The organism is Sphingomonas metalli (assembly GCF_014641735.1).
In the GTDB taxonomy this organism is placed as follows: domain Bacteria; phylum Pseudomonadota; class Alphaproteobacteria; order Sphingomonadales; family Sphingomonadaceae; genus Sphingomonas; species Sphingomonas metalli.
Genome location: NZ_BMIH01000001.1, coordinates 1,033,926 through 1,091,596 on the forward strand (window position 1 = coordinate 1,033,926; position 57,671 = coordinate 1,091,596).

The following is a 57,671-nucleotide window of genomic DNA, read 5'->3' on the forward strand; positions in this document are numbered from 1 at the left end:
CCGGTGGTGGCGCGTGCCGGTATAGCCGATCAGCCGCGCGCTCGCGAGCGTCAGCATCGGCCGCATCCGCTTGCCGCCGCCAGCGATCAGATGCCCGGCCAGTTCGGGGATCAGCGGGATCTGCGACTGCATCCGGTCGAGGATCACGGCGTTGACCGCGTTCATGTCGCCCGCGACCAGCGCGAGCATCGGATCGAGCGAGGGCGCAGCCTTGCGCAGGCGATGGACGGTCGCGGTCATCGCCGATCCGCTTGGCCGCTCGCGCGCGCGAACGCAACCCTTGGTGCGGCCCTTGCGATGCGCGCGCGCGCGCCGCAAAGGGCGGCGGCCCAAGCAGGAGTCTCCGCATGACCGATCCGCGCCCGACCGAACAGATCCTGGCCGGCTATCGCCAGTCGATCGACAATATCGACGCGGCGCTGGTCCATATGCTCGCCGAGCGATTCAAGGTGACGCAGGCGGTCGGCCGCTACAAGGCCGAGGCGGGGCTGCCCGCCGCCGATCCGGGCCGCGAGGAGCGGCAGATCGCGCGGCTGCGCCGGCTGGCGGAAGAGGCGCAGCTCGACCCCGAATTCTCGGAGAAGTTCCTGCGGTTCATCATCGACGAGGTGATCCGCCACCATCAGCAGATGCAGGCGTGAGCGGCTTCCTCCTCGCCATCGAGGGCGGCGACGGCGCGGGCAAGGCGACCGCGGCGGCGGAGGTCGCGGCCCGGCTCAATGCGGCCGGGCGCACGGCGACGGTCCTCTCCTTCCCCCGCTATGCCGACACGCTGGGCGGCCATATGCTGGGCGAGTATCTGGGCGGACGCCTGCCCCATGCCGCCTCGCCGCGCGCGGCGGCGGTGCTCTACGCACTCGACCGGTTCGAGTCGGCGGCGGTGATCGCAGAGGCTGCGGCGCAGCATGACGTCGTCGTGTTCGACCGGTATATCGCCTCGAACATGGCCTATCAGGCGGCGCAGGCCGCGCCGGGCGACGCGCGCGAGGTAATGGGGTGGATCGCGCGGCTGGAGATCGAGCAGTTCGGCCTGCCGCTGCCCGATTTGTCCGTCTATCTCGACACGCCGGTGGAGATCGCCCGCGGGCTGATCCTGCGCAAGCGGCGGCGCAGCTATACCGACGCGGCGCTCGACACCTATGAGGCGGACGTGGCGCTTCAGGTCCGCGTCCGCGACAATTATGCGGCGATGGCCCGCGAAGGCCTGCTCGGCCGCTGGGCGACATTGCCCACCGTCACCGCCGGCGCGCTCCGCCCCCCTCGCGAGATCGCCGCGGCGATCGTGGCGCTGGTGGAATAGGACGCGGCGGGGCCGCTATCCCACCCGTTCCCTGACCAGCGTCTCGACCACCGCCGGATCGGCCAGGGTCGAGACATCGCCCAGATTGCCCGTGTCGCCCTCGGCGATCTTGCGCAGGATCCGCCGCATGATCTTGCCCGAGCGGGTCTTGGGCAAGGCGGGAGCGAACTGGATCGCGTCGGGCGAGGCGATCGGGCCGATCTCGCTGCGCACCCACTGGCGCAGCTCGCCGCGCAGGCCGTCGCTCGGCTCCTCGCCGGCGTTGAGCGTCACATAGGCGTAGATGCCCTGCCCCTTCACCTCATGCGGCATGCCGACCACCGCCGCCTCGGCGACCTTGGCATGGGCGACCAGCGCCGACTCGACCTCGGCAGTGCCCATGCGATGGCCCGACACGTTGATCACGTCGTCGACGCGGCCGGTGATCCAGTAATAGCCGTCGGCATCGCGGCGGCAGCCGTCGCCGGTGAAATATTTGCCCGGATAGGTTGAGAAATAGGTCTGGAAGAACCGCGCATGGTCGTTCCACACCGTGCGCATCTGTCCGGGCCAGCTGTCGGCGATCACCAGATTGCCTTCGGTCGCGCCCTCCAGCACCCGTCCTTCCGCATCGACCAGCTGGGGCAGCACGCCGGGCAGCGGCCTGGTCGCCGATCCCGGCTTCAGGTCGGTGGCGTACGGCAGCGGCGCGATCAGGATGCCGCCGGTTTCAGTCTGCCACCAGGTGTCGACGATCGGGCAGCGCCGTTCGCCGACGACGCGATGGTACCAGTCCCAGGCCTCCGGATTGATCGGCTCCCCGACCGAGCCGAGCAGGCGAAGCGAGCTGCGGTCGTGGCGTTCGACCCAGCTGTCGCCCTCGCGCATCAGCGCGCGGATCGCCGTCGGCGCGGTGTAGAAGAGGGTGACGCCCAGCCGCGCGATCGTCTCCCAGAAGCGGCCGTGATCGGGATAGTTGGGGACGCCGTCGAACATCACCGTCGTCGCACCGTTAAGGAGCGGGCCGTAGACGACATAGCTGTGGCCGGTGACCCAGCCGACATCGGCGGTGCACCAGAAGACATCGCCCTCGCGCCAGTCGAACACGTCGCGGAAGGTCGTGGCGGCCCAGACGCCATAGCCGCCGGTGGTGTGGAGCACGCCCTTGGGCTTGCCGGTCGAGCCGGAGGTGTAGAGGATGAAGAGCGGGTCCTCCGCACCGACCGGTTCGGGCGCGCAGTCCGACGCGGCGGCCGCCATCGCCGCGTCGTACGGCACGTCGCGGCCCTCGGTCATGGGCACCTCGGCGCCGGTGCGGCGGACGACGATCACCGTCTCGACCGAAGGGCAGTGCGCGAGCGCCTTGTCGACATTGGCCTTGAGCGGCACGCGCTTGCCGCCGCGGCACCCCTCATCGGCGGTGACCACGAGGCGGGAGTCGCAGTCCTGGATGCGGTTGGCGAGGCTGTCGGGCGAGAAGCCGCCGAACACCACGGAATGGATCGCGCCGATCCGCGCGCAGGCGAGCATCGCCACCGCCGCCTCGACGATCATCGGCAGGTAGAGCGTCACGCGATCGCCCTTGCGCACGCCATGGTCCTTCAGGACGTTGGCGAAGCGGCAGACCAGCGCGTGGAGCTCGCGATAGGTCACCCGGGCGCCGTCGCCCGGCTCATCCCCCTCCCAGACGATCGCGACTTGGTCTCCGCGCGTTGCGAGGTGCCGGTCGAGGCAGTTGGCCGACAGGTTGACCGTGCCGTCGCCATACCAGCGGATGCGGAAATCGGCTTCGGCGAACGACGTGTCCTTGACCGTGGTGAAGGGCCGTGCCCAGTCGAGGCATCCGGCCGCCTCGCGCCAATAGCCCTCCGGATCCCGCGCCGCCGCGGCGTAGCGCCGGTCATATTCGGCCGCGTCGATGCTGCCGGGCCGCGGCCGGGCCGGATAGATGGGGTCGGTCATGCTCTCTCCTGCAAACGCGTGGGGGCGCGTTGTCTCCGGCGCATTGCACCGGCTGCGGGGGTGCGCGTCAACCCGCCTCTTGGCCGCGCGGCGCGATCGGGCCATGCTGGCGGCACGCCGACGGGAGAGAGGACGAGTGACCAGACACCTGCCATGGATCGCGCTGGCGCTCGCCGGCGCCGCCTGTCTCGCGGTGGTGGCCGGCGCCCGGGGCGAGCCGGTCAACGCCTTGTGGATCGTCGCCGCGGCGGTCTCGGTCTATCTCGTCGCCTATCGCTATTATGCCCGGTTCCTGGCGCGCGCGGTCGCCGGCATCGACCCGGCCCGGCCGACCCCCGCGGTGCGGCGCGCGGACGGGCTCGACTATGTCGCGACCGACCGGCGCGTATTGTTCGGCCACCATTTCGCGGCGATCGCCGGGGCGGGGCCGCTGGTCGGTCCGGTGCTGGCCGCGCAGATGGGCTATCTTCCCGGCACGCTCTGGATCCTGGCCGGCGTGGTGCTGGCGGGTGCGGTGCAGGACTTCATGATCCTGTTCATCTCGATGCGCCGCGACGGGCGGTCGCTGGGCGAGCTGATCCGGATGGAGATGGGCGCGGTCGCGGGTACGATCGCGCTGGTCGGCGCCTTCGCAATCATGGTCATCATCCTGGCGGTGCTGGCGCTGATCGTCGTGCGCGCGCTGGCGGAAAGCCCCTGGGGTCTGTTCACCGTCGCCGCGACGGTGCCGCTCGCCATGCTGATGGGCGCCTATACCCGCTGGCTGCGTCCCGGCGCGATCCGGGAGGTATCGCTGATCGGCTTCGCCGGGCTGATCGCGGCGATCGTGCTCGGCCAGTCGGTGGCGCGGAGCGCGACGCTGGCGCCGCTCTTCACCTTCACGCCCGTCCAGCTCTGCTTCGGCCTGATCGCCTATGGCGCGATCGCCTCGGTCCTGCCGGTCTGGCTGCTGCTCGCGCCGCGCGACTATCTGTCGACCTTCCTCAAGATCGGGGCGATCGCCGCGCTGGCGGTCGGCATCGTCGTGATGGCGCCGCCGCTGCGCATGCCCGCGCTGACGCCGTTCGCCGCCAGCGGCGCGGGACCGGTCTGGGCGGGGCCGCTGTTCCCCTTCCTGTTCATCACCATCGCCTGCGGCGCGGTCTCCGGCTTCCACGCGCTGATCGCCAGCGGCACCACCCCGAAGCTGATCGCGAGCGAAGCGGACGCGCCGTTCATCGGCTATGGCGCGATGCTGATGGAGAGCGCGGTGGCGATCATGGCGCTGGTCGCCGCCTCGATCCTCGACCCCGGCATCTATTTCGCGATGAACGCCCCCGCCGCGGTGCTCGGCACCGATCCGGCGAGCGCGGCGGCCGCGGTGACCGCGATGGGCTTTCCGCTGGCGCCCGAGACGCTGGCCCGGACCGCCCACGAGGTCGGCGAGGCGACGATCATCAGCCGCACCGGCGGCGCGCCCACGCTGGCGGTGGCGATGGCGGAGATCTTCAGCCATGTCGCCGGTGGCACGGCGATGAAGGCCTTCTGGTACCATTTCGCCATCCTGTTCGAGGCCCTGTTCATCCTGACCGCGGTCGATGCCGGCACGCGCGCGGGGCGGTTCATGCTCCAGGACCTGGTCGGGCTGGCCGTGCCACGGTTCCGCGAGGGCAAGGGCGCGGCGGGGCTGCTGGCCACCGCGCTCTGCGTCGGGGCCTGGGGCTTCTTCCTCTATCAGGGCGTCACCGATCCCCTCGGCGGGGTGAACACGCTGTGGCCGCTGTTCGGCATCTCCAACCAGATGCTCGCCGCGGTGGCGCTGATGCTGGCGACGGCCGTGCTGTTCCGCATGAAGCGCCAGCGCTTCGCCTGGGCGACGATCCTGCCCGCGGCCTGGCTGGTGCTGTGCACCGGCACGGCCGGCCTGATGAAGCTATTCCACCCCGATCCGAAGATCGGCTTCCTCGCCCATGCCCGCCGCTTCGCCGAGGCGGCCGCGCGCGGCGAACTGTTGCCGCCCGCCAGGTCGGTCGCGGACATGGGACGGATCGTGATGAACGACCGGATCGATGCGGGCCTGTGCGCGCTGTTCCTCGCCGTCGTCGCGGCGATCCTGGTCTATACGGTGCGCACCTGCCGCGCGGCGCTGCGCACCGACCGGCCCACCGCCAGCGAGGTGCCGCCGGCGATGGTGCCCGTCGCATGAGCCTGTTCGCCCGCCTGGCCGAGACCGCGCGGCTGATGGTCGGCCTGCCCGATTACGACGCCTATCGCGCGCATCTCGCCGCGCATCATCCCGAGCGGCGGCCGATGACCCGTGCCGAATTCTTCCGCGACCGCCAGCAGGCCCGCTATGGCGGCGGCGGTGGCCGGTGTTGCTGACCCCCATCGTGGCGGAGGTGGCGCCATGACCCCTGCAACGGAGCGTTGAGAGCGCCACGGCAGCGGCCGGTCCCGTCGCCGGCAACCCGCTCGAGGAACCGTTCCAAAGTCCCGATCAGCCCGAATCTCGCTCCACCAGGACCGGCTCCATGATCACCGACGGCGTATCCTCGCCCGCGATCCGCCGGAACAGCGCGGCGACCATCGCGCGCGTGCCGCCGGCGATGTCCTGCCGCACCGTGGTGATCCGCGGCATCGCCTGGCTGGCGAGCGGCAGATCGTCATAGCCGATCACCGGGAGATCGTCCGGCACCCGCCGCCCGCGATCGGCCAGCACCCGCATCGTGGTCAGGGCGATGACGTCGGATGCGGCGGCGATGCCGTCGATCCGGTCCAGCACCCGGTCGAGATGGCCGGCGATTTCCTGCTCCATCACGTCCGAGGCGAGATGGGTGTCGAGCTGCAGCGGCGGCTCCAGCCCCGCGGCGGCCACAACCGCCGACACGCCGTCCCAGCGCTGCCGGATTTCGGGCGTGCGGGTTTCGCCGAGAAAGGCGATGCGCTTCGCTCCCCGCGCCAGCAGTCGCGCCCCCGCCAGTCGCCCGCCCGCGACATTGTCCGTGCCGACCGCGCAATGGACCTGGCCGGGCAGCTGGCTGCCCCAGGCGACCAGCGGGCGGTACCGCCGGGCGACGCGCTCGATGGCGGCATGCTGATCCGACTGGCCAATCAGCATCACCCCGTCCAGCATCCCCGAATCGACGATCCGCTCCAGCCAGTCCTCGGCATCGGGGATCACCCGCGACAGCATCACGTCATAGCCGTTCTCGGTCAGCGCATCGGCCAGATGACCGAGCACGGTCATGAAGAAGGGGTCGGACAGATGCTGGCGCCGCTCATGGCCGAGCGGCACGACGATCCCGATCACCCCGGTCCGGCGGGTGCGCAGGCGGCTCGCCATCTGGTTGGGACGGAAGCCGTGCTCGGTGGCGAGTGCGGTGATCCGCTCGCGCGTCTCGGCATTGACCAGCGCCTTGCCGGCCAGCGCGCGCGACACGGTGCCCGCGGACACGCCCGCGAGCCGCGCCAGATCGGCCAGCGTGCGCACGCGCGAAGTGGGTTCGGTCGAGGCCATGTCGGTCAGGTACCTGGATCGGGGAAGGCGGCGGGACGACGCTCCCGCCGGCGATCATGGGGGATTATGCCGCTTTCGGTCGCTGATCCAGATTAGTCGTCGATCGGCTTTGCCGCGGCTGTGGCGCGGGCCTCACAGCGCATCGCCGCGCAAGGTCGCGATCGCCTGGATGATCGCCAGATGCGTCAGCCCCTGCGGTGTGTTGCCGAGAAAGCCGTGGGTGTCGGGATCGATCATCTCGGCATAGGTGCCCACACCGCGCCCGTCGAGCACCTCCATCGCGTGGGCGAACATCGCCCGGGCCGCGTCGTGCTGGCCGAGCAGCGCGCGGGCTTCCACCATCCAGAAGGTGCAGGCGACGAAACAACCCTCCTCGCGCTCCACCCCGCCATAGCGATAATGGAAGCCGCCGCGCCCCAAATCGCGCTCGATCGCGTCGAGGGTACGCGCCAGCCGCTCGGTACCGTCGAAGCGGAAGCGGACCGCCAGTGCCAGCGAGGCGTCGAGACAGGGGGCATCGGGATACATCAGATAGGCGCCCCGCGCCTCCGACCAGCAATGCTCGTCGATCCAGGCGGCGATCCGGTCGCGCTCGCGCGACCAGCGTTCGCGGCAGGTGGCCGGCATCTGCCCCGCATCGACCAGCTCGATCGCCCTCTGAAGCGCCTGCCAGCAGCTGATCTTCGACATGGTATAGTGCTGCGGCGTGTCCAGTTCCCAGATGCCGGCGTCCTTCAGGCGCCAGCGGTCCGCGCACTGGTCGGCGAGGTGCGACAGCGTCTCGGCGCTCGCCGGGTCGAGGATGTTGCCGCAGGCGACGAACCGGCCCGCCGTCTCGAAGATGTCGCCATAGATGCCGTGCTGATGCTGGCCGCCGGCGATATTGCCCATCACCACCGGCTGCGAGCCCCGATAGCCCGGCAGATCCACCGCCTGCGGCGGCGGCACCGCCCGGCCCCCTACCGTGTAGCAGACCCGCGGCTCGCCATCGCCCAGCCGCTTCAGCAGCCAGGTCAGCGCGGCCTTCGCCTCGCCCCAGGCGCCGATCCGCAGAAAGGCCTTGATCGTATAGCCGGCGTCGCGGATCCACGCATAGCGATAGTCCCAGTTCTTCTTGCCGCCGATCCCCTCGGGCAGCGAGCTGGTCGGCGCGGCGACGATCGCGCCGGTCGGCGAGTAGAGAAGCAGCTTGAGCGCCAGTGCGCTCCGCACCATCGCGTCGCGCCATTCGCCGTCGCAGCGCAGCCGCGTGCACCATTGCCGCCATTCCTCGTCGGACAGGTCGATGCGCCGGTCGATATCCTCGATCGGCGGCACCACCAGCGGCTCCGCCTCGCCCGCGACGATCGCGATCGTCGCCTGCTCGCCCGCACGCAGCGACACGGTCGCGCGGATCGCCGTATCGTCCATGGTCTCGACCCTGACATTGTCGGTGCGAAGGAACAGGCCCAGCACCTCGCCGACATGGAACAGGTCGTGATGCCCGGCGCGCTGGAGATAGGGGTTCACCGTGTCCCAGCGGCGGCTGAAGCGCAGCTCGACGGCCAGCGTCACCGCCCCCTCGGTGCAGGCGACACGCCGCGCCAGCTCGGCCCAGGGCAGGCGCCCCGCCGTGCCGCTGTTCAGCGATTCGGTCAGCACGACCCGGCCCTGATCGGTGGTGAAGCTGGTCTCCAGCACGTTGCTGTCGTCGCGATAGCGGCGGGTCACGCGGAACGGCGCGTCCGGCGCGATGGCGAAGCGACCGCCCTCCTCCGCGCTCAGCAGCCGGTCGAACAGCGGCGCCGAGTCCATGTTGGGGACGCACCACCAGTCGATCGATCCGTCCGCGCCGCTTAGCGCCACCGCCCGCCCGTCGCCGAGCGCGCCATATTCCTCGAGCGGCAGATATCCGTCGGCGTCGCGCACCGCGCCGCATTGCTGATGGGGGGAGGAAGGCACGGCGGGCGGGAACTCCAGGGGAGAAAACTGATCCGCGTCAAACGCGGGATCGGAAACAAGGGTGCAGCAGCGGGAGACAAGCGCCGCGCCGCGCGTTGCCCCGCCTGACCTGAATCAGGAGAGTTTCGATGAGCATCGCGTCCGCCTTCGGCTTCGGCGACAGCCGCAAAGTCCGCTACGCCGTCGTCGGCCTTGGGGACATTTCCCAGTCGGCGATGATGCCGGGGATCGACCATACGGGCAATTCGAAGCTGGTCGCGCTGGTCAGCGGCGACAAGACCAAGGGCCATGCCGTCGCCAAGCGCTGGGGCGTGTCCGACGTCTATTCCTACGACGACTACGGCGCGCTGCTCGCGTCGGGGACGATCGACGCGGTCTATATCGGCACGCCCAACTGGCGTCATGCCGAGTTCGCCATCCCCGCGCTGAAGGCCGGCATCCATGTGCTGTGCGAGAAGCCGCTGGAGGTGTCGAGCGAGGCAGGTCAGGCGATGGTCGCCGCGGCGAAGGAGGGCAAGGCGAAGCTGATGACCGCCTATCGCCTGCATTTCGAGCCGGCGACGCTCGATGCGATCGCCCGGATCCGCGACGGCGAGCTGGGCCAGCTGGTCGGCTTCACCTCCTGTTTCGGCCAGATGGCGGATCCGGCCAACCATCGCGTCAAGAACGGGATCGAGGCCGGCCCGATCTTCGACATGGCCCCCTATCCGATCAACGCCGCCCGCTACCTGTTCGGCGACGAGCCGCTCGAGGTCGTCTCGGCGGTCGGCACGCGCCATCCCGAATCGGGCTTCCCACAGGACTTCGACGACACGGTCGCCGTGACGCTGCGGTTCTCCGGCGGTCGGCTCGCCCAGTTCACCGTCTCCTATTTCATGAACGACGTCGATGCCTACACGATCGCCGGCACCAAGGGATCGATCAATATGAGCCCGGGTTTCGGATGGCAGTCGGCGCTCGAGCAGCACCGCGTGATCGGCACGGACAAGACGCACGAAGCGTTTCGCCAGACCGATCATTTCGGCGGGCAGATGCGCTATTTCTCCGAATGCATCCTCGAGGATCGCGATCCCGAACCCGATGGCGAGGAGGGGCTGGCCGACCTGCGCGTGATCGAGGGGATCGTGCAGGCGCTCCAGACCGGCCAGCCGCAGAAGCTGCCGCCCTTCGCGCGCCTGCGCCGTATCGACCCGGCCCAGGTGGAGACGCTGAAGCACGTCAAGTCGCCCGAGCCGATCGGCGCCTCCTCACCCACGCGGTGAGGGGGGCGCTCGGCGCGGGTTCTTCTCCTCGGATCCGGCCGTTGAAAGCGGCGCGGCCGCCGTCGCGGCCGCGCACACCGGCGTCACCCGGCACGACGCGAGGTCGCCTGCGCCCGAGGCGTGCCTCCTAGCCCAGTACCTTCGCCAGCGCCGCGGTGGCCGTCGTCCCCGTCCAGTCGAGATCGCCGACCGTCCGCCACACCTCCTTGCCCTGGGCATCGTAGAGGATGCTGGTCGGCAGGTTGCTCGCCACCGCGGGCACCCACGCCATCTTGGGATCGGTATAGGGCTTGAGCGTGCGGAAGTTGCGCGCGGCGAAGAAGGGCGGGACCTTGGCCGGGTCCATGTCCTGGCTGAGCGTGACGACGTGCAGCCGCGCCGCCTCCTTCGTCGCCAGCGCGTCGAGCGTCGGCAGTTCCTTGACGCAGGGTCCGCACCAGGTCGCCCACAGGTTGAGCAGCACCGGCTTGCCGCGGAAGGCGGCCAGCGTCACCGGCTTGCCCGCGGGGTCGACGAAGCCGAGCGTCGGGGCCGCCTCGCCGGCATGGCTGGTATCGAGCCCGCCGCCGCGCGGCGCGGCGGGCGCGGGCGCGGCCTCGTCGGGGCTGGCGGCGACCGCCTCATTGGCTTGCCCCGCGGGGGGCGAGGCCTTATCGCCGCACGCGGCCAGAAGAATGGCCGACAGCAGGACGATCGACACGCGCATGAATACCTCCAATGCCATGTGGGGCGGGCGGTTCGCCGAAGGACCATCGGCGGTGATGCGCGAGATTAACGCCTCGCTGCCGTTCGACAAGCGCATGTGGCAACAGGATATCGCCGGGTCGAAGGCGCATGTCGCGATGCTCGGCCGCCAGGGCATCGTCGCCGAGGCCGACGCGGCCGCGATCGCGGCGGGCCTCGACGGCGTCGCGGCCGGCTATGCCGCCGACGGCGTCCCCGACGACCTCGCCCTCGAAGACATCCACATGCTGACCGAGGCGCGGCTGGCCGAGGCGATCGGTCCGGCCGCGGGGCGGCTCCACACGGCGCGCAGCCGCAACGACCAGGTCGCGACCGATTTCCGCCTCTGGGTGCGCGATGCGATCGACCAGACGCTGGCGGCGCTCGACGCCTTCCGCAGCGCGCTGCTGTCGCGTGCGGACGAGCATGCCGATGCGGTGATGCCCGGCTTCACCCATCTGCAATCGGCGCAGCCGGTCACGCTCGGCCATCACCTGATGGCCTATGTCGAGATGGCGAGCCGCGACGTCTCGCGCTTCCGCGACGCACGGGCGCGGATGAACCTCTGTCCGCTCGGCTCGGCGGCGCTGGCGGGAACGGGTTTTCCGATCGACCGGCATGCGACCGCCGCGGCGCTCGGCTTCGACGGACCGACCCGCAACAGCCTGGATGCGGTGTCCGATCGCGACTTCGCGATCGATTATCTCGCTGCGGCGGCGCAATGCGCGCTGCACCTGTCGCGGCTGGCGGAGGAGTTCGTCCTCTGGGCCTCGCAGCCCTTCGGCTTCGTCGCACTGTCCGACCAGTGGTCGACCGGCAGCAGCATCATGCCGCAGAAGCGCAACCCCGACGCGGCCGAGTTGGTGCGCGGCCATGCCGGGCGGATCACCGGCTGCCTCGTGTCGCTGATGGTGACGATGAAGGGGCTGCCGCTCGCCTATTCGAAGGACATGCAGGACGACAAGCCGCCGGTCTTCGAGTGCCACGACCTGCTCGGCCTGTCGATCGCGGCGATGACCGGCATGGTCGAGAGCGCGACCTTCCGGACCGACCGGATGCGCGCGCTGGCGGAAAGCGGCTTCGCCACCGCGACCGATCTGGCCGACTGGCTGGTGCGCGAGGCGGGACTGCCCTTCCGCGAGGCGCATCACGTCACCGGCCGCGCCGTGGCGCGGGCCGAGGCGCTGGGGGTGGGTCTGGACCGGCTGCCGCTCGCCGACCTGCAGGCGATCCATCCCGCCATCACCGAGGCGGTCTACGACGTCTTGTCGGTCGATGCCTCGGTGGCGAGCCGGACCAGCTTCGGCGGCACCGCGCCGGCCAATGTCCGCGCCGCGATCGCTGCCGCGCGGGCCACGCTGGAGGCCAAGGCATGAAACGCGCGCCGCTGCTGATCGCGCTCGCCCTGCCGCTGACCGGCTGCGGCGCGGCCGCGGGGCTGGAGCCGCGCGAGGGCCAGTCGCTGCCGGTCGCGCCGCGCGGCGCGGTCGCCACCCCCACGCCGGGCGAGCTGCTCACCCCCACGGTGCAGCAGCGCCCGCAGCGCAGCGACGAGCTGCTGCGCAATTCCGAGGAACGGCGCAGCGACGAGTTCGACCTGCCGCCGCAAGGATAAGGCTTTCAGGCTGAGCCATGGATCATTTCGACTATCGCGACGGCACGCTGCACGTCGAGGACGTGCCGATGACGGCCATCGCCGAGGCGGTGGGCACCCCTGTCTACGTCTATTCCGCCGCCACCTTCCGCCGTCATGCGCGCGCGTTTCGCGACGGGCTCGCCGGGGTCGCGCGCAAGCATCTCGCCTATGCGATCAAGGCCAATCCCAATCTCGCGGTGCTCCGCGTCCTGGCTGACGAAGGCTATGGCGCCGACGTCGTCTCGGTCGGCGAGATGAAGCGCGCGCTGGCCGCGGGGATCGCGGCGGCCGACATCGTCTTCTCCGGCGTCGGCAAGACTCGCGCCGAGCTGGCCGCTGCGCTGGAGGCCGGGATCGGCCAGTTCAACCTCGAGCTGGAGGAAGAGGGCGTCGTCCTCGCCGCGCTCGCCGCCGAGCGCGGGCTGGTCGCGCCCGCGGTGCTGCGCGTCAATCCGGACGTCGATGCCGGCACCCACGCCAAGATCTCGACCGGGCGCAAGGAGAACAAGTTCGGCGTCCCGATCGACCAGGCTCCGGCGATGTTCGACCGGCTCGCCGGCCTGCCGGGGCTGAACCTGCGCGGGGTCGCGATCCATATCGGCAGCCAGCTGCTCGACCTCGCCCCGCTGGAGGCGGCCTATCACCGCATCGGTGCGCTCGTGGCCGAGCTGCGCGCCGCCGGTCACACGATCAGCCATGTCGATCTGGGCGGCGGACTGGGCGTGCCCTACAAGGCGGGCGACGTGCCCCCCAGCCCCGCCGACTATGGCGCGATGGTCGCCCGCGTGACGAAGGGATGGGACGCCGAGCTGATGTTCGAGCCCGGCCGCGTCATCGCCGGCAATGCGGGCGTGCTGCTGACCGAGGTCATCTGGGTCAAGCCGGGCGTGACCCACCCCTATGTCATCGTCGATGCGGCGATGAACGACCTGGCGCGGCCGGCGCTCTACGATGCCTGGCACGACTTCGTCGCGGTGCGCCCGACCGGCGAACGGATGACCGCCAACATCGCCGGGCCGGTCTGCGAGACCGGCGACACCTTCGCCCTGAAGCGCGAGATCGACGCGGTGGAGAGCGGCGACCTCGCGGTATTCCGCACCGCGGGCGCTTACGGCGCGACCATGGCCTCGACCTATAACAGCCGCCCGCTGGTCCCCGAGGTGCTGGTCGACGGCGACCGCTTCGCCGTCGTCGCCGACCGCGTCGCCGCCGAAGCCCTGATCGCCGCCGAGCGCGTGCCGGAGTGGCTGGCGAAATGACCCTGCACAGCCTGCCGCTGTTCGTGCGGCTGGCTGGCAGGCCGGTGATCCTGATCGGCACGGGCGAAGCCGCCGACGCCAAGCGCCGCCTGCTGGAGCGCGCAGGCGCGGTAGTGGTGGAGGAGCACGGCTGCCCCCTTCCCTTCGGGGGTGGGGCGTCGCCGCAAGCGCCGCGGTCTGAGGAGGCGCTTCGCCCCGGCGCCCATCCGAAGGAGACCATCGCGAAAGCGGAGGCCCCGCCTCAACCGCACCGTCACCCCGGACTTGTCCCGGGGTCCACCATTCCGCAAGCCCAAATGCCTGATGCTGTGCCGACCGGTGGATGCCGGAACGAGTCCGGCATGACGGATGTACCGCCCCCCCCTCCCCTGGAGGCGACCGCCGCCCTCGCCATCGTCGCGCTGGAGGATGAGGACGAGGCTCTCGCCGCCGTCGCCCGGCTGAAGGCGCGCGGGATCCTCGTCAACGCGGTCGACCGGCCGGCGCTGTGCGACTTCACCCTCCCCGCGATCGTCGACCGCGCGCCGGTGCTGATCGCGATCGGCACGGGCGGCGTCTCGGCCGGGTTGGCGGCGGCGCTGCGCCAGCGGCTGGAGCTGCTGCTGCCCGCCTCGCTCGGCCGGCTGGCGGAGGCACTGCAGGCCGCGCGGGACGGACTGCGCGCCCGCTGGCCCGATGGCGGCGCCCGGCGGCGCGCGATCGGCGCCGCATTGTCGGCGGGCGGGCCGCTCGACCCGCTGGCGCTGCCCGATGGTCCGATCGAACCGCTGGCCCGCATGGCCGGCACCGCGGGCAGCGAGGCGGTCGTCATCCCCCTGCGCTCGTCCGACCCCGACGATCTCACGCTGCGCCAAGCCCGGTGGCTGGCGGCGGCGGACCGGGTGGTGCATGACGGGCGCGCGCCCGCCGCGATCCTCGATCGTGCGCGGGCGGACGCCGCGCGGCTCGTCGCCGATCCTCCCTATCCCCTGCCCGGTGCCGACTGGCCGGGCCTGTCCGTGTATCTGGAATTGTCATGAAGGCGATCTGCTTCCACATCGACCATGGCCGCGCGCGCGAGGTGCCGCTGGAGGCGGCCCTGCAATCCGGCCCCGACCTGGCCTGGATCCATCTGAACGGCATCGACGACGAGACGCGGACCTGGCTGCACGAGACCGCGGCGCTCGACGATTATGTCGTCGACGCACTGACCGCGACCGAGACGCGCCCGCGCTGCGAGGCGTTCGGCGACGGTGCCTTCGTCAACCTGCGCGGCCGGGCCAAGGAAGAGCTCGACGGATCGGACATCCTGGCTTCGGTACGGCTGTGGGGCACGCGTGGGCGGGTCTTCTCGGTGGTGCGCAATCCGCTCGTCGCGGTCGGCATGGTCAAGGCGGAGGTGGCGGCGGGCCATGTCCACGATCCCGGCGACCTGTTCACCGCCTTCGCCGCCGCGATCACCGCCGATCTCGATCCCGATGTCGCCGATCTGGGCGACCAGCTCGACACCTGCGAGGAGCGGCTCGACTCGACCCAGATCTTCGAGCTGCGCCGCACCGTCAGCCGCACCCGGATCACCGCCATCTCCTATCGCCGCTTCCTGGCGCCGCAGCGCACCGCGTTGGAGAAGCTGGCCGCGCTGCCCGGCGACTGGCTGGCGGACGACGACCGGCTGCACATTTCCGCCGCCGCGGATCGCGCCGCGCGCATGGCCGAAGAGCTCGAATCGATCCGCGAGCGCGCCGCGCTGATCCACGAAACGCTGTCGGACCTGCGGGCCGAGCAGATCGACCGGCGCGCGCTGGTGATCTCGATCGTCGCGATGGTGTTCCTGCCGCTGACCTTCATCACCGGCCTGTACGGCATGAACGTCAAGGGCCTGCCCTATGCGGAAGAGCCCTGGGCGTTCGACGCGATCTTCGGCGGCTGCGCGGCGATCGCGGCGGGCGTCGTGATCTACTTCGTCCGACGCCACTGGTTCAGCCGGTAGAAGCCCGCGCCCGAGGCATCCGGCCCCTGCCTTCCTGGCGAAGGGCCGATACCGCGGCGGGACCTACCCCGCCCGCATCACCCGCGCGGCGAGCGCCGCGTCGGCGACGCTGCCGACGATTTCCAGCACGCCGTCCGCGCCCATCCGCGCGACCAGCACGACCGCCTCGCCCTCGGCCGCCTCGACCGCAAGCGGCAGGCGGGCGAGCACCGGGCGATCCGCCAGCGGCGCGGTGGCGGTCGCGGCGGCGGCCGGGCGGCGCGCCTGGCGCTCCGCTGCGACGACCGCCTTGATCCCGCCCTCGAAGCCTTCGAGGAACTGCGTCAGCCGCCCCGCGCCGATGCCGTGCCGGCGGGCATGCGCCAGGACGGTGGCGAACTCGGCGAGCCGCGTCTTGTCGTAGTCGACGCCGAAGACGAGCTTGACGATCGGCGTCATCGGGGCACGCGGCTGGATAGCGATACCGGCATCGAGCACGAGCGTCAGATAGGCGCCCTGGTCGGCATCGGCCGCCAGGGCGAAGTCGTGCGCCCGGCCCAGTGCCCGGTAGAGCGCGGCGCGGCTGCGGCTGTCGGCGGCGCGCGCCGCCGCGGCGGTCTCGCGCGCCAGTCCCAGCGCATCGGCGAGCGTGCCGGCCGGCAGCTCGGGCTCGGCCGCGGCCTCGGCGCCCGGGCCATCGGCCCAGATCGGGGCCTCCGGCGCGGCCGGGGCCGGCGCGGCGCGCACCGCGGCGGCCAGTTCGGCGCCCAGGCTCGCCTGGACGACCGGGTCGGCCAGCTCCTTCCAGTTGATCACGCCGTAGATATAGTCGATCGCCCCGCCATCCACCGAGGCGAACGGCATCAGGATGCCGCGATACAGGGTGGTGCGGCCGCGGGCGTTGACGAATTCCGCCTCGAACCCGACCGGTGCCCGGTTGGCGATGATCTGGAGATGATGGTCGGTCAGCCGCGACAGCAGCGAGCGGCTCGGTACGTCGGCGACGCGCGCGATCGTCCCCTCCAGCGCGCATTCCTCGGCGAGGCGCGCGCCCAGATAGGTGATGGCGGGATTGTCGGCGTCGTCGGCGAAGTCGAGCAGCACGCCATGCGCGCCGAAATCGGCCGCGCGAGCGGGATCGAGATCGGCGATCGTCGGAAACGGCCGCCCCTTCAGCAGCGACACCCAGTGATTATAGGCGCGGACATGCATCCGCCGCTCGTCGCCGCCCAGCTCGAACAAGGGCTCCTCGCCCCCGGGCGCGATCGCATATGCGGCATCAAGCTCCAGCACATCCGGCCCGTGATGCACGTCCATCGTCATTCCCCATCTAGGTCGACGCCGGGAATGGACGATCTTTGGTAAAGAGTGCGTAAATCCGCGACACCGCTTGTCAGGCCCCGACCCGCCTGATAAGTGCGCAGCCCTCAGCGGCCCCGTGCCGCCGTGCCGCTTTAGCTCAGCTGGTAGAGCATCGCATTCGTAATGCGGGGGTCACAGGTTCGAGTCCTGTAAGCGGCACCACTACTTTCAGCAGGCAAATGCGAAGCGTCCTAGCGAACGGCCGTCGGGCTGGGGTGTCGCTTGGGTCCTTCGTGGGACGACTTCCAATTGGTGCGAAGGCCAACCGACCGCCGAAGCTGCTTGTCCCTTTCGCGCGTTGATCACGAAAGGAGATCGCTAAATGCGGTTCGTTCAGATCGAAATGTTGCCGGAAGGCAAGGCGCTGGTCGACATCGACAAGCTGACCCATGCGGTGCCGCTGGATGAAGGCTCACGGTTGTTCCTGGGCGCGCAGCACCTCGACGTGCCGCACACGCTTGGTGAGCTGGAGAACGTACTGGCCGGACGCGAGCGAACCGACGACGGCGAACAAGGCGGCGCGGGTTTTCACGTCCGCTGAGCCTGCGAGCCCTCGCCCAGCGGCGGGGAAGAAAGACCCAGAAACGGTCATCCAGAGGTCTCCACCGGCTTCCCGACATCCGGCATTCGTTCATGTTCGAAGTAGCCGGCGACACGCTGAAAGCGGATCGTTGCCTGATAGCCCCAAGCCCGTCCCGAAAAGGATGGTGCTTTGAGATTAGAAGGCCGGCGCTAGGCGACCTTCTTCTATGCGCTCATGCGCTCGATTTCGCTCAGCACGTGACGGGGATCGAAGGGCTTGGGGACGAAGAAGGACCGATCTGGTAGATCAGCCCGTGTCGGGGTAATCGCACCTGACACGACGGCGATCAGCACCGGCGGATGCCTATCCCGGACATAATGTGCCAGACGAAGACCATCCATCGAACCCTTCATCTGGATATCAGTAAGCACGATCTGAACTTCCGGGTGGGCCGCCAGGACCTCTATAGCTTCTTCGGCGTTTTCGGCCTCGAATACCGTAAAACCGCGATCTTCAAAAAAGTCCATGAGGTCGTGACGTATGAAAACCTCATCCTCAACGATGAGGATGGCGCGTGCAGAAATTGCCTGACCCATTACGCTTTTACCAATTCACCAGCGCCGCTTAGCGGAGCGTTAATTCGAAACTCTACGCCACCAGGGGGATAGCTGAGTGCTGTCTCACCTCGAAAGTATGACCGTAGCGAACGTTCGATCATTCGCGTCCCGAACCCTCTGCGCGTTGGAGGGGACACTACTGGCCCCGCCTGCTCCTGCCAGAGCAGGGAGAAATCCGGATCGGCTTCCGATCCAACTACCTGCCAAGTCAACGCCACCCTGCCCGCATCGTTGCTCAGCGCGCCATATTTAATTGCGTTAGTGCCAAGCTCGTGAACCGCAAGCGTCAGTGCCAATGCCGCCTGTGGGTTGAGCCGGACGGCGGGACCCTCGAGAGACACGCGATCCCGACACCCTCCGACAGCCGCGAGGCCTGCCTCAAGGATCGCGATCAGGTCCGATGCCTCCCACGAGGTCGCGGTCAGTACGTCGGTGGCGCGACCGAGGGAAGCAAGGCGTGCTGAGAAAGCTGCCGACGCTTCCTCCAGCGTTACCGCATCACGCAGCGTCTGATTGGCGATCGACTGGACGATCGCCAGGACGTTCTTCAGCCGGTGGCTCAGTTCCCCATTAAGCAGACGCTGTTGCTCGCGCGCTTCTTCGAGGGTGGTATGGTCGCGCGACACCGAAAGGATGCGTTCGACCCGGCCATGCTCGCCGAAGATCGGCGATACCGAGATGGACCAGAACTTGGGGGTGCCCAGGTAGGTATCGGCCGCCGCCTCGAAGTGGAACGATCTTCCAGCTTTCGCGGCGTCGATACCCTCTCGCGCTAGTCCGCCCCCGGCAACGTCTAGGAAGTCGGGCCAAGGGCAGCCACGCACCTCGTTGAAGTCGCTGATCTCCATGACCCTCATGCCGCCATCGCTCATGAAGGTCAGTTCACCGTCGAGGTTAAGCACCTTGATGCAGTCGGTCGAAGCGGAGAGCACGCTTCGCATGAAGCTCTCGCTCTCCCGCAGTTCGTCTTCGGCCCTTCGACGTTCGATGGCAGTGCGAATGCGTGTCGCTGCGTCTGATAGGAAAGCAATTTCTTCTGGTGCCCATGCACGAGGCGCATCGTCATGAACGAAGAAGATCGCGACTGTCCGGCCGTTCTCGACGAGTGGCATGTTCACCATCGTCCGGACCGCCAGGTCTTCAAGCGCGTTGGTAGCTGGGGCGGTACGTGGATCAAGCCGTACATCCGGCACGATGACAGCGCGACCAGCGCGGATGTCGCTGGCATGACTGCCATAATCACTGAGACGGTAGGTACCGGTCAGGCTTGGATAACCCTTGGCCGTCCAGTCTTCCGGCACCTCGAAGGTTTCGCCATCGATTGCGAGGGTGCCATAGCCCACGCGACCGACACCAAGCGCCTTGCCCATGATCGCGGTCGCGGAACGGATCGCGCCGTTGATGTCATTGATGTCGTTCAGCACATGACCAAGCTCGACCAACGCGTCGCGTCGTTGCTCAGCGCGGATGCGATCGGTGACCTCCATGAAGATGACCGTGAATCGATCACCTCCGGCGGGCTGGCAAACCCCGTCATACCAGCGCTCAAGCTGCCCAATCTGCCGGGTGAAGCGCACGGCCTCGCCAGTATCGACCACCCTGGCGAACTCCATCACCCATTCGTCTTCGATGCCGGGAAACAGCTCGCGGACCGTCTTGCCGATCACGGCTCCGCGCTCAATTCCGACAAGGTCGTACCAAGCATTGTTGACCTCGTCATAGCGCCAGTCGACGATATCGCCGGCCGCATCGCGGACGACTTCACCCAGAACAAAGCCTTCCTCAAGCGTCTCGAACAGGCCGCGCCACTTCGCCTCGTTGGCGCGCAGTTCCGCTGTCGCCCGATCGCGCTCCGCTTCGATGGCGCGCCGCTCGTTGATGTCGATAAGAACGCCGGGGAAGCTCTTCGCTGAACCATCGGCGTCTCGATCGACCCGACCATTCGCCTCGATCCAGCGATAGTCGCCATCGGCATGACGCACGCGGTATTGATGAGCGTAGGCACCGCCCCGCTCGATCACGGCATTGATCGCGTCCGCCAAGCCCGCCTGATCGTCGGGATGAACCGTGGCAACGATCTGCGCGAGAGGGATGCCATCGCGACCGAGCTCCGGATCAAGGCCGAAGGATCGCGCAAAGGCATCGTCGATTGTGAAGCGGTCAGTCGGAATATCCCAGTGCCACGTGCCGATGATCGCGCCCGCTTCGAGCGCGAGCTGAACGCGTTCGATATTCTCCCGCGCTGTTACCTCGCTGATGCGCAGGCGGTCCTGCGCCTCTCGGCGGGCGGTCACATCGTTGAACAGGATGGCAATCTGCCGATCGTCGGGATTGCCGACGCGGACCGCCCGAACGTCGAACCAGCGCTCGAACGCCTCGGCGTAATTCTCGAAGTTCGCTGGCTCACCAGTCTTGGCTACGTGGCCATAGGTGTCGAACCAGAATTGCTCGAGGTCGGGTGCGAACTCGCTGACCCATTTGCCACGCAGGTTGACGCCCGCCTGTGCCTCGAACGCGGGGTTGGCCTCGACGAAGCAATAGTCGATGGGTCGATCATGGGCATCGAACTTGACCTGCACGATGGCGAAGGCCGCATCGATAGTCTGCGTGATCGTCTGAAAACGATCTTTCGCGCGACGCAACGCAAGGCCATCGAGATGCTCACGGGTGCGGTCACGCAGGATCTTCACGAACCCTAAATGCCTGTCAGCATCATCCAATAGCGGGAGCATTTCTCCCGATGCCCAGAAACGCTCACCGGATTTACGCAGGTGCCAGCGCTCGTCATTAGCGCAGCCCTTCTCCAACGCTCCGGACATCTCGTGCCCGATGCGGTCCGTGGCGCGATCTTCCTGGGTGAAGAAGCGTTCCGCTGTCTGGCCGCGCATCTCTTCGGCGCTCCATTCTAGGATCTTCTCTGCGCCCGGGTTCCCGTCGGTGACGATCCCATCGGGATCGGTGACGATCATCGCGATATCGGAGGCATTGTCGAAGATCGCTCGGTAGCGGGCCTCGCTGGCGCCAAGCGCCGCCTGACTGACCTGCAAATCGGCTACGAGACGCTGGGACTGCGTGAGCTCGGCGTTCGCGCCGGCCATTTCACGGCTGTGCTTCTTTGCCGCCAGATCTGCGTCAGAACGCGCGTTCAGCGTGCGGCGGTCAGCGTCGATCGTTTGCTGCCGGCTTGCGGTCAGTTCGCTTAGATGACGGTGGTCGCGTACAGCCTGCCGCCCGCTCACGGCCTCCGCCTCAACGCTGGCAGAAGCGAGGGCCGCGCGTAGCTGCGCTACCTCTGCTTCAAGTTCCTCTCGCGTCATCTCTTTCAAGGAATGCATCGTCAACACGTCGTCCGTTCGTCGCTTCACTGCGACTTGTTAGATTGCCCTGATCCTAGCGATTTAGGGGAGAGCAATGCCTCAGCGGCATCCGGGCACCGTACTCACTTTTGGTGCATTCCGCTATTCGGCTCGGAAGGTCGAGGGCGAACGGAAACGCAGTGGCCGTTGATGCAGCTGCAAATCGTACCGTGCTCCATTGCCAGTTCCCGAAAGCGAAGGTTCCAGAGGGACAGCATTGGCGAGCTCAGGCTCCAGAGGCCTCCCGATCCAGCCGTTTTCCCCGAATCTATTCCCAATCGCATCTTCCCGAAACGGCCCGTCGGAGATGGAGAAACGGGACTGCCGCGAGAAGTCGAAACGGCTGGCTCCGGGATGCCGCGCCAATCTGCTAAAACGGCAAACGATGGGTCGGTGTTGCTCGTCAGTTTGAGACGGCGACGACCCAGAATCGGTCATTCATCGCGGCCTTGTCGCTGCCGAGATCCTGCCGCTCGTTCACCTTGCAATAGGCGTTTCTCTTAGAGCCTAACTTGATGATCGAACGTCCGGCATTAGGTGGAAAGCGGACATTACGATGACCAGTGATGCCCGGCAGTGAATGTTAATCCTCGCTGAGGAACTCACGAAAATCCGATCTTGCGCGGCCACTCGCCGAAGCGAGGGTCGGAGCGGATTGGCACGAGCAGCGGGTCCGTCTTAAGGTTGGCCAGACCGGGATCGAGCGCGTCCCATGCTCGCCCCAGCGCTTGGAATGCGGCGTCTTTCTCACCTCGCCAAGAGTGGGCCTCGGCAATTTGATATTGAGCGTTGTCACTGTGGTTGTCGATGAGCTCTTTAAGCGCGCGATCGGAGGCGGCACGATCGGTGGTGGCGGTCGCGGCGGCTACGTATGCCGGTCCAAAAGGAAGTTCGGGCGGAATGCGTTTGGCCGCCTTCAACGCTTCTACAGGCTGGCCTTTCGCCAATTGGGCTAGCGCTAGCGCATATAGCGCTGGGGGATCGTTGGGGAAGCTGGCGAGACCGGCTTGTGCCGAGGTGATCGCGTCATCGAACAGCCCGAGATTGACTAGCATCGCAGCCCGGCTGATCGGGTTTCTCGCTCGAAGGGGATCGCTGGCCTCAAGGCGCGAGTAGAGGGCGATCGCTTCCCTATTGCCTTGTCTCGCAAGAAAATTAGCTGCCTTGCGAAGAACCACGGCGTCGTTGGCAGATGCTTTCAAGGCTGCGTCGAACGCGCTTGCCGCACCGCGCAGATCAAGGCGGTTCTCCAGCACGGCGCCCAGCGCAGACAACGCCGGTCCCCAATTGGGCGCCAAGCTGATCGCACGCCGAGCGTCGGCTTCTGCGTTGGTCAGTTCAGCTCGAAGCGCGCCGCCGCCGAGGCTTTTTGCTGCGATGATGACGCGAGCATCGGCTCTGCTGGCATAGGGCTTGGCAAAGTTTGGATCGGCGGCGATCGCCGCATTTAGTAGTTCGATCGCCCGCTCATTCTCGTTTTTTCTGACCAACTCGACACCCTGAAGGTAGGCATCGCGAGCTCTTGGATTGTTCGTGCCACCGACCGCCAGCAGTGCCTTCTGCACCCCGCCCAAGGTAATGCTTAGCGCGCTGGCTACGCTTTCGGCAATGCCGGTCTGAATGGCCAGCGCGTCTCCAATCGGACGTGTGTAAGCCTCGGACCAACGGGTTAGCCCACTTACACCATCGACCAACTGTGCATTGATGCGCAGCGTCCCCGAACCGCGCCGCACGCTGCCGGTCAGAATGTTCGCTACGCCAAGTTTGGCCGCTGCGGTCGCCACATCTGCGTCGCGCATCAGCTCCGAAGATGTGCGCGCTGCGACCTTTAAGCTGGCAATACGAGTGAGTGCGTCGCGCAGCTCCTCGGCAATGCCATCGGAAAAATAGGCCTGGGTCGGGTCGCCGCTCAAGTTCTCAAATGGAAGCACTGCCACACTGTCGCCCGGCGCGCCTTGTCGGTGCAGCGCCCACCAACCACCTGCGCCTGCTGCAGCAACTGCTGCGACGCTCCCGCCGATAACGAGCCGTCGATCGAGGCCTCGCTTTGCCTGATAGGCCTGCGGGCTCGGACGCGGGGTGCCGGCAAGCACCGCGCGCGCTGCCCCCAGCACCTCCAGATAGCGCGGGTCCTTGCGATCGCCCCTCCATCCGATCAGCGATGCCGCCTGCGTCTCGCCAAAGCCAAGCGGCGGCTCGACGGGATCGATGCGAACGGGGAGATAAGTGCCGCGCCGGAGCGATCGCGTGGCCTCGTCGCGGACGAAGCTGCCTTCCGATCCAACCGATCGCTCGCTCCACACCACCAGCACGCAGCCCGCGCGGCTCAGGTTCGTCTCTATGCTCTCTCGCCACGACGAGCCGCTGCCAATATGCGTGTCCCACCACACGCTGATCCCGTCGGCCTCAAGTGCGGCAACCAGCGGCGCGACGCGCGCACGATCCTCGGACTTATATGACACAAACAGGTCGGTCATTGCGCGCCCCAGCTTCCCCGATGCATGTCGTAAGGATCGATGTTGCGATCGGGAAGTGAAAAGGCAGCAGCAACGTCCACTAGTGGGCGGAAGAAGCCGCTTCGCCCGACGGTGATGACGACCCAGATACGGACGTCTGTATCGCTCCGGCGGCATTCGGGGAGCGGACGCTCGTTCAGCACGAGGTTTTCGGGCCATCGTTGCCCCATGAAGGAACGTCCGTTTGCGGAAACCGAGATCCACCGTCCGAACGGCTGAACCTAGCGGAAAACGGACAGTAGCAGAATCGTATGATCGAAGGCTGCCGATGTCGGAAGCAGACTTGTCCCAAACGGATCAGACAGGAAAATGAATTCCGCACAATTTGTTGCCGTCAGGATCACGAAAATAGGCCAGCTCGATGGTGCCCATCGATTTAGTTTGGCGCGGACCGGGCGGGGATTCAATAGAAGTGCCGCCAGCAGCAACGGCGGTATCGTGAAGCTGCTTCACTTGCTCGGGTGAGTCGCATGAAAAGGCGACAGTGCTGCCGTTGGCAACGCTGGCCGGTTCATCGTTGATCGGCTGGCTGACGATGAAGTTGGCCCCGTTGCCGTTATTGTAGATCAGACGAGTATGGCCGCTGTCAGCGATGTTCCGCGTCCCTTCCCCAGCACCCAAGGTGGCGAGTACCGTGTCGTAGAAGCGCTTGGAACGTTCGATGTCGTTCGATCCGACCATGGTGTGAAAAAGCACACGTATTCTCCCGAAGGCTGAGCGACTTCCGATCGCCGTTAGCGGTCCAGCTTAGCTGGTACATATAGCGCAGTCATCCCCGGCGCTTGAGTCGTGCGCTCCCGGGCGTTAGCCAAACAGCCGCTCTCGGAATCGAGGCAGCCTGATTGGGCGCATGATCGCCGTTGTAAGCAAACATGGGAGAGCCGTCAGCCTTTCGACTGACGGCCTACTCCGTTTCATGGTATCAATCCTTATGTGAAGGCGATCTTCGTAGCGCGGCGACGATTGCGAGCGGCACCGCCGACCATTCCAAAGCCGATCAGCATCATCGTCCACGTGGACGGCTCGGGCACGGCCCCCACGCTTGCGGGGCTCGAAGTAGCAGGCCCGAACGCTGAGATGGTCCCGTTCCCGTTCACCCGATAGCGGTCATTTGCCACACCGTCCTGATGGAAGAACGCGATGTTGGTAGCTGAGCCTGCGTTGAAGCGAACACCGCTGCCGTCGAGGAACGTCGGTCCGGTGGTGAAGTAGTAATAGGGCGAACCGGTATCGAACAGGCCGCTGATAGCCGTGCCGTTGATCGTCCCGGAAATGCCGGTGATCGCGAGAGCGGACTGCCCAAAGCGCTCGACGAGGGTGTCCGAGGTGGTGAACGTACCGCGGATCGTTTGATTGGCCCCGCCGAACAGAGTGTCCGTGGTGTCGAAGGTGAAGTTGAACTGCGCAGCCGAAGCTTGCGTCCCGACCAACGCGCTTGCAGCTGCGAGCAGAGCGTAAAGCGTCTTCATTTCAGGAGCCCTCCGGTTGAGCCGGCTGTAGCGCGGGCTCTGCGAGAAGGTACGTTGGGCAAGAAGCTATGGTTGCTCACCTATTTAACTATTTTGAGTCCCAAGGCGGGATGCGCCTGTTGCGATAATGTATACACTGCTAGGGCGACAGCGGGATGTCCGCTTTCGAGCAGTGAGTCGGGCCAGGCGGACGGCCGATTGTGGTGGAAACCAGACTCGGAAAAGCCGCTAGCCTTGCGACTGACGGCTTCTCGCGCTCAGCCTTCCGGGGATCAGCTAGGCGAGCGACACCTTGACGCTGCGACGACGGTAGCGAGCCGCACCGCCAACCATGCCGAAGCCGACCAGCAGCATCGCCCAAGTGGCAGGCTCGGGCACCGTCGGCGCACCGACGACAGTGATGGTGAAGACATCTGCATTCAGACCAGAATTGAACCCAACCGTCACGAGCCCGGGGTTCAATCCAAGAGAGGCGAGCGTTGAATTTGCAAAGGTCGAAGTACCGCTGGTGAGCGTATTAGACACGTAGCCACCCGATACCGCCAGGAAGTTGAAGCCACCGTAGACACCAGCGATATTCCCAGTGCTAGACGTAGGGCTGATTAGGCCAACGCCAGTGCCCAGAAGTCCATTATAGGTCAACGTTGTGTTTAGTAGCGTTGAGTTACCCCCGCCAATAAGAGCGATGTTACGACCAGGCGAGATAAAGGCGCTATCGTTATTGGTAGAGAACACCCCTAACCCTGTCGTGTTCAGCGTGCCAGTGCCGGAAGCTACTACGTCGTTGCCGACTTGCTGAAACGTGACCGAGTAAGCCGCCTCGGCCGTTCCCGACCACCCCAGTGCCAAAGCGGCGCTCAACGCCGCTGCTACGAAATTCTTCATCCCTGTTCCCCTATTGGGTTAGCATCACCCCGCCTCTCGCCGTTAACTTAGATTCATAATCTAGTCGCGGGTTATTTCATCTCAGCCCAGTGGCGTGCCGTATCGGGACGACGATCCTGGCCAATGGGACTGTCCGATATGTCGGCTTTTGGGGCGTAAGCGGACATCGACAGGGGTAAGAGTGGGGTACGGGCATGGTCGTCGAAGCCCTCTCCCCTTGGCGACCTAGCCGCGCGGCGGAGGACGCCTCCGCCACATCACTTCCCCTTCCACACGGCGCCATCCTCACTCAAAATCGTCCCTCGAGATTCCGGTAGCGCCCAGATAGGTAAGGCCCACGTGCTTGTATTGACAACGATGTCAGCCGAAGGGCTAAGCCCCTATTATCAATCGGAATTTGCGTGTCCAAACCCACACTCCTGCTAATCGTCGAAGATGAGCCGGTTATTTTGATGCATATCGAGGAAACGCTGACGGAGGGTGGCTTCCAGGTGATCGTCAGCCACGACGGTGATGCCGCTTTTGCGGCTCTTAGCGACGATCGAGATGCACCAGTCGGCATCATCACCGATGTACGATTGGGAAAAGGCCCAAATGGATGGGACGTTGCCCGGTTTGCGAGGGAGAGGCACCCCTCCATTGCAGTTGTATACGTCACAGCAGAGAGCGCTGCTGATTGGACAGCCTACGGCGTGCCGAAAAGCGTTTTGGTTCCAAAGCCGTTTGCCGGAGCGCAACTGATCACAGCGATCTCCGGGCTTTTGAATGATCAAGCTTCCGCAATGACCTCGGGCTGAGACGATCGATGCTGTCGCAGGACGGTGGGGTACGGCAGGGGTACGAGTCCTCAGCTGGGCGCCGCTACTGACTTCGCTGTCGGCTCGCGCCGCGGAGGTTGCCTCCGCCTCCGCTACGTTCGCTCTTGGTGGATAGCGGACGAAAGCTTCCGCTATCCAAGCGTATCCAAGATCGCGATTGTCGGTGCGAGCAGGGCGTAAATCGCGACGATCACTCGCGTGCTTCTCGCATAGCCTTTGCGCGCCAAGAACCAGCCGAACACCAGGGGCACAGTCAGAAGCCCGAGCATCAAAGGGCCGCTTATCTGGCGGTTTCGAGGATGGCCTTGTTGACCCGTCGTGTGGCTGGTCACGCTGGACATCTCTCCTTCTAAACACGGATCACGAATGTCAGCAATTAGGCGAGAGCGGACGTTGACTAGGTCATACCGCGTCGGGTTTGGTCGACGGACAGCATGGTTGACCCCTGAGTGAGCAGGTCTGGCGCAGGTCGTAATTTGCTCGTTTCCCATTGCAAAGCGCTTCCAGAAGGATGCGGCTCAGTCTGCTTCACGTGCCCGTTTGGGACGTCCGTGGGTCGTTTAGGCTCACACCTCCGAAGCAACGCTCAAGATGGCGGAAATCCTCAACTTTCCCGCAAGCGTAAGTAGCCTTCGTAATGCGGGGGTCACAGGTTCGAGTCCTGTAAGCGGCACCACTCCTTCCGTAAGGCAAACCGAAAACGTCCAATTGGAAGGGCGTTCGGCTGGGTTGCTGAGTGGGTCCTGTTTGGGGCGCCTTTGGACAGAAGGTGACCCACCTTCGGCCATCCAACACGTGTTCTCGTCTCCCCAACTTTTGCCTTTCGTTCAGAATGCCAGCGTTTACTTTAGCAGGCTTCGTTTTGTGACGTGATGGGGAGCCGCGCGGATCTCTGTCCCTCCTCCAACGGGTAGCCTCACGCCGCGATGAGCCGAGCATGTTCCGATCGGCGCCCTGACAATGCCGCGTTGCCTCTCCGACCCGACCGCGCCATTGTCATGCCAATCAGGGAGGGTGATGTGGGTAAGCACTTCTGGCGAGCGGGCTGTCTGGCGATGCTACTCGGATCGACGGCGGCCGCCGCTCAGCAGCTTCCCCCGCCCTCCGACGCGCCCGCCGCGGGCAGTGCGCAAGGCGACGTGTCGGTGACCATCTACAACAACGACGTGGCTCTGGTGCAAGACGTCCGCCAGCTGCCGCTGGGGAAAGGCCAGGTGCGGCAGAACTTTCCCGACGTCAGTGCCGCGATCCGGCCGGAAACGGTGTCGCTGGTCGTGCCCGATGCCGCAGTCGTCGAGCAGAACTTCGACTACGACCTGCTCAGCCCGTCGAGCTTGATGGAAAAGGCAGTCGGCGAGACCATCACGCTGGTCCGCACCAACCCCGCCACAGGCACCGAGTCCCGCGACCGGGCCAAGGTGCTGGCCGTGAACGGCGGCGTGGTCATCGAGGTGAACGGCCATGTCGAGGTGCTGCGCGACGACGGGCTTCCTGTCCGCGCGGTGTTCGACAGGGTGCCGGATGCGCTTAGGGCCCGCCCGACGCTGTCAGTGACGCTGGCCAGCAACCGCGTGGGCACGCGACCGGCGACGCTCTCCTATCTCAGCCGGGGTCTCGGCTGGCGCGCCGATTGTGTTGCGCTGTTCGACGACCAGAGTGGAACGGCGGACATGCAGGGCTGGGTGACGCTCAGGAACATCAGCGGCACTACCTTCTCGAACGCCAAAACGCTGTTGGTCGCGGGCGAGGTCGGCAGCGCCGATGACGACAACGGCAACTACACGCCTCGACGGCGGCGGGTGACGCGCACCACCCCAGGCACCGAGACCGCTGCGCGCGAGCAGCTCGGCGACTTCTATCTCTATCCGCTGACCGAACGCACCACGATTGCCGACAAGCAAACCAAGCAGGTCAGCTTTCTGGACGCCAAGGGCGTGGCGGCAAGCTCGGGCTACCGTTTCGAGAACGCGTGGCTCGGGAGCTCGGACGAGCCGCGCAGCGTTCAGTCGGTACTGCGCTTCAGTAACTCCGGCGCAGCGGGCATGGGCGACGCACTGCCGGCTGGCGTGGTGAGGGTTTACGTCCGTGACGCGCGCGGCCAGCCGCAGTTCATCGGCGAGAACCGCATCCAGCACACGCCGCAGGGCTCGACAATCGCGCTACCCACGGGCGACGCGTTCGACGTCAAGATCCAGCCGACCACGGTCTCGCGCGTGAAGCAGGGCGACGGCCGCTGGCGGACGGCGGTGCGCTACAAGCTGACCAACGCGCGGTCGCGGCCTGCGACGGTCGAGCTGATACAGGGCGGCCTTGATTGGGGCGACGTGCGCGTTGTCGAGGACAGCGCCAAGGGCGAACGCCGCAATGCCGGAACCTACGCCTGGCAGGTGCCGGTGCCGGCCAACGGCAGTGCCGTGGTGAGCGCAACCTTCGACACGCGCTACTGATGCTGCGCCGGCTGCTGGCGGCGGCCATACTGGCAATGGCGGTCGTCGCAACGCCGCTGCACGCCGAGCCGGTCACGGTCACCTCCGCCGCGCCCGACCGCGTCTCGCTAACCGTCTACCGTGGCCCCGACGGCAGCGGCGCGATGAACCTGCGATTCCTGCAAGGGTTCGCGCTCGTGACGGAGACCCGGCGCATTCGGCTGCCGCGTGGGACCGCCGTGGTGCGGTTCGAGGGCGTGGCAGAGGGAATCGTGTCGGTTAGTGCCATAATCGACGGGCTGCCCGGAGGCACGATCGAGAAGAACCGCGACGCCCGCCTGCTTTCGCCAGCGTCGCTAGTTGACGGCACGCTTGGCCGACGGATCACGCTGACCCGCACCGACAAGGCAACCGGCCGGGCAGTCAGTGAGGAGGCGACGATCGTCGCCGGCCCGCGGCCCGGGGTGATCGTGCAGACGGCCGCGGGCATCGAGGCGCTGCGCTGCTCGGGCCTGCCCGAGCAACTGGGGTATGCGGGGGTGCCGGCCGGGCTGTCCAGCAAGCCGGTGCTGAGCGTTACCACCACCAGCTCGGCGGCGGCGACGGTGACGGTTCGGCTGACCTATCTTGCCTCCGGGTTCGACTGGCGGGCGAGCTATGTGGCCACGCTCGCTCCCGATGGCCGCGCGCTCGACCTGTTTGCCTGGATGACGCTGGCCAACGGCAATGACGAGGTGTTCCCCCAGGCCGAGGTGCAGGCGGTCGCCGGTCGGCTCAACCGGGTGGCCGTGTCGGCGATCCCGCAGGAGGCAAGCGCGCTGCGGCTGGTCTGCTACCCGCTCGGGACGACCACCTCCGACTTGCGCGCGCGCAAATTCGAGCCGGCTGAGCCAATCGAGCCTGCCGATGAGATCGTGGTGACGGCAATGAACATGGCGACACTTGCTCCGCCTGCACCTCCTCCGCCGCCGGCGCCGGCGCCGGAGGACCTTGGCGACCTGAAGCTCTACCGGATCCCGGTAGCGACCACTGTCGCGGCGCGCGCGCAGAAGCAGGTGGCGCTGCTAGCGCAAAGATCGGTGCCCTTCGAGCGGCGGTATCGGCGAGCGGTTCATCCAGGCGAGCGGATCGACGCCGCATCGACTGCGATTGTACTGATGTTGAAGAACGAAAAGACGAACGGCTTAGGCGTGCCGCTGCCTGCTGGTAGCACCGCGCTTTACGCTCGGCGGGCGGACGAGCGGCTCTTGCTCGGACTGGGGGCGATCACGGATCGCTCCGTCGGTGAGACCTTCCGCCTCGCAGCCGGCGTGAGCAGCCAGGTGACGGTGACGCAAGTAGACGTAGCTCCGCGCGACCCCTTGCGGGTGACCCGCATCGCTCTAGGTTCCCGAGAGGCGATGCTGACGGTGAGTAACGCTACCCCATTTGCGGTAAGGCTCGACGTGCCGATCGGAGCTGCGGGGCAGCAGATCGAGGCGGAAGCCCAGGATGTTGGCCGCATCGAGGGAGTCGTCACTTGGTCGCCGACGCTCGCGCCGGGCGGCCAAGCTGAGCTGCGCTACCGCTATTAGAGCGTCACACAGGACACGAGCGCACCGCTCGTTCACCTTCGGCGCGGCTGCTGGATAGACGTCGCGACGACCCAGTAGCGGACATTCACCAGGCCTAATTCGCCTCCCACCTTCGGCCATTTGTTCAGGTCGACGGCGGGGCCGCGGCGGCGCCGCTGATCGTTGCCCGGATGCCGCTTCCGCCATCATTCCGTCGAGGGACCAAGACACCCGACGACTTCTTGCTGCCCTGTAAGGCGTGATGCTGTCGGCGACAGCGCCCGCCATCGATCCCGACGGAATAGCGGCCGCCATGCCGGCGCCGGCCGCCGGTGATCGGCTCGTGAAGCTCGATGACGATCAACCCGGGCCTCAGCAGCTCCCCTTTGCTTTTCTCGCCGGACTTCCAAGCTGGAACGGCGAGGTGTGCGTCAGTTGGACAGCACCTCAAGTGCTCATTGCGAACGTGACGAGAGACATGTCGGAGGCCGGGATCTCGGGTCCGAATGAACAGGGCCAAGCTCAGTGACGACGAGGCTCCAGAAGCGGGCGCTCAGGTCGTCGCCCTCCTGCTCGGCCCGGGCAACCTCGGCGATCGCCTTTTCGACAGCCTTTCGGCCGGAGGCCGCGCGCAGCTCCGCCGCTTTCGCTGCCACGCTTGTCACGCCCGACAATCGTCCGTCCTTTCCGATCACGCCGCAGTCAGCCTCTATGGGTTTGTAGTCATCGGTGTTTTCCCGCCCGGTCGCAGGTCGCTAGAGTGCGCGCGCCAGACGAAGCGACAGGCGCGGACGCCGGTTGCCGGTGTCAAAGCGATCTTCCCCCAGCGGAAAGGCCAGCTCGATCCCCGCCTCGATCCGCCCCGCACCGGCGCGCAGTCCTGCGCCCGCCGAGGCCAAGGTTCCGCCACCCGCGCCCGCATGCCAATTGGCGACCGTGCCACCATCGCCGAAGCCATAGGCCTGCAACCGGTCGATCACCCCCGACACGATCCGGCCCGCGTCATAACGCAGCTCGACCGAACCCATGATGCCGTAATCGCCGGTTCGCTCAGCATAGTCATAGGCGCGGCCGAACGAGGGGCCGCCCAGCCCGATCTCTGACACGGCCAGCAAGGGCCGTGAGGCGAGCTGTCCCGCCGACGTCATGGCGACGCTGACACGGCCCGTCAGCGGCATGGTCCAGTCGACCAGATAGCTTAAAGCGGCGAACCGGCCATCACCGTCGCTGCGCGAGGCGAGGTCGGAAACATGCGGAATGCCGAATTGCGCTGCCACCTCTCCCCGGATCGTGCCGGTGCCGGTCGTCGCCAGACCGTTGAGCGAGCCCGTCAGCGTCGCCAGCCGGTCCTGCCGCAGGGGCAGACCGGCGAGCGACTGCCGGGTCGTCAGCGCCCGCAGGTCGAGGTTCGCCCACAGGCTGCGGGCCTTGCGCCGCAGCAGCGGGCGCGCATAGCCGACCGTCACGTCGGCGCTCCGCCCGCTGATATCGAAGGGCGCGAGCGCCGCTCCGGGGTGCGACCAGCCATAGGAGGCGGACACCGCCAGAACCGATCCCGCCGCATCGACCGGCGCGGCGTAGCGCCCGCGCAGAAAGGTGAACTCGCTCACGTCGATCGGCGTTTGGGCAAGCACCACACCCAGCTCGTCGCCGTCGTCCACGATGCCGCGCAGATTGCCGAGCAGCGTCGCCCGGAGCGGACCGACCTCCTTCGTGCCGCGATTGTCGATCTGGGCGTATGCGGCCACCCGATCCTCGTCGATGGTTACGAGCAGGATGCCGAAGCCGTCCTGCTGGACGAAGCGGCTACCCTTTACCCGCACGCCGGGAATATCGCCGACCAGCAGCAGCGCGCGTTCGAGATCCGCCTGCCGGACCGGCCTTTGCGTCACGAGAGTATGGACGAGGATGGCGTCCGCGCGGCCGTTGCGTGCGCCCACCACGCGCACCGCATCGATGCGACCGCGATCGACGGTGACGCGCAGGATGCCGTCGGCCATTGGCTGCGCCGCGATCGTCGCGGTGGCGAAGGGATAGCCGCGCGTCCGCACGACCTTCCCGATCGCGGACGCGAAGGCCGCCAGCTCCTGCCGCGACAGCGCTCGGCCCAGCATCGGGGCGATGGTATCGGCATAGGCATCAGCCGCGATGTCGTCGGCGCCCTCGACCACCACGGCAGAGGCCGGCCGCAGCCGCGCTATGTCGGGCGCCTCGCCCGCCGGCTGGCCGGCGACCGGGGCCGGCGAACGGTCGCCGGCCGGACGCGTCGGATCGCTTTCGGGCAAGGTCCGAACGGCGATGCTCGGGTCCGACTGATCGAGTCGGTTCTGTTCGGCACGTGCCGGCGCTCCGGCTGCGTTGATAACCAGGCCCGCAACCAGTGCTCTGCGAAAAAATGACGGCATCTCAATCCCTTTGATCTCATCAGGTAGGCCGCAACTGGTTCGCAAGGGGTTAAGCCGCGCATCGCTGCCCGGTTATCTGGAATTAACCATCCGACCTAAGCGCTCGGAAATAAATCACTGCCAGTTCAACTATTTGGAAGACGAACAATGATTCGCGTGGCGGAGAACATTATGCGCAAGTCCCTGTTGGCGATGCTGGCCGCATCCTGCTCCTCGGCCGCTGTCGCCGGGCCTGCGGCATGGCGCCTCAGCGAGGTCAGCGGACCGGTTCAGATCGCGCGCAACGGCATCACCAAGGTCGCGGCGCGTGGGCTGGAAATCGCCGCCGGCGACACCGTTTCCACCGGTGCTGCGGGGCGTGCGGTGCTCGTACGCGGCACCGAATTCATGATGGTCGCGCCGAATTCCCGGCTGCGCCTGCCCGCCGCGAGCGAGGAGAAATCCGGCTTCACCCGCATCGCCCAGGAGCTCGGCAACGTCGTCTTCATGATCAAGAAGAAGATGACTCCGCATTTCGAGGTGCAGACCCCCTATCTGGCCGCGGTGGTGAAGGGCACGACCTTCAGCGTGAACGTCGCCGATCGCGGCACCGCGCTTCAGGTCCTCGAAGGCGCGGTCGAAGTCGCGACCCGCGACGGCGGCGCGAAGGACCTGATCACGCCGGGCGCAGTCGCGCTCGTCTCCGACACCAATCGGTTCCGGATGGAGGTGGAGCGTGGCGGCGTGCGCACGGTGATCGAGTCGCCGGCCGCCAAGACGCAGGAGGCACAGCCCGTGCCGGTCGAGACCGCCGCCGCGCCGGCTTCGGCCGAATCGTCGGCCGCTCCCGCCGCCCTTGCCACGCCTGCCGACGCGTCGGCCACGGCGCCCGCCCCTGTGCTGGCCGAGACCGCGCCGGCGGGTGTCGCGCCGCAGCCCGTCCTCGCCCAGGCCGTCTATGCCGCGCCGGTTTCGCTCGGCGAGGCGACCGGCGGGCTCGTCGAGGGGAGCATCGGGCAGGAGGCGAGCGCCGCCCTGACCCAGGTGGCGGCGGCGACCCGCATCGCCACCGAGGCGTCGGCCGCGGCGGTGAAAACCGTCGAGGTGGCGAGCACGATCGTCGCCGCACATGCCGACGAGGCGGCGAGCGTCGCCGCCGCGGCGAAGACCCAGGCGCAGGCCGAACAGGCGGCGGCCGCCAAGGCGGCAGCGGAACGCTCGGCGCTCGATGCGGCCGCGGCGGCCAAGGCGTCCGCCGACGCCGCCGCGGCGGCCGAGGCCGAACGCGCCGCCAAGGCCGCGGAACAGGCTCGCGCCGAAGCACAGGCCCGGTCCGCCGCGCAAGTCGCCGACGCCGCACGCAAGGGCGCCGCCGACCGTGCCGCGGCAGAGGCCGCGCGCACTGCTGCCGCGGCCGACGCCGCCACCCGCGCGATGGACGATGCGCGCCGTGCGGACGAAGCGCTCGCCGCCGCCGACATGGATCGCGCCACGCGCGAGTCGCAAAAGGCCAGCGCGAGTCGCGACGCCGAGGAGGCCGCTCGCCGTGCCGCCGATCTCGCCGCGCAGGCAGCGACGAGCAGCGACAGCGCCGTGCAGGCCGCTGCGGCCGACGCCGCGCGGGACGCTGCGGCCGCGGCTGATCGGGCGAGCAGGGCCAGCGCCGCCGCGGCCCAGGCCGCGGCCGACAAGGCCGCGCGCGAAGCCGCGAAGGCGGCGTCAGCGCAGGCCGCCGATGCCGCCCGCGACGCCCTGAAGGCGACGCGCGACGCGGCCGACAAGGCTGCGGCCGACGCGGCCAAAAAGGCTGACGATGCCGCAAAGGAGGCGGACAAGGCCGCCAAGGACGCCGAGAAGGCGGCCAAGGACGCCGATAGGGCTTCGGCCGACAAGGCGGCGAAGGACGCCGAACGCGCGGCGAAGGATGCTGAGCGCGAAGCCGCAAAGGCCGCTGCGGATGCCGCCCGCGATCAGGAAAAGGCCGCCAACGACGCGAAGAAGGCTGCGGAAGACGCCGCCAAGGATGCCGCCAAGGCGGCTGCCGAAGCCAACAAGAACGCGACCAAACAGGCGGAGGAAGCCGCGAAGAAGCTCGAGGATCTGAAAAAGGGCAAGATCGGCTGACGTGCGGCCAGCCGCTACCCGATCTTAGCGTTTTTGCGGCCAAGCATTTGATATGAAGCGTGTGTTTCGCCCCGTCCGCCTGCTCATCCTGTTCGTCGCGGCGGCGATGACCCTGGCCTTCGCGACCTTGCCGGCGGGTCGCTGGGCCGAACGCACGCTCGATCCGCTCCGCTTCGCGCTCGCAGGCCGGCCCGCCAGCGGCCGGATCGCGATCGTCGAAATGGACGCCGCCAGCGTCGCGGCAATCCGGCAATGGCCGTGGTCGCGACGCCATTATGCCGCCGCCATCGATCAGCTGACCCGCGCCGGCGCGGCCTCGATCGTCTTCGACGTCGATCTGTCCTCGGCATCGGACCCGTCCGACGACGCGCAGCTGGCCGCGGCGATCGCGCGAGCCGACGGTCGCGTGGTGCTGCCGACCTTCGCCCAGCGCGCCGGTGCCGGCGATACGCGATCGATGGACGCGCTTCCCCTGCCCATATTGCGCGCGCATGCGGCGTTGGCATCGGTCAACGTCGCCCCGGATGATGACGGCATGGTGCGGCGCATGCCTTTCGGCACGATCACCGCGGACGTCCCGCGCCCGTCGCTGGCGGCCTATCTGGGCAACCGGCCCGGCGTGGCCGATCGGACCTTTCGCATCGACTATGGCATCGATCCCGCCACCATCCCCCGGCTGAGTTTCGTCGATGTGCGCGACGGGCGGTTCGATCCGGCCCAGGTGAGGGGGCGCGACGTGCTGATCGGGGCCACCGCGATCGAGATGGGGGATCGCTACGCCACCCCTGTCTGGGGCGTTATCCCCGGCGTGGTGATCCAGGCGCTGGCCGCCGAGAGCCTGCTTCCCGGACTGCCATACTCCGGTTCCTTCGCCTGGACGATGCTGGCGGCCCTCGCCATCGCGGCCGGGATGCTCCGCCTGGAACGACTGCGCACCGCGGCGGCGGCAGCGGCGGCGGGCGGCGTTGCTCTGTTCGCCGGAGCGATGTTCGCGCAGGTCCATTATCAATATTGGCTGCCGCTCACCGCCGGCCTGCTGCTCATCGGCCTTGTCGGGCTGGGCCGCCTCGCGCTGCACGTCATCGAGCGGTTCGACCACCAGCGTTCGACCGACGATGTCACCGGCCTGCCCAACCGGCTGGCGCTGAACCGTGCGTGCCTCGACCCTGCCGCGACGCTCGCCGTCGCGCTGTTCGCCAATCTGGAGCCGTTGCTGGCCGTGCTGGGGCCGGCGGCCGAGCGGGATCTGGTCCTGCGACTGGTCGAACGCCTGCGGCTGGCCGCGGGGGGCGCAGAGGTCTTTCGCCTGTCGGATCGACAGTTCGCCTTGACCCTGCCGGTCGATGGCGATCGCGACGATCTGGCCACGCGCCTGCGTGCAATGCTGCTGCAACCGATCGAGGTCGCCGGCCGCCGCGTCGACCCGACCATCCATATCGGCGTCGCCGACATGGCGGGTCCGCTGGCCGAACGGCTGAACGCCGCCGTGCGCGCCGCGGACGAGGCGGCGGAGAGCGCCACCTTCTGGCACCATGGCAGCCTCGACCGGGCCAAGCTCGAGCAGCGCGTGTCGCTGATGGGCGAGCTCGACCGCGCCATCGACAGCGGCGAGATCGAGGTCCACTACCAACCCAAGCTGTCGCTTGCCGATGATCGCATCACCAGCGTCGAGGCCCTGGTTCGCTGGCGTCACCCGGAACGGGGCATGATTCGGCCGGACTTGTTCATCCCACTGGCCGAACAGACCGACCGCATCGCGCCGCTCACCCTCTACATGCTAGACCGCATCACCCGCGACATGGCCGCATGGCGCGAGCGCGGGCTGACGCTGAGCGCCGCGATCAACGTTTCGGCGCGGCTGCTGACCCATACAAGCTTCGGCGAGGCACTTTGCGCCGTCCTGACCTCCGGCCGGATCGCGCCCGGCAGCCTCATCCTCGAGGTTACAGAGTCCGCCACCATCGACGATCCGGACCGGGCCGCAGAGACGCTGCGCCGCTACCGCGACCTGGGCTGCGCCATCTCGATGGACGATTATGGAACCGGTCAATCGACGCTCAGCTATCTTCAATGGCTGCCTCTGTCCGAGCTCAAAATCGATCGCCGTTTCGTCCAGCATGCGCATCTCAACCATGCCGACGAACTGATGGTCCGCTCGACAATCGACCTCGCGCATGGATTGGGTCTTAAGGTGGTCGCCGAGGGGATCGAGGAGGAAGGCTGCCTGACCTTCCTCAAGGAGGCCGGCTGCGATCTCGCGCAGGGCTATTTCATCAGCCGCCCCTTGCCGCTTGCTGAGCTGGACGCACTGCTCGGATGTCACGCGAAGGTAGAGGTGACTTCCGAAAGCAGGCCGTCGGTCACGCGTGTCTGTAGCGCATAGCGCAACGAGACTCAGTTTTTTGTCGTTCGACCTGTGCCCCGCCCATCCCCAGACCCGCCACGCGTTCATGCCGGCGCCCGTGCGGCTCGATGTCGGCGGGGATCATCGGCGACAACTTTTTGCCTGGTCGCAATATTGCTAAAACCCAACGACGTCAGCGCAAGGACGATGGTCATGCCGCCGCAGACAGGAGGACGAATGACGACCTGCAGCCATACCGCCTCGATCCGCGAAGTGACCCCGAGCGCACGTGGATGTGAGGAGTGCCTCGAGATCGGCAGCGCGTGGCTGCACCTTCGCCTATGCCGCACGTGCGGGCACGTCGGTTGCTGCGACCAGTCGCCGCATCGCCATGCTACCGCCCACTTCCACGCGACCCAGCACCCGATCATCGAAGGGTACGACCCGGCCGAGGGATGGGGCTGGTGCTACGTCGACGAGGCGTTCATCGATCTCCCCGATCAGACGCCTCAGCAGGGGCCGATCCCGCGCTATTATTGAACAGGACGATCCCGATGCCCGGACCCCAGCTTTTCCAGCCCTTCTCCGTCGGTGGCCTGGAACTCGCCAACCGTATCGTCATTGCGCCTATGTGCCAATATTCGGCGGTCGATGGATGCATGACCGATTGGCACCTGATCCACCTCGGTCACCTGGCTCTCTCAGGCGCAGGGCTGCTGACGATCGAGGCGACGGCGGTGGTGCCGGAAGGGCGGATCTCCTTTGCCGACGTGGGCCTGTTCGACGATGCGTCCGAGGCGGCGATGGCACGGGTTTTGGCCGGCGTGAGGGCCCATGCGGACATGCCTATCGCAATCCAGTTGAGCCACGCAGGCCGCAAGGCATCGACCGATCTGCCGTGGCGCGGCGGCAAGCAGATCGCGCCCTCCGCCGAGAACGGCTGGCAGACCGTGGCTCCGTCTGCATTGCCCTTCACCGACGGCGATCATGCTCCGATGGCGCTGGATGCCGCGGCACTCGACGGCCTGGTCGAGGCGTTCGCGGAGGCGGCGCGACGGGCGGGGCGTCTGGGGCTCGATGCCGTGCAGATCCACGGTGCCCACGGCTACCTGCTCCACCAGTTCCTGTCGCCGCTCTCGAACCGCCGCGACGACGAATATGGCGGTAGCCTGAAGAACCGGATGCGCTTTCCGCTGGCCGTGTTCGACGCCGTGCGGCGGGCGTTCCCGACGGATCGACCGGTGACTATGCGCGTCTCCGGCACCGATTGGGTCGACGGCGGCTGGGACGCCGAGCAGACGATCGCCTTCGCGCAGGCCCTCGAGGAGCGCGGCTGTGCAGCGATCCATGTGTCGAGTGGCGGCCTCGATCCGCGTCAGCAGATCCCCGTCGGCCCCGGTTACCAGGTACCCCTGACACGCGCGGTGAAGCAGGCCACGACGATGCCCGTGATCGCTGTCGGCCTCATCACCGAGCCCGAGCATGCCGAGGCGATCGTGAGCACTGGCGACGCTGATCTCGTCGCGCTAGCTCGAGCCATCCTGTACGATCCCCGTTGGCCGTGGCACGCTGCCGCGGAACTCGGCGCTCAGGTCACTGCGCCCAATCAGTATCTGCGCTCGCAACCGCGTCGCCACCGAGACCTGCTGAAGGGACATTGATCAAGCTATTGCCGGTAGGATTCGGCAGCGGGTTGCCGAGGATTCACAATCGGCCGTTCAGCGCCATCTTGACCTTTCCCGAGAGCAGCTGCTCGTTCAACGCCACCAGCGACCCGGACTGGTCCTCTCGTTGTGCGCAGCAGCGCTCGTCTGTTGAGCTTCAGACATGGCGACGCAGAAACGGACGATCGGATTCCTCCTTGAACAGGCGACCGCGGCCGCGGGGTGATAGCCAAGCCCATGTTCGGTGAGTACGGCGTCTACCTCGACGGCAAAATGATCGGTTCGGTCTGCGACGACCAGCTCTTCGTCAAGCCGACAGTGTCGGGCGGTGCGCATGCCAAACCGGTGTCAGATGCCCCGCCATACCCAGGAGCCAAGCCGCACATGCCCATCGGGGCAGATCGATGGGAAGATCCTGATTGGCTCAGCGAATTACCGCGCGTCACGGCCGCGGAGCTGCCAACACCCAAGCCGCGAAAAACGAAGCGAGACGCATAAGCGACCGCGGCGCGCTCGACCCAGATCCGGACCTTAGCAGGACTCTGCTAAACGCAAGGCTTTTCCTATCCATCCAGGCTCGCTTCACGTTGATGCAGCAGCCTAATGGAACATGAGCTTGGCCATCCGCAAAGCTTTCGACTGCAGCACCGCCCCGTAAATGCCGTGTGACGTGACCCCGGTTTCTTCATCCACCTGGAACTAGAGACCGGCCCATCGAGGGACGGACGGAATGAAGCGGAAGCAGTTTTCGGAAGAGCAGATCATCGGCATTCTCAAAGAGGCCGAGGCAGGTGCGGTGGTGACAGAGCTGTGCCGCAGGCACGGGATGTCGAGCGCGACCTTTTATGCGTGGAAGGCGAAGTTCGGCGGGCTGGAGGTATCCGACGCGAAGCGCCTGCGGTCGCTCGAGGAGAAGAACGCACGGCTCAAACGGCTGCTGGCGGATACGATGCCCGACAATGCGGGGTTGAAAGACCTGCTGTCAAAAAAATGGTGACGCCCGCCGCGAAGCGGCAAGCGGTCGCGCATCTCCAGGCGACGTTGGGGATGAGCGAGCGGCGGGCGTGCACGGTCGTTGGGGCAGACCGCACAAGCGTGCGGTATCGCTCGTGCCGGGCGGATGATGGCGACCTATGGTCTCGGCTGTGCGAGCTGGCGCAGCAACGCCGGCGGTTCGGCTATCGACGCCTGCACATCCTGCTGCGCCGCGACGGCATCACGATCAACCGCAAGAAGACCCAGCGGCTCTATCGTGAGGAGGGTCTGACGGTCAGGCGCAGGAAGGGGCGAAGGCGCGCCGTTGGCGCGCGGGCGCCCGCGCCGGTGCTGGCGCTCCCCAACCAGCGCTGGAGCCTGGACTTCGTCCACGACCAGCTCGTCACCGGCCGGCGGTTCCGCGTGCTCAACATCGTCGACGACGTGACGCGCGAGTGCCTCCGGGCGGTGGTCGACACATCGATCTCGGGCCGGCGGGTCGTGCGCGAGCTGGCCGATCTGATCGCCGACGGTGGCAGGCCGAAGATGATCGTCAGCGACAACGGCACCGAGCTCACCTCGAACGCGGTGCTTGCCTGGTCCGGCGAAGCGGGCGTGGAGTGGCATTACATCGCGCCCGGCAAGCCGACGCAGAACGGGTTCGTCGAGAGCTTCAACGGTCGCATGCGCGACGAGCTGCTCAACGAGACGCTGTTCTTCACCATCGGCCAGGCCCGCTCGATCCTGGCGCGCTGGGTCGACGACTACAACACCGAGCGGCCGCACTCGTCGCTCGGCTACGCCACTCCGGCAGCCTTCGCTGCCGGGCTCGAACAGCAACGGGCGGAGTTAATCCCGCCCGTTGCTTCACCCGCGCTCCTGCGCGACAACACCGGCCAGTCTCTGGTTCCCGCTGGATGAAAGAACGGGGTCACGTCAGATGGTCCGCGCGCCGCGAGCGGCTCGTTTCAATGCTTCTTAAGACAGTGAATGACGAACGCCCGCGCAAACATCATTACACCTTGATGATCAAGGTCTACGCGGCGAGCGCGGACGTCTTCTCGGTATAGAGCGTTGAAGCAGGCCTGATACGTGTATTGGTCAGTCCAACCCTTCTGATCGAGATGCTCCTCGTCGGTGAGGCTCACGCCGGTCCAACGCGCATCTTCGCCGGTCCGGTGCACTGAACCGATGCAACTCGCCGCCGAATCCTCCAGGTCATGATAGGCTTTCAGATGTTCTTCCGGAGCCGCGAGCGCGATGAGATCGTACGGCGTGATCGCCTGATCGAAGGATAGGCTACCCTTCGAGATTGTCTCGCCCGAGACGCTGCCGTTGCATCGATCACCGCCAGCAATGTCCTTCACCCAGCTTATGAGGTGCCCGCTGTGCCTGACGCCGACTAGCTGGGTAAAATGCCCGCTTCCCCCGCCCGAGCTTTGCAGCGACAGAATATCCATATCGCCGCTTCGCCCAATATAGGAATAGTAGAAGTAGCCGCCGTCCGGGATGTCATAGCCGATCGACCCGTCGGCCTGCACTTTCGGCCTCAGTCCGGTGTTTCCACACGTCCGTACGTCAATAGGCTTCCACCGCGTGTCGTCGAAAGGCGGGACAGCTTGGCCGAGTACGGCCTCGACCTGGGGAGAAGCGGACGTCCGAGGTTCTTCTAAATTCCTGAAGCGGCGACGCCTGTGGCCACCAGCGCCATAGCGATCATCGAGAGCACGCCAGCAAGAGCAAACATTCCCCAAACACCACTTGCAGGTTTCGGTCCTCGAAAGTCCGCGGCGATCTTGAGACCGCAATACACGGCATTCCAAATCAGCAGCGCTACGGTCACGATGAACCAGGCGATCATGGGCTTTGATAATCAGCAGTGCGGAATGTCCGCAAGTGGGCGAGAGCGGACGTTGACCAAGTCATACCGGGTCGGGTTTGACTGATGGCACAGCATGGTCGCCTCCGGGGCTCAGCAGGTATGGTGCAGGTCGAACTGTGCCCGTTTCCCATCGCAAGGCACTTTCAAAAGGATGCGGCCAAGTCTGCTTCATGCGCGCGTTTGGGACGCCCGTGGGTCGGTTAGGCTCTCGCGTCCGAAGCACCGTTCAACATGGCAGAGATCCTCAACTTTCCCGCAGCGTAAGCAGCCTTCGTATTGCGGGGGTCACAGGTTCGAGTCCTGTAAGCGGCACCACCACTTCCGATCGAAAACAGATGCTTGCCGCAGGCGGATGTTAGGCCGGTCGATCCCGCCGGTGAATCGCGTGCCATTGACCTCCGCTGCCGCCGCCGACGGTGCCCGCTAGGCCCGTCCCAAGAACAAGCCACGCCGACGCGTTTGCTGCTCCACCCCCTCCCTCACTTACACGTTCGAGCCTGTCCATTGTGGCAGGAGATCGAGCTTCAAAGGTGCGGAAGTGGCTATAATACAGCCATCGTCTTGGAATGCCGGTTGCGTCACGACTGTAAATCCCGTTCCTCTTGCACAGCGCACCCGCAAATAGGCCGAACCAGTGCAACTTCGCGGACAAATTGGTAAGGTCTGAACCTTCTGCAATTTCTCGCTAGAAAATCGATCGACCATTAAGCGTCATACCAGTCCGTAACTCTATCGCGTCCGCGCCTTGCCTGTCGTCTTCGTGGCACCGTCTTCTGCCGGGCGTTGACATCTTGGATGATGTTTCCTTTATGTTCCTGTCGCGAACAGGGGACGAGGCGACATGAAGCAGGTTCGAAGAGGGGAGTACTCGCATTGGCTGCGTACGGGCCGTCGGCCGTCGGCCGTGGCGCCGGACGGACGCGAGCTCAAATTCAACCCCTGGCATGATCCGGCCGATGGTCGTTTCACGTCGGCCGATATGGGGCAACGATCGGCCGGAACGGCGGGTCGCGCCGTCGATCGCCCGCATCGTCGTCAGCCTCCGGTCGACGGGCGCGCCGGGACGGTGGGAGAGGATCGCGGCGGGATGTCGGCCGAGGCCCGGCGCAGATACCGAAGGCCGGGCCAGTCGGCCGCACGATCGCCCCGCGAACCGGCGGCCGGGGCCTCCTCGCCGCTCGGTTCCACTGGCGCATTTGCACTAGGCGTCGGAGAGGGGCTGTACGATACCGGCAGGAACGCCGTGGCTGCGGCACATGCCGCGTTGACGACCAGTCCGGTCACGACCGTCCGCAACGACGCGCTGGCACTGGCCGATACGATCGACACTGTCATCGCCGCGGAGGATATCCCGGCACGCATCCAGGTCGCAGGCGCCGCATCTGGTCTGGCGCACGCGTCCGCGCGGGAGATCGGACATGTCATGGGATCGGTCGCCGGCAATGTCGCGCTGACGGTGGCGCCCGGCGCGGCGATCAACAAGCTCGCCGCGCTGCGTCGCCTGCGCCTGGCACCGCCGCGCCCGACCTTTCCGCCCTTCCAAGTCGAATGGGTGAAGGAACGCGTCAACAGCGACAAGCCGTGGAAGATCTACAACGACACGGCGCCGGGTGCGCGCCCTGATCTGGCGCCCGCGCTGACGCGGACCATGGCCGATGGATCGAAGCGACGGGTCAAATTCGACGGTGTGCAGGGCGACTATCTCGTCGACCACAAATGGGCCGTCACCACGCGTCCGCACGCCACTGCCCAATTGCTGAGGCAGAATGATGTGCTGGCCCAGCATCGTCTCATCGGTTTGTGGGAGGTTCCTACTCCCAAACAGAAGACCATCGCCCTCAGACAGTTCAAGAAGAAGAACGTTACCAACATTCATGTAAAGGTTGTAAAGCCATGATCGCTTTCCATGTCGCGCGGCTCATCGCTGCAATCGAGGTCTTCATCAATCTCAGCGACGAGAGTCTTCTCGATCCGGACGCAGCTGTGGAGATGGGCGAGATCGTCAGCAGGATCGTCCAGGATTTCGACAAGCCCTTCCTGCGCGAGGTCGTCGATGCCTTTCCCGTCGTTGCCCGGGACTATGAGGGAGAGGCGCAGGCGCTGGTTCTCGACATCCCCATCGCCACGCATCTCGAAGACGAACTGGCGGAAGGCGATCCGGTCAGGCTGGCGGAGCTGGATGCAATACGCGACGCCCGGCCCTGACGGATAAGCGGCACAGGCCAGACCCCGATCCACCCGCACCGCACCGTCATGCCGGCGCGGGTGGATCGCCGGACGCAATCCGTCCCGCATCATCGCCGCGAGATCCCAGCCTTGGCTGGGACGACGTCGCCGGTGTCGGTGGTTCGGGTGACGAAGCGAGACGACGAAGGGGCGCTCCGGACCTGCCCGTCCGCATCGACCGGATCGGCATGGCCAGGCCCCCGCGCCCTTCCAGTCGAGAGGTCCTGAGCGACCCGATCCGCTTCTGGCACTCCCGGGAGGAAGGACCCGGCGAACGATAACCCATTGGCAGCGGCCCGCCACGCGCCGAGTCGCCTCGGCGACGCCGGGCGTCCCGAAGGATCCGGTCATGTCTGACCCTCCGCGCGGCGCCGACGAACGGGCCGGAGGTTTCCAAGCATCTGAAATCGCGCCGGTCCGCAAGCTCACTTCGAGCATGCACAATTCTCCCTTGCCGGAACGCCTCGATCTAAGTTACCGGTAACTTAGATCCTCGCAGATAGAGGGCGAGGGCGTTTAGGGGAGGGTTCGATGCGGGTTCGCGTCTCGAAGATGCTTGTCTGTTCCACATCGGTGGTCGCGCTGTTCGCGACGGCGCAGGCTCAGGCACAGGCGGACGCCGGCACGCCGCCGGCCGAGCCGGCCGCAGCCACCGCACCGGCCGACGCGATGCCGGGAGCCGACGACAGCGACATCATCGTCACCGGCATCCGTGCCAGCCAGCGTGCGTCTCTGGAGGCGAAGCGTCAGTCGTCCGTCATCCTCGATGCGGTGACCGCGACCGACGTCGGCAAGTTCCCCGACGCGAATATCGCGGACTCGCTCCAGCGCATCACCGGCGTCGCGATCGAGCGGACCGGCGGCGAGGGCCAGTACATCACCGTGCGCGGCTTCGGCCCCCAATATAACAACGTGCTGGTCAACGGGCGGACGCTGGCGACCACCTCGATCGGGCGCGAGTTCGACTTCGCCACCCTGTCCTCGGCGCTGATCAGCCGCGCCGAGGTGTTCAAGAGCTACGACCCCAAATTGCAGGAAGGCGGCATCGGCGCGACGGTCAACATCGTCACCGCCCGCCCGCTCGAAGGCGCAACGGGCTTCCACGTCACCGCTCAGGCGGGCAGCATCTACGACCTGCTGTCGAAGAAGGCGACCCCCAATCTCGGTTTCGTCGCCGCGTACCACAGCCCCGACGGGCGCTTCGGGGTGGAGGCCTCCCTCAACTATACCCGGCGCAAGTCCTTCGACGATCAGGCCAAGGTCGAGGGCTGGTTCGCGGTGGCGCCCGATTCCAAGACGGTGTCGCTGATCAACGGAACGCCGCAGTCGACCGGGCTTACCCCGGCCGCCTATTCCTTCCTCAACGACGGCGGCACCCGGACGCTCTACGTACCGCAAGCCTATGACAATTGGCGCGCGACCTTCGACCAGAAGCGGATCACGACCAACCTGACCGCGCAGTACCGGCCGACCGACACGCTGACGGTCACGCTCGACGGGCTGTACAGCAAGTACGACACCTACACCCGCAACACCTATTACAAGTCGTTCTTCGTCCAGCCCTATTTCGCGGACATCGGCTTCGACGCGAACGGCACGGTCACGAACTTCACCCGGCCGGGCCGCGCCTTCTTCGCCGCCAATCCGCTGCTCGCCGCCGATCCGCGGTCGGTGCCGCAGCAGTCCGACAATATCGTCAACATCCAGGATCGCGACACCGATACCTATCAGTTCGGCGGCAACGTGAAATGGGAGGCGGGCGAGGCAGTGACGCTGGAGGCCGACCTGTCCAATTCCCGCGCCAAGCTCCGCGCCTATGTGCCCGGGCTCGTGATCGGCAATTACCTCCAGAATCCGGTGACCTTCAGCCTGCCCGCCGGGCAGACGCTGCCCAGCCTGACCCGCAGCGAAACGGTCACCCCGTCGCAACTGACCAACCACTATACCGGCATCAACGACTCCCGCTACACGGACGACCTGACCGAGGCCCGCGTCCAAGGCGAGTGGAAGGTCGATGCGGGCATCTTCAGCGCGGTGCAGTTCGGCGGCTTCTTCTCGCGCCGGGAAAAGCAGGACACCGAGTACTTCACCCCCGGATCCAACTATTGCGCCTATTGCGGCTATTCGACGCCGGTCGATACCACGCCGATCAAGCCCTATAAACTTACCAACTTCCTGCCCAATTCCTCGGGCAGCAAGGGCATCATCGCCGACTTCTACCAGTTCAGCGTCGCCGACATCATCGCCTATCAATCGCGCCCGGCGACGCTCAACGCGCGGACCGCGGGCGAGCAGGCCGCCCTGCCCACCGCGACCTTCCTGGCGCGGGGCGGGTTCACGCCGGTGCTGCAACCGCAACAGGGCTTCGACGTCACCGAAAAGGTCTTTGCCGGCTTCCTCAACACCAGCTGGAAGGGCAGCATCTGGTCGGCCAACATCGGCGCGCGCCTCGCCTATACGCGGACCAGCTCCACGGGCGTGATCCAGCCGGTCACCGGCATCGCGCCCAATCCCGGCGATTCCTCGCTGCTGCTGTTCAGCTATGGTCCGGAAACCCCGGTGACGATCAGGAACAGCTATTTCAACATCCTGCCTGCCGCGAACCTGAAGATCGAGGCGGCCCGGGATGTCGTGCTGCGCCTCGCCGCCTCCAAGACGCTGACCCGGCCGACCCTGTCGGATCTCGGCCCCAACAACAGCTATGCCGGCCGCGTGACCCAGCCGCTGTCGAGCGGCGGCAATCCGCTGCTCGATCCGTTCACCGCGTGGAACTTCGACGCATCGGCGGAATGGTATGTGGCGCGCGATGCGGCACTCACCGCCGCCGCCTTCCACAAGAAGTTCTCGGGCTTCCTCAGCAACCAGACCGTGATCGTCCCGCGTCAGGGAACGGACCTGTCGGGACAGGCCTATACCTACAACTTCCTCGATTCACGGCCGCGCAACGGCAATAGCGGCTCGGTCACCGGCTTCGAGCTGGGCGCCAACTATGCGATCGGTGCGGGCATCCTGTCCGGCCTCGGAGCGGGCGCCAACTATACCCGCGTCACCAGCACGCAGAAGGTCGTGACCCCCGGCGACTGCGCCGATATCGAGGGGCTGTCGAAGAACAGCTACAATCTCAGCGGCTTCTACGAGCGGCATGGGATCCAGGCGCGGGTCGCCTATAACTGGCGCTCCGCCTATCTGCGCGTCTGCCGCGGCGCCCAGGGCAAGCCGGAGAATACCGACGCCTATGGGCAGGTCGACTTCAACCTCGCCTATGACGTCGACCGCAACTTCCAGATCTATCTGGAGGGCGTGAACATCACCAACAGCTACAACTATCAATATTCGGTCTATCCCAACCGGATCCTGCTGAACCAGAGCACCGGCCGCCGCCTGCTGGCGGGCGTCCGCGCCAAGTTCTGACGATCGGTCAGACCAAGCGGAAGGCCGGGCGAGGATCCCGCCCGGCCTTCATCGCGCCGCCGCCGACGCGCCCGCTACTTCCAGCCCTTCACCGTGCGCGGCGCACCGCCCACGGTGAAGCTGGTGTGGCCGGTCGCGTCGGAGCTGTCGCCGACCCACAGGTCGAAGGTGCCGGGATCGACCACCCAGTCCTTCACCGCCGCGTTCCAGTAGCGGACGCTCGCCTCGTCGAGGGTGAAGGTCAGGGTGCGGCGCTCGCCCGGACGCAGCGTCACCCGCTGGAAGCCCTTCAGCTCGCGCACCGGGCGCGAGGCGCGGCCCGCCCGCTGGTGGATATAGAGCTGCACCACTTCGTCGCCGGCGCGGCGGCCGCTATTGGTCACGGTGGTCGAGACGGTCACCGTGCCGCCCGGCGCCAGCTCTGTCCGGTCGAGCGTCGGCGCCCCGATCGTGAAGCGCGTATAGCTCAGCCCGTAGCCGAACGGGAATTGCGGCGTCGACGGGATGTCCCAATAGCGCTTGCCCTGATCCTTGGGCATGTGGGTGGTATTGTGCGCGTAGAAGATCGGCACCTGCCCGACCGTGCGCGGCCAGGTGACGGGCAGCTTGCCGCCGGGATTGACGTCGCCGAACAGCGTCCGGGCGATCGCCGTGCCGCCGCGCGTACCGCCATACCAGGTGTGCAGGATGGCCGGCGCGCGGTCGAGGATCGGGCCGAGCTCGAGCGGCCGCCCGCTCATCGTCACCACGACCACCGGCTTGCCGAGCGCCGCCACCGCGTCAAACAGCTTCCGCTGGTCGCCCGGCAGCGTCAGGTCGGAGCGCGACGCGTTCTCGCCGCTCATGTCCTCGGCCTCGCCCAGCGTCAGGATGACGATGTCGGCTGACCGGGCGAGCGCGACCGCCCGGTCATATTCCTGCGCCGCCCGCGTCGCGTCCCAGCGCGGCTCCGGCTTGGCGGCGCCGGGAATGGTGATCGTCTCGAACATCGACGGCACCGCCCGCTTCAGCTGAACGCCCGGCGCGGTCTCCACCGTCGCGGCCTTGCCCAGCCGGTTGCGGACGCCCTCGAACAGCGTCACCGTCTCGGGCAGGTCATATTGGAAGGCCCAGGGCCCCAGCATGTCGCGCTTCGAATTGGCGGTCGCGCCGATCACCGCCACCCGCTTGTGCGCGCCCGCACGCAGCGGCAGCATGTCGCCGTCGTTCTTCAGCAGGACGAAGGAGCGTTCGGCCGCACGCTCGGCAGCCTCGCGATGCGCCGGATCGGCGAGGATCGCCTTCGCCTTCGCCTCATCGACGAAGGGCTGCTCGAACAGGCCCATGCGGAACTTGGCCAGCAGGATGCGCCTGACCGCGCGGTCGAGCGTCGCCTCGGGCAGTCGCCCCGCCCGCACCGAGGCGGCGAGCGTCTCGGCCGAGGCGGCGGGCCCGAACGCCATCTCCATGTCGTTGCCCGCCGCGACGCTGCGCACGGCGGCATCCGCCTCGTCGGACGCGAAATTCTGGACGACCTGGTTCTTCGTGCCGTTGGCGTCGGAGACGACGAAGCCCTGGAAGCCCATCTGGCCGCGCAACACGTCGGTCAGCAGCCAGGCATTGCCGACGGCGGGAATGTCGTTGAGATCCATATAGGCGCTCATGACATTGCCCGCCCCCGCCGCCACCGCCGCGGCGAAGGGCGGCAGGATGACGTTGTAGAGCTGCGCGTCGGACAGCTGCACGCCGTCATAGTCGCGCCCGCCCTCGGCCGCGCCATAGCCGGCGAAATGCTTGGGTCCGGCGATGATCCGCCCGGGCGTGCCGAGCGCCGGCCCCTGGAAGCCGCGCACCTGCGCCCGTGCCAGCGCGGCGGCGAGGAACGGATCCTCGCCCGGCCCCTCGACGATGCGGCCCCAGCGCGGGTCGCGCGCGATGTCGAGCATCGGCGAGAAGGCCCAGTGTATCCCCACCGCCCGCGCCTCGGCCGCGGCGACCGCCTGGACGCGCTCCACCCCGTCCGGATCCCAGGACGCGGCATTGCCGATCGGCACCGGGAAGATGGTGCGGAACCCGTGGATCACGTCATAGCCGAAGAGCAGCGGGATCTTCAGCCGGCTCTCCTCCACCGCCACCTTCTGCAGCCGGTTGATGATCGCCGGGTCGGTAACGAACAGCAGCGAGCCGACCTTCTGGTCGCGCACCACAGGGGCGAAGTTCTCGAAGGCGCCGAACATGAACTGCTGGGAGACCTGCCCCGCCTTCTCCTCCAGCGTCATCGCCTTGAGCAGGGCGTCGGCGCGCTGCTCGGCACCGAGCTTCGGATCGAGCCATGCCTGCCCCGCGGCCGCAGGCGCCTGCGCCCGCAGCGCGACGGCGCCGAGCGAAAGGGTCGCGGCACCGGCGAGCGCCCATAGCGCCAGGCGTGATCTGCGCATTCCGGTCATCCCCTCCCCCCCGTTCGTCCCGCCGTCGCTCGCCACGCTCAGAACCCGAAGCGCGCGCGGATGCCGGCATAGCGGCGCGCCGAGCGCGTGAAGGTCTGCGCCAGCAGCGTCGCGCTGCCGCCCGAGGCGATGCTCAGGTTGCTGGCATAATGTTTGTCAAAGATGTTGTTGACGAACAAGGCGATACGCACGCCGCCGCGATCATGCTGGTCGATTCCGACGCTGGCGTTGACGATCGCATAGCTGTCCTCGACCGTCAGGGGGTTGCCGAGCAGGTCGAAATTGACCCGGCTCTGATAGTTCATGTCGGCCTGGACGAAGCCGTCGAACGGCGCGGTCGGCAACAGGATGTCGTAGGTGCCGCCCAGGTTGAACTTCCAACGCGGCGCGTTGCTCAGCCGCTTGCCCGACAGGTCCTGGAAACCGGTGGCCGAGCCCGTCACCGGCAGACATCCCTGCGCCGCTGTCTGCCCGGTATAGCATTGCGCGTTCTGGAACTCGCGCACCTTCGCATCGGTGAAGCTCAGTCCGCCGTCGATGCGGAAGGCTTCGACGGGACGCGCCTGCAATTCGACCTCGACGCCGCGGGTCCGCACCTTGCCGACATTGTTGAGCGTCAGCTGGATCGTATTGTCGGGCAGCAGCACGCCCGATTGCGCCTGGAAGTCGTTATAGTCTGTCCAGAAGGCGGCCACGTTGAGCTGGACGCGATTGTCGAGGAAGCGGCTCTTCAATCCCAGCTCATAGGCGTCCGACGTTTCCGGACGCACCGGCCGGGCCGCGCGCAGCGGGGTGAAGCCGGTCGAGATGTCGAAGCCCTGCCCCTTATAGCCGGTCGAATAGGAGACATAGGCCATCACGCGCTCGCCCAGGTCCTGCCGCAGCGCGAGCTTGCCGGTGACGACGCTGTCTGCGCCCGTTCCCGAACATTGCGTCAGGCAGGTGGCGTTGTTCGCCGGGCGCACCGCCGGAATGGCACGGTTGAGGAAATTGACCGAGATATCCTCGTGATTGGCGCGGATGCCGGCGTCGAAATGCGTCGCGCGGCCGATATCGAACGTGCCCTGCGCGAACGCGGCATAGGTCTTGGTGCCGTTGTCCGACGTCCAGGCGGCGACCACCGGGCCGGACGGTCCCCGGTCGAAAAAGCGATCGGTCTTGCCGTCCGAATAATAGAGGCCGAACACGTAGCTGAGCGGCCCGCGCCCCTTCGAGGCGACGCGCAGCTCCTGCGCGAACTGGCGCGCGTGGAAGCCGCTCTGCGCGGTGATGCCGTTCGGCAGCCCCAGCACCGGCCCGACGATATAGTCGAAATCCTCGATGAAACGGAAACGCCAGTCCTGATAGCTGGTGATCGCGATCAGGTTGGCGATGCCCAGATCCACCGTCACCCGCGCACTGCCGTTGGTCTGGCGACTCTTGTTGAACAGCGGCCCGTTGAAGGCGGTGTTGAAATTGTCGCGTCCCGGCGTGATGCCGGGCAGCGTCTGCGCCAGCGACGCGCCGAAGACCGCCGCATTGGCCGGCGCGTTGCGGAAGGTGCGGGCGGTGCCGCGCGACTCGGATACCGAATGGCCGCCGATCAGATCGATCGTCAGGCCCGGCGTCGGATCGAGCGTCAATCGACCGCGCACGCCGTAGCTGCGATCGTTGTTGAGCTTGCGACCATCGTAGAGATTGCGGATGAAGCCCTCGCGGTCGCCATAGAAGCCGTTGATGCGAAAGCCGATGCCGTCGGTCAGCGGACCGGAGAGGACCGCGTCGACGCGATATTCCTCGTCGGTCGTCGCCAGTCCGGTCACGGCGCCGGTCAGCGTCGGGGCCGGCCCCTGCGAGACGATGTTGAGCGCGCCGGCCGAGGCGTTCTTGCCGAACAGCGTACCCTGGGGACCGCGCAGCACCTCGATCCGCGCGATGTCGCTCAGCCCCGAAAAGGCCTGGGCCTGCTGGAGCAGTGCGACGTCGTCGACGATCACCGCCACCGAGGGTTCGATCGCCGTCGAGAAGGCCACGGTGCCGATGCCGCGCAGGTTGATCGAGTTGTTGGTCGGTACCGCGCCTTGCGTCACCGTCAGGCTGGGCGCCAGCCGCGGCAGGTCGGTGACGGTGGTGACGTTGCGGTTGACCAGCGTGTCGGCGGTGATCGCGGTCACCGCGACCGGCACGTCCTGCAGGTTCTGCTCGCGCTTCTGCGCGGTGACGACGATATCCTCCAGCGCGCCGCTGTCGCCGGTCGAGCTGTTCGAGCCCTGCTGGTCGCCCGGTTGCGCGAGCGGGTTGGCCGCGCCGCTGCCCGGCGGAGTCTGCGAGGCCGAAACGCCCCCTTCCTGGGCCAGGGCGGGATGGGCAATCGCGAGCATCGCGACGCCCGTGAGCAGAGTGAGATGATGACGCATGGGATGAACCTCCCCCTCGTGTGAAGCCGCAATTCTTTGCGATCTGGTAAGGCCAGTTATCGCAGTTGGTCCGACGCGTCAATTCCCGTACATTGGGAAATTGACAGCCTATGGATTGACAGAAGCGGCCTGGCTCAGGCTAGTGGCCTGACCAAAAAGGAGAGGGCCATGCGGATCGGCACGCGTTGGTGGATGATCGGTCTGGTGACCATCGGCACCGTCCTGAACTATCTCGCCCGCTCGTCGCTGTCGGTTGCGGCGCCGACGCTCAAGGGCGAGTTCGCGATGACGACGCAGCAGTACAGCTGGGTCGTCGCCGCCTTCCAGGCGGCCTATACGGTGATGCAGCCGGTCGCCGGCTATCTGCTCGACATGCTCGGGCTGCGGCTCGGCTTCGCTGTGTTCGCGGTCGGCTGGTCGGTCGCGAATTGCTGCCACGCCTTCGCCGCCGGCTGGCCCTCGCTTGCCTTTTTCCGCGGGATGCTCGGCCTGACCGAGGCGGCAGCGATCCCTGCCGGGCTGAAGACGGTGGCCGAATGGTTCCCCCCGCGCGAGCGGACCGTGGCGACCGGCTGGTTCAATATCGGCTCGTCGCTCGGCGCGATGATCGCGCCCCCGATCGTCGTCACCTGCATCGCCATCTGGGGCTGGCAATCGGCCTTCGTCGTGACGGGCGGGGTCGGCATCGTCTGGGCGGCGGTCTGGTACATCGCCTATCGCCCGCCGGCCCTCAATCCCCGGCTGACCGATGCCGAGCGGGCCCATATCCTCGACGCGCCCGAAGAGGCGGCGCCGGTGGAGGGGGCGCCGCTCACCTGGCGGGCGGTGCTGCGCACCCGCGATTTCTGGAGCATCGCCATCCCCCGCTTCCTCGCCGATCCGGCATGGCAGACCTTCAGCTTCTTCATCCCGCTCTACCTGGTCGAGGCCAAGGGGCTGGACCTCAAGAGCGTCGCCGCCTTCGCCTGGCTGCCCTTCCTCGCGGCCGATGCCGGGTCGCTGCTCGGCGGCTATTACGCGCCCTGGGTGATGCGGCGCTTCGACGTGTCGCTGGTGACCTCGCGCAAGATCGTGGTCACCACCGGCGCGCTGCTGATGATCGGGCCGGCATGCATCGGCCTCACCGTCTCGCCCGCCGCGGCGATCGCGCTGTTCTGCATCGGCGGCTTCGCGCATCAGATGCTGTCGGGCGCATTGATGACGCTCGCGGCCGATCTGTTCGACCGGCGGGTCGTGGCCACCGCCGGCGGCATGGCGGGCTCCGCCGCGTGGATCGGCGGGATGAGCTTCTCGCTGACGATCGGCGCGCTGGCCGACACGATCGGCTACAACCCGCTCTTCGCCTGCCTCGCGGTGTTCGACCTGATCGGTGCGGCGGTGCTGTGGACGCTGCTTCGGCGGCCAGCCCCGCGCGCTCAGCCGGTATAGGGATCCGGCGCCGCGCGCGCCGGCACCGCGCCCGGCCGCATCACCACCCAGCCGGCCAGCCGATGCCCCGCCGCCGCCGCCTCTACGGGCGGATGGCCGGCGGCGCGGGCATGGAGATAGCCGGCATTGAAGGCATCGCCCGCACCGCTCGTATCGCGCGGGCGCAGCCGCTCCGGCGGCGGCAGGATCTGCCCATCCGGCAACAGGCAGCCATCGGCGCCGAGCTTGACGATCACCTCACCCCCGCCGAGTGCCTGCCATCGCCGGGCGGTATCGGCGGCGCTGCCCGACTCGCCCATCGCCTGCTCGTCCTCCAGCGTCGGCAGGCCGATCGTGCAACAGGCGACCGCGCGGTCGCGCCACGCGCGCGCCTCCGCGGCATCGGCCCACAGGCGCGGCCGGTAATTGCCGTCGAACGCGACCATCTTGCCCTGCGCGCGCAGCGAGGCCGCCAGCCCGAGCAACGCCTCTCGCCCCGCCTCGGGCAGGATCGCGAGCGAGATCAGCGAGAATATCAGCATGTCCGCCTCGCCCGCCGCGCCCAGCGCCGCCGCACTGCCGGGCAAAGCGAAGACCTGTCGCGCCGCACTCTCGCCGCGCCAATAGCTGAAGCTGCGATCGCCCTCGGCATCGGTGCTGATCGCATAGAGCCCCGGCATCGCGCCGGGCGCGGTGAGGATCAGCGCGGGATCGATCCCCTCGGCGCCCCATCGCTCGCGCAACTCGTCGCTGAACGGGTCGTCGCCCAGCGCCGTCAGATAGCGGACCCGCTCGCCGAACCGCGCCAGATGGATGGCGGTGTTGAGCGTGTCGCCGCCATAGCCCAGCCGCCAGTCGCCGCTGACTTCCGCGCCGGGCGCTCGGCAGATTTCCAGCATCCCCTCGCCGACAACCACGATCTGCGCCATTTTCCACTCCCGTCGCCGGCGATATAGCTTCGGGGCGCTGATGTGATATTGGTCAGTCCGCTGTCAACGAACGAGTAACGTCTATGCCGTCCCGCCCCCCCACCATCGGCGACGCCCTCGCGACGGGCGACCGGCTCTACCAGCGGCTGGCGCGCGAGCTTTTCGACCAGCTGGGATCGGGCCGCTATGCGATCGGCGACCGGCTGCCTGCCGAACGGGAATTGTCGGTCGAGTACAGCGTCAGCCGCCCGGCCGTGCGCGAGGCGCTTATCGCCCTGGAAGTGCAAGGTTATATCGAGGTGCGAGTCGGCTCGGGCGCGTTTGTGCGACGCCTGCCCGGCCAGGACGACCGGCCCGGCTTCGCGATCACCGCCTTCGAGCTGACCGAGGCGCGCCTCGTCTTCGAGGGAGAGGCCGCGGCGCTGGCGGCGATCCACATCACCGATGCCGAACTCGGGGAATTGGCGACACTGGTCGAGCGGATCGGCCGGGAAAATCTTCTCCCCGATGTGACCGAGGATGCCGATCGCGACTTCCACCACCTGATCGCCAAGGCCACGCGCAACGCCGCGATCCAGATGACGATCGACGAATTCTGGCGGGTGCGCACCACCTCGCCGGAGTGCGCGCTGCTCCATGCCAAGGCGCGCAGCGCCAACGTCCGGCCCGTCGTGGAGGAGCATCACGCCATTCTCGTTGCGCTGCGCGACCATGATCCGGTCGCGGCGCGCGCGGCGATGCGCGCGCACCTGACCGCAGTGATGGACCATCTGCTGTTCACCACCGAGGAGCTGGCGATCGAGGAGACGCGGCGGTCGCTCGCCTCGACCAGGGCCCGTTACCGCGCCGCGGCAGCGGTGTGACCGGAACATTGTCCGACAAAGACATCTGGTAAGACCAGTTTGAACGATGTATGCAGCTCCGAAAGATCGGAGAGGCCTAATGATCCACCCCACCACGCGGCTGACCGCCGCCCTGCTGCTGGCCGGCGCCGCGTTGCCGGGGGCGGCCCAGACCGCAGCGACCGCGGATCGCGGCGCGCCCCGGCAGACGACGATCCTCGCCGAGGGCTGGCGCTTCCAACAGGGCGACGCCCCCGCCGGTGCCGCCGCACCCGGCTTCGACGATTCGGGCTGGTCGGCGGTCAGCGTTCCGCACAGCTGGAACCGCGTCGGCTATTACCGGCCCGATCCCGCCAGCCACATCCATCGCGCCGAGACGGTCAACAAGGCGCAGGGTGCCGGCTGGTACCGGCTGCGCTTCACGCCCGATGCCGCCGTCCGCGGCAAGCGCAGCTGGCTCGAATTCGACGCGGCCAGCCGGATCGCCAGCGTCTGGCTCAACGGGGTCAAGCTGGGCGACCATGACGGCGGCTTCTCGCGCTTCCGGCTCGACGCCACCGACGCGCTGCGCCCGGGTGCCGAGAACCTGCTGGTCGTGCGCACCGACAACAGCGCACCCGCGACCGACGGCGCGCCGACCGCGGACGTCCTGCCGCTGACGGGCGACTTCTTCGTCCATGGCGGCCTCTACCGCCCCGTCCGGCTGGTGACGGTCGATCCCGTTCATATCGATCTCGGCGATTTCGGCGGACCGGGCATCCTCGCCACCACCGCGGCCGCCACGCCCGAGGCGGCGCGGATCGCGATCCACACCCGGCTGGGTAATGACGGCAAGCGCCGGACGGCCGTGCGTCTCACCACCAGCCTGATCGATGCGGCGGGCGCGGTCGCGGCGAGCGGCAGCCAGACGGTGGCGCTCGCCCCCGGTCCGGCGCAGGCGATCGCGACGACGCTCGACGTGCCCCGGCCGCATCTCTGGCAGGGCACCGCCGATCCCTATCTCTACACGCTCGTCACCGAGGTCGCCGATGCGCGCGGCCGCGTCCTCGACAGCATGCGCCAGCCCTATGGCATCCGCACCATCCGCATCGATCCCCAACAGGGCCTGTTCCTCAACGGCCAGCACGTCCAGCTGCGCGGCGTCGGCTATCACCAGGACCGGGAAGGCAAGGGCTGGGCGATCGCCCCGGCCGATGTCGAGGCCGATCTGGCGATCATGCGCGAGATGGGCGTCAACGCGATCCGCCTGACCCACTACCAGCATGGCAGCACGATCCACGACCTCGCCGACCGCTATGGCATCCTCCTGTGGGACGAGATCCCGCTGGTTTCGGCCTGGACGCGGCGCGGCGAGATGCAGCCGCGCCAGGCGCTGGTCGACAACGCCCGCCAGCAGCTGCGCGAGCTGATCCGGCAGAACGGCAACCATCCCTCGGTGGTGAACTGGGGGATCGCCAACGAGGTCGATTTCGGCAACTCCTTCCCCGCCTTCCTGACCGGCTTCGCCGACGGCAAGGCGCCCGATCCGCTGCCGCTGCTGCGCACGCTCCAGACGCTCGCGCACGAGGAGGATCCCTCGCGCCCGACCGCGCTGGCGACCTGCTGCGAGGGCCGGCTGTTCGACGACGGG

44 protein-coding genes, 1 tRNA gene and 2 pseudogenes (2 of these 47 cut by a window edge) are annotated in these 57,671 nt (G+C 67.1%); 28 read left to right on the plus strand and 19 right to left on the minus strand.

From position 1 onward, the window contains the following. A protein-coding gene (locus IEX18_RS05200) for a polyprenyl synthetase family protein (protein ID WP_188657604.1) crosses the window boundary here: on the minus strand, positions 1–240 show its 5' portion. Its footprint begins 771 nt before the window's first position; the window shows 240 of its 1,011 coding nt (coding positions 1–240); its start codon is at positions 238–240; its stop codon lies off the left edge, out of view. Between the two features lie 107 nt (positions 241–347). On the opposite strand from IEX18_RS05200, the gene IEX18_RS05205 reads away from it, so the two are divergent. Further along, positions 348–641: a chorismate mutase gene (locus IEX18_RS05205; RefSeq protein ID WP_188657605.1), complete on the plus strand. Its 294-nt coding sequence runs from the start codon at positions 348–350 to the stop codon at positions 639–641. Beyond that, positions 638–1,300 (plus strand): nucleoside/nucleotide kinase family protein, encoded by a 663-nt coding sequence (locus tag IEX18_RS05210; RefSeq protein WP_188657606.1) that lies wholly within the window; start codon positions 638–640, stop codon positions 1,298–1,300. The genes IEX18_RS05205 and IEX18_RS05210 overlap by 4 nt, the downstream gene beginning before the upstream one ends. Positions 1,301–1,315: 15 nt before the next feature. Here the strand turns inward: IEX18_RS05210 and acs are convergent, their stop codons facing one another. Then, positions 1,316–3,241 (minus strand): acetate--CoA ligase, encoded by a 1,926-nt coding sequence (gene acs, locus IEX18_RS05215; RefSeq protein WP_188657607.1) that lies wholly within the window; start codon positions 3,239–3,241, stop codon positions 1,316–1,318. A 136-nt stretch (positions 3,242–3,377) separates the two neighbouring features. On the opposite strand from acs, the gene IEX18_RS05220 reads away from it, so the two are divergent. Both IEX18_RS05220 and IEX18_RS05225 read left to right on the plus strand, forming a co-directional pair. Further along, the gene (locus IEX18_RS05220) at positions 3,378–5,426 is read left to right on the plus strand and encodes a carbon starvation CstA family protein (RefSeq protein WP_308419319.1); all 2,049 of its coding nucleotides are present in this window, start codon (positions 3,378–3,380) and stop codon (positions 5,424–5,426) included. Continuing rightward, positions 5,423–5,602, plus strand: a complete 180-nt coding sequence (locus IEX18_RS05225) for a YbdD/YjiX family protein (RefSeq protein WP_188657609.1) — start codon at positions 5,423–5,425, stop codon at positions 5,600–5,602. The genes IEX18_RS05220 and IEX18_RS05225 overlap by 4 nt, the downstream gene beginning before the upstream one ends. A gap of 115 nt (positions 5,603–5,717) precedes the next feature. On the opposite strand, the gene IEX18_RS05230 is transcribed toward IEX18_RS05225, so the two are convergent. Both IEX18_RS05230 and IEX18_RS05235 read right to left on the minus strand, forming a co-directional pair. Beyond that, the gene (locus tag IEX18_RS05230; protein WP_188657610.1) at positions 5,718–6,737 is read right to left on the minus strand and encodes a LacI family DNA-binding transcriptional regulator; all 1,020 of its coding nucleotides are present in this window, start codon (positions 6,735–6,737) and stop codon (positions 5,718–5,720) included. A 132-nt stretch (positions 6,738–6,869) separates the two neighbouring features. Beyond that, positions 6,870–8,645, minus strand: coding sequence for a glycoside hydrolase family 15 protein (locus IEX18_RS05235; RefSeq protein WP_229664369.1), 1,776 nt, complete (start codon positions 8,643–8,645; stop codon positions 6,870–6,872). 161 nt (positions 8,646–8,806) lie between these two features. On the opposite strand from IEX18_RS05235, the gene IEX18_RS05240 reads away from it, so the two are divergent. Next, on the plus strand, positions 8,807–9,940 hold the full coding sequence (locus IEX18_RS05240; protein ID WP_188657611.1) for a Gfo/Idh/MocA family protein: 1,134 nt from the start codon (positions 8,807–8,809) through the stop codon (positions 9,938–9,940). 127 nt (positions 9,941–10,067) lie between these two features. Here IEX18_RS05240 and IEX18_RS05245 read toward each other — a convergent pair whose 3' ends face one another. Further along, positions 10,068–10,646, minus strand: a complete 579-nt coding sequence (locus IEX18_RS05245; protein ID WP_229664370.1) for a TlpA family protein disulfide reductase — start codon at positions 10,644–10,646, stop codon at positions 10,068–10,070. A gap of 16 nt (positions 10,647–10,662) precedes the next feature. Between IEX18_RS05245 and argH the strand changes: the two genes are divergently transcribed. Genes argH through IEX18_RS05275 form a run of 5 tightly spaced genes read left to right on the plus strand, consistent with a single transcriptional unit; the run spans position 10,663 to position 15,527 of the window. Next, on the plus strand, positions 10,663–12,039 hold the full coding sequence (argH, locus tag IEX18_RS05250; RefSeq protein WP_188657858.1) for an argininosuccinate lyase: 1,377 nt from the start codon (positions 10,663–10,665) through the stop codon (positions 12,037–12,039). Then, complete coding sequence (locus IEX18_RS05255) at positions 12,036–12,278, plus strand: hypothetical protein (RefSeq protein ID WP_188657613.1); 243 nt, start codon at positions 12,036–12,038, stop codon at positions 12,276–12,278. The genes argH and IEX18_RS05255 overlap by 4 nt, the downstream gene beginning before the upstream one ends. Positions 12,279–12,295: 17 nt before the next feature. Continuing rightward, on the plus strand, positions 12,296–13,558 hold the full coding sequence (lysA, locus tag IEX18_RS05260) for a diaminopimelate decarboxylase (RefSeq protein WP_188657614.1): 1,263 nt from the start codon (positions 12,296–12,298) through the stop codon (positions 13,556–13,558). Continuing rightward, positions 13,555–14,577: a precorrin-2 dehydrogenase/sirohydrochlorin ferrochelatase family protein gene (locus IEX18_RS05270; protein WP_229664371.1), complete on the plus strand. Its 1,023-nt coding sequence runs from the start codon at positions 13,555–13,557 to the stop codon at positions 14,575–14,577. The genes lysA and IEX18_RS05270 overlap by 4 nt, the downstream gene beginning before the upstream one ends. Next, positions 14,574–15,527, plus strand: a complete 954-nt coding sequence (locus IEX18_RS05275; protein ID WP_188657615.1) for a CorA family divalent cation transporter — start codon at positions 14,574–14,576, stop codon at positions 15,525–15,527. The genes IEX18_RS05270 and IEX18_RS05275 overlap by 4 nt, the downstream gene beginning before the upstream one ends. 63 nt (positions 15,528–15,590) lie before the next feature. On the opposite strand, the gene IEX18_RS05280 is transcribed toward IEX18_RS05275, so the two are convergent. After that, positions 15,591–16,823 (minus strand): PAS domain-containing protein, encoded by a 1,233-nt coding sequence (locus IEX18_RS05280; RefSeq protein ID WP_229664407.1) that lies wholly within the window; start codon positions 16,821–16,823, stop codon positions 15,591–15,593. A 131-nt stretch (positions 16,824–16,954) separates the two neighbouring features. Here IEX18_RS05280 and IEX18_RS05285 point away from each other — a divergent pair. Together IEX18_RS05285 and IEX18_RS05290 are read left to right on the plus strand one after the other, a co-directional pair. Next, positions 16,955–17,030: transfer RNA gene (locus IEX18_RS05285), tRNA-Thr, on the plus strand. 160 nt (positions 17,031–17,190) lie between these two features. Beyond that, complete coding sequence (locus tag IEX18_RS05290) at positions 17,191–17,409, plus strand: hypothetical protein (protein ID WP_188657616.1); 219 nt, start codon at positions 17,191–17,193, stop codon at positions 17,407–17,409. Positions 17,410–17,615: 206 nt separating this feature from the next. On the opposite strand, the gene IEX18_RS05295 is transcribed toward IEX18_RS05290, so the two are convergent. The 6 genes and pseudogenes from IEX18_RS05295 to IEX18_RS18905 all read right to left on the minus strand — a co-directional run. Further along, positions 17,616–17,987 (minus strand): response regulator, encoded by a 372-nt coding sequence (locus tag IEX18_RS05295; protein ID WP_188657617.1) that lies wholly within the window; start codon positions 17,985–17,987, stop codon positions 17,616–17,618. Further along, positions 17,987–21,343 (minus strand): PAS domain S-box protein, encoded by a 3,357-nt coding sequence (locus IEX18_RS05300; RefSeq protein WP_229664408.1) that lies wholly within the window; start codon positions 21,341–21,343, stop codon positions 17,987–17,989. The genes IEX18_RS05295 and IEX18_RS05300 overlap by 1 nt, the downstream gene beginning before the upstream one ends. Positions 21,344–21,966: 623 nt before the next feature. Next, a complete protein-coding gene (locus IEX18_RS05305; protein ID WP_188657618.1) occupies positions 21,967–23,841 on the minus strand; it encodes a TIR domain-containing protein in 1,875 nt (624 codons plus the stop codon). A gap of 336 nt (positions 23,842–24,177) precedes the next feature. Next, positions 24,178–24,576: a VOC family protein gene (locus tag IEX18_RS05310; RefSeq protein ID WP_188657619.1), complete on the minus strand. Its 399-nt coding sequence runs from the start codon at positions 24,574–24,576 to the stop codon at positions 24,178–24,180. Between the two features lie 233 nt (positions 24,577–24,809). Further along, positions 24,810–24,917 (minus strand): annotated as a pseudogene (locus tag IEX18_RS18900) (PEPxxWA-CTERM sorting domain-containing protein); the annotation flags it as partial. A 708-nt stretch (positions 24,918–25,625) separates the two neighbouring features. Beyond that, positions 25,626–25,769 (minus strand): annotated as a pseudogene (locus IEX18_RS18905) (PEPxxWA-CTERM sorting domain-containing protein); the annotation flags it as partial. A gap of 866 nt (positions 25,770–26,635) precedes the next feature. Between IEX18_RS18905 and IEX18_RS05325 the strand changes: the two are divergent. Continuing rightward, positions 26,636–27,031 carry a response regulator gene (locus tag IEX18_RS05325; protein ID WP_188657622.1) on the plus strand — a complete coding sequence of 132 codons (396 nt, stop codon included), beginning with the start codon at positions 26,636–26,638 and terminating at the stop codon, positions 27,029–27,031. Positions 27,032–27,183: 152 nt separating this feature from the next. Here the strand turns inward: IEX18_RS05325 and IEX18_RS05330 are convergent, their stop codons facing one another. After that, positions 27,184–27,384, minus strand: coding sequence for a hypothetical protein (locus IEX18_RS05330; protein ID WP_188657623.1), 201 nt, complete (start codon positions 27,382–27,384; stop codon positions 27,184–27,186). A 723-nt stretch (positions 27,385–28,107) separates the two neighbouring features. Between IEX18_RS05330 and IEX18_RS05335 the strand changes: the two genes are divergently transcribed. The 3 genes from IEX18_RS05335 to IEX18_RS05345 all read left to right on the plus strand — a co-directional run bounded on the left by IEX18_RS05335 (position 28,108) and on the right by IEX18_RS05345 (position 31,560). Continuing rightward, positions 28,108–29,499, plus strand: a complete 1,392-nt coding sequence (locus IEX18_RS05335; RefSeq protein WP_188657862.1) for a DUF4139 domain-containing protein — start codon at positions 28,108–28,110, stop codon at positions 29,497–29,499. Then, positions 29,499–31,052, plus strand: a complete 1,554-nt coding sequence (locus tag IEX18_RS05340) for a DUF4139 domain-containing protein (RefSeq protein ID WP_229664372.1) — start codon at positions 29,499–29,501, stop codon at positions 31,050–31,052. Before IEX18_RS05335 ends, IEX18_RS05340 begins: the two co-directional genes overlap by 1 nt. 238 nt (positions 31,053–31,290) lie before the next feature. After that, complete coding sequence (locus IEX18_RS05345) at positions 31,291–31,560, plus strand: hypothetical protein (protein WP_188657624.1); 270 nt, start codon at positions 31,291–31,293, stop codon at positions 31,558–31,560. Positions 31,561–31,786: 226 nt separating this feature from the next. Here IEX18_RS05345 and IEX18_RS05350 read toward each other — a convergent pair whose 3' ends face one another. Continuing rightward, on the minus strand, positions 31,787–33,316 hold the full coding sequence (locus IEX18_RS05350) for a ShlB/FhaC/HecB family hemolysin secretion/activation protein (protein WP_229664373.1): 1,530 nt from the start codon (positions 33,314–33,316) through the stop codon (positions 31,787–31,789). 291 nt (positions 33,317–33,607) lie between these two features. On the opposite strand from IEX18_RS05350, the gene IEX18_RS05355 reads away from it, so the two are divergent. The 6 genes from IEX18_RS05355 to IEX18_RS05380 all read left to right on the plus strand — a co-directional run bounded on the left by IEX18_RS05355 (position 33,608) and on the right by IEX18_RS05380 (position 41,443). Further along, positions 33,608–35,539, plus strand: a complete 1,932-nt coding sequence (locus tag IEX18_RS05355) for a FecR domain-containing protein (protein ID WP_188657626.1) — start codon at positions 33,608–33,610, stop codon at positions 35,537–35,539. A gap of 52 nt (positions 35,540–35,591) precedes the next feature. Continuing rightward, positions 35,592–37,922, plus strand: a complete 2,331-nt coding sequence (locus IEX18_RS05360; protein WP_188657627.1) for a putative bifunctional diguanylate cyclase/phosphodiesterase — start codon at positions 35,592–35,594, stop codon at positions 37,920–37,922. A 198-nt stretch (positions 37,923–38,120) separates the two neighbouring features. Beyond that, positions 38,121–38,423 (plus strand): UBP-type zinc finger domain-containing protein, encoded by a 303-nt coding sequence (locus IEX18_RS05365; RefSeq protein WP_188657628.1) that lies wholly within the window; start codon positions 38,121–38,123, stop codon positions 38,421–38,423. A gap of 14 nt (positions 38,424–38,437) precedes the next feature. Next, positions 38,438–39,544 carry an NADH:flavin oxidoreductase/NADH oxidase gene (locus IEX18_RS05370; protein WP_188657629.1) on the plus strand — a complete coding sequence of 369 codons (1,107 nt, stop codon included), beginning with the start codon at positions 38,438–38,440 and terminating at the stop codon, positions 39,542–39,544. 240 nt (positions 39,545–39,784) lie between these two features. Continuing rightward, a complete protein-coding gene (locus IEX18_RS05375; RefSeq protein WP_229664374.1) occupies positions 39,785–40,045 on the plus strand; it encodes a TfoX/Sxy family protein in 261 nt (86 codons plus the stop codon). 232 nt (positions 40,046–40,277) lie between these two features. After that, a protein-coding gene (locus IEX18_RS05380; RefSeq protein WP_188657630.1) for an IS3 family transposase occupies positions 40,278–41,443 on the plus strand; the annotation gives its coding sequence in 2 pieces (ribosomal slippage) (positions 40,278–40,530 and positions 40,530–41,443; 1,167 coding nt in all). Between the two features lie 47 nt (positions 41,444–41,490). Here the strand turns inward: IEX18_RS05380 and IEX18_RS05385 are convergent. After that, positions 41,491–42,063, minus strand: coding sequence for a hypothetical protein (locus IEX18_RS05385; protein WP_188657631.1), 573 nt, complete (start codon positions 42,061–42,063; stop codon positions 41,491–41,493). A gap of 128 nt (positions 42,064–42,191) precedes the next feature. Continuing rightward, the gene (locus IEX18_RS05390) at positions 42,192–42,383 is read right to left on the minus strand and encodes a hypothetical protein (protein WP_188657632.1); all 192 of its coding nucleotides are present in this window, start codon (positions 42,381–42,383) and stop codon (positions 42,192–42,194) included. 862 nt (positions 42,384–43,245) lie between these two features. Here IEX18_RS05390 and IEX18_RS05395 point away from each other — a divergent pair. The 3 genes from IEX18_RS05395 to IEX18_RS05405 all read left to right on the plus strand — a co-directional run bounded on the left by IEX18_RS05395 (position 43,246) and on the right by IEX18_RS05405 (position 48,041). After that, positions 43,246–44,301, plus strand: a complete 1,056-nt coding sequence (locus IEX18_RS05395) for a hypothetical protein (protein WP_188657633.1) — start codon at positions 43,246–43,248, stop codon at positions 44,299–44,301. Further along, on the plus strand, positions 44,298–44,609 hold the full coding sequence (locus tag IEX18_RS05400) for a hypothetical protein (RefSeq protein WP_188657634.1): 312 nt from the start codon (positions 44,298–44,300) through the stop codon (positions 44,607–44,609). Before IEX18_RS05395 ends, IEX18_RS05400 begins: the two co-directional genes overlap by 4 nt. A gap of 552 nt (positions 44,610–45,161) precedes the next feature. Then, complete coding sequence (locus tag IEX18_RS05405) at positions 45,162–48,041, plus strand: TonB-dependent receptor (protein WP_188657635.1); 2,880 nt, start codon at positions 45,162–45,164, stop codon at positions 48,039–48,041. A gap of 74 nt (positions 48,042–48,115) precedes the next feature. Here IEX18_RS05405 and bglX read toward each other — a convergent pair whose 3' ends face one another. Next, positions 48,116–50,458: a beta-glucosidase BglX gene (gene bglX, locus IEX18_RS05410; RefSeq protein WP_229664375.1), complete on the minus strand. Its 2,343-nt coding sequence runs from the start codon at positions 50,456–50,458 to the stop codon at positions 48,116–48,118. Between the two features lie 47 nt (positions 50,459–50,505). Further along, the gene (locus IEX18_RS05415) at positions 50,506–52,863 is read right to left on the minus strand and encodes a TonB-dependent receptor (RefSeq protein ID WP_188657637.1); all 2,358 of its coding nucleotides are present in this window, start codon (positions 52,861–52,863) and stop codon (positions 50,506–50,508) included. A 168-nt stretch (positions 52,864–53,031) separates the two neighbouring features. On the opposite strand from IEX18_RS05415, the gene IEX18_RS05420 reads away from it, so the two are divergent. Then, positions 53,032–54,291 (plus strand): MFS transporter, encoded by a 1,260-nt coding sequence (locus IEX18_RS05420; RefSeq protein WP_188657638.1) that lies wholly within the window; start codon positions 53,032–53,034, stop codon positions 54,289–54,291. Here IEX18_RS05420 and IEX18_RS05425 read toward each other — a convergent pair. Next, on the minus strand, positions 54,279–55,199 hold the full coding sequence (locus tag IEX18_RS05425; protein ID WP_188657639.1) for a sugar kinase: 921 nt from the start codon (positions 55,197–55,199) through the stop codon (positions 54,279–54,281). The genes IEX18_RS05420 and IEX18_RS05425 overlap by 13 nt on opposite strands. Before the next feature lie 83 nt (positions 55,200–55,282). On the opposite strand from IEX18_RS05425, the gene IEX18_RS05430 reads away from it, so the two are divergent. Continuing rightward, positions 55,283–56,062: a FadR/GntR family transcriptional regulator gene (locus IEX18_RS05430; RefSeq protein WP_188657640.1), complete on the plus strand. Its 780-nt coding sequence runs from the start codon at positions 55,283–55,285 to the stop codon at positions 56,060–56,062. Positions 56,063–56,141: 79 nt separating this feature from the next. Further along, a protein-coding gene (locus IEX18_RS05435; protein ID WP_188657641.1) for a glycoside hydrolase family 2 TIM barrel-domain containing protein crosses the window boundary here: on the plus strand, positions 56,142–57,671 show its 5' portion. The gene runs 1,185 nt beyond the window's last position; only the first 1,530 of its 2,715 coding nucleotides appear in the window; the start codon lies at positions 56,142–56,144; its stop codon lies off the right edge, out of view.

Coding starts and splice junctions, on each gene's coding strand:
- IEX18_RS05390 (WP_188657632.1), bottom strand. CDS start 42,383: ATGATCGCCTGGTTCATCGTGACCGTAGCGCTGCTGATTTGGAATGCC.
- IEX18_RS05305 (WP_188657618.1), bottom strand. CDS start 23,841: ATGACCGACCTGTTTGTGTCATATAAGTCCGAGGATCGTGCGCGCGTC.
- IEX18_RS05360 (WP_188657627.1), top strand. CDS start 35,592: ATGAAGCGTGTGTTTCGCCCCGTCCGCCTGCTCATCCTGTTCGTCGCG.
- IEX18_RS05395 (WP_188657633.1), top strand. CDS start 43,246: ATGAAGCAGGTTCGAAGAGGGGAGTACTCGCATTGGCTGCGTACGGGC.
- IEX18_RS05270 (WP_229664371.1), top strand. CDS start 13,555: ATGACCCTGCACAGCCTGCCGCTGTTCGTGCGGCTGGCTGGCAGGCCG.
- IEX18_RS05400 (WP_188657634.1), top strand. CDS start 44,298: ATGATCGCTTTCCATGTCGCGCGGCTCATCGCTGCAATCGAGGTCTTC.
- IEX18_RS05290 (WP_188657616.1), top strand. CDS start 17,191: ATGCGGTTCGTTCAGATCGAAATGTTGCCGGAAGGCAAGGCGCTGGTC.
- argH (WP_188657858.1), top strand. CDS start 10,663: ATGTGGGGCGGGCGGTTCGCCGAAGGACCATCGGCGGTGATGCGCGAG.
- IEX18_RS05355 (WP_188657626.1), top strand. CDS start 33,608: ATGCGCAAGTCCCTGTTGGCGATGCTGGCCGCATCCTGCTCCTCGGCC.
- bglX (WP_229664375.1), bottom strand. CDS start 50,458: ATGCGCAGATCACGCCTGGCGCTATGGGCGCTCGCCGGTGCCGCGACC.
- IEX18_RS05275 (WP_188657615.1), top strand. CDS start 14,574: ATGAAGGCGATCTGCTTCCACATCGACCATGGCCGCGCGCGCGAGGTG.
- IEX18_RS05205 (WP_188657605.1), top strand. CDS start 348: ATGACCGATCCGCGCCCGACCGAACAGATCCTGGCCGGCTATCGCCAG.
- IEX18_RS05405 (WP_188657635.1), top strand. CDS start 45,162: ATGCGGGTTCGCGTCTCGAAGATGCTTGTCTGTTCCACATCGGTGGTC.
- IEX18_RS05230 (WP_188657610.1), bottom strand. CDS start 6,737: ATGGCCTCGACCGAACCCACTTCGCGCGTGCGCACGCTGGCCGATCTG.
- IEX18_RS05430 (WP_188657640.1), top strand. CDS start 55,283: ATGCCGTCCCGCCCCCCCACCATCGGCGACGCCCTCGCGACGGGCGAC.
- lysA (WP_188657614.1), top strand. CDS start 12,296: ATGGATCATTTCGACTATCGCGACGGCACGCTGCACGTCGAGGACGTG.
- IEX18_RS05245 (WP_229664370.1), bottom strand. CDS start 10,646: ATGCGCGTGTCGATCGTCCTGCTGTCGGCCATTCTTCTGGCCGCGTGC.
- IEX18_RS05415 (WP_188657637.1), bottom strand. CDS start 52,863: ATGCGTCATCATCTCACTCTGCTCACGGGCGTCGCGATGCTCGCGATT.
- IEX18_RS05420 (WP_188657638.1), top strand. CDS start 53,032: ATGCGGATCGGCACGCGTTGGTGGATGATCGGTCTGGTGACCATCGGC.
- acs (WP_188657607.1), bottom strand. CDS start 3,241: ATGACCGACCCCATCTATCCGGCCCGGCCGCGGCCCGGCAGCATCGAC.
- IEX18_RS05365 (WP_188657628.1), top strand. CDS start 38,121: ATGACGACCTGCAGCCATACCGCCTCGATCCGCGAAGTGACCCCGAGC.
- IEX18_RS05335 (WP_188657862.1), top strand. CDS start 28,108: ATGCTACTCGGATCGACGGCGGCCGCCGCTCAGCAGCTTCCCCCGCCC.
- IEX18_RS05370 (WP_188657629.1), top strand. CDS start 38,438: ATGCCCGGACCCCAGCTTTTCCAGCCCTTCTCCGTCGGTGGCCTGGAA.
- IEX18_RS05425 (WP_188657639.1), bottom strand. CDS start 55,199: ATGGCGCAGATCGTGGTTGTCGGCGAGGGGATGCTGGAAATCTGCCGA.
- IEX18_RS05295 (WP_188657617.1), bottom strand. CDS start 17,987: ATGGGTCAGGCAATTTCTGCACGCGCCATCCTCATCGTTGAGGATGAG.
- IEX18_RS05240 (WP_188657611.1), top strand. CDS start 8,807: ATGAGCATCGCGTCCGCCTTCGGCTTCGGCGACAGCCGCAAAGTCCGC.
- IEX18_RS05280 (WP_229664407.1), bottom strand. CDS start 16,823: ATGGACGTGCATCACGGGCCGGATGTGCTGGAGCTTGATGCCGCATAT.
- IEX18_RS05300 (WP_229664408.1), bottom strand. CDS start 21,343: ATGCATTCCTTGAAAGAGATGACGCGAGAGGAACTTGAAGCAGAGGTA.
- IEX18_RS05255 (WP_188657613.1), top strand. CDS start 12,036: ATGAAACGCGCGCCGCTGCTGATCGCGCTCGCCCTGCCGCTGACCGGC.
- IEX18_RS05375 (WP_229664374.1), top strand. CDS start 39,785: ATGTTCGGTGAGTACGGCGTCTACCTCGACGGCAAAATGATCGGTTCG.
- IEX18_RS05225 (WP_188657609.1), top strand. CDS start 5,423: ATGAGCCTGTTCGCCCGCCTGGCCGAGACCGCGCGGCTGATGGTCGGC.
- IEX18_RS05340 (WP_229664372.1), top strand. CDS start 29,499: ATGCTGCGCCGGCTGCTGGCGGCGGCCATACTGGCAATGGCGGTCGTC.